The sequence below is a fragment of the Mesorhizobium sp. M1169 genome (genome assembly GCF_040318345.1).
Taxonomy (GTDB): domain Bacteria; phylum Pseudomonadota; class Alphaproteobacteria; order Rhizobiales; family Rhizobiaceae; genus Mesorhizobium.
The window spans coordinates 1-55,461 of record NZ_JAMYME010000040.1 but is presented as its reverse complement, the minus strand read 5'-3'; the positions used below and the strand labels follow the sequence as shown (position 1 = coordinate 55,461).

General features: G+C 59.5%; 35 protein-coding genes and 5 pseudogenes. 15 read left to right on the top strand and 25 right to left on the bottom strand.

From position 1 onward, the window contains the following. Both NKH41_RS27735 and NKH41_RS27730 read right to left on the bottom strand, forming a co-directional pair. Window positions 1-223 (bottom strand): annotated as a pseudogene (locus tag NKH41_RS27735) (recombinase family protein); the annotation flags it as partial. Continuing rightward, window positions 213-410 (bottom strand): hypothetical protein, encoded by a 198-nt coding sequence (locus NKH41_RS27730; RefSeq protein ID WP_023722661.1) that lies wholly within the window; start codon window positions 408-410, stop codon window positions 213-215. The gene NKH41_RS27730 and the pseudogene NKH41_RS27735, both read right to left, overlap by 11 nt. A 793-nt stretch (window positions 411-1,203) precedes the next feature. Between NKH41_RS27730 and NKH41_RS27725 the strand changes: the two genes are divergently transcribed. The 3 genes from NKH41_RS27725 (at window position 1,204) to NKH41_RS27715 (ending at window position 9,861) form a co-directional block, all read left to right on the top strand. Further along, window positions 1,204-3,246 carry a tetratricopeptide repeat protein gene (locus tag NKH41_RS27725; RefSeq protein WP_352934871.1) on the top strand — a complete coding sequence of 681 codons (2,043 nt, stop codon included), beginning with the start codon at window positions 1,204-1,206 and terminating at the stop codon, window positions 3,244-3,246. A gap of 2 nt (window positions 3,247-3,248) precedes the next feature. Then, window positions 3,249-6,977, top strand: a complete 3,729-nt coding sequence (locus tag NKH41_RS27720) for a type III PLP-dependent enzyme domain-containing protein (protein ID WP_352934868.1) — start codon at window positions 3,249-3,251, stop codon at window positions 6,975-6,977. Window positions 6,978-7,212: 235 nt separating this feature from the next. After that, a complete protein-coding gene (locus NKH41_RS27715) occupies window positions 7,213-9,861 on the top strand; it encodes a CHAT domain-containing tetratricopeptide repeat protein (RefSeq protein WP_352934876.1) in 2,649 nt (882 codons plus the stop codon). Between the two features lie 99 nt (window positions 9,862-9,960). Here the strand turns inward: NKH41_RS27715 and NKH41_RS27710 are convergent, their stop codons facing one another. Continuing rightward, a complete protein-coding gene (locus tag NKH41_RS27710) occupies window positions 9,961-13,446 on the bottom strand; it encodes a DUF7379 domain-containing protein (protein ID WP_352934865.1) in 3,486 nt (1,161 codons plus the stop codon). 12 nt (window positions 13,447-13,458) lie between these two features. After that, window positions 13,459-14,295, bottom strand: a complete 837-nt coding sequence (locus NKH41_RS27705; protein ID WP_352934862.1) for a caspase family protein — start codon at window positions 14,293-14,295, stop codon at window positions 13,459-13,461. A 286-nt stretch (window positions 14,296-14,581) separates the two neighbouring features. Between NKH41_RS27705 and NKH41_RS27700 the strand changes: the two genes are divergently transcribed. Then, window positions 14,582-16,333, top strand: a complete 1,752-nt coding sequence (locus NKH41_RS27700; RefSeq protein WP_352934859.1) for a S41 family peptidase — start codon at window positions 14,582-14,584, stop codon at window positions 16,331-16,333. 93 nt (window positions 16,334-16,426) lie between these two features. Here NKH41_RS27700 and NKH41_RS27695 read toward each other — a convergent pair whose 3' ends face one another. The 5 genes from NKH41_RS27695 to NKH41_RS27675 form a co-directional block, all read right to left on the bottom strand. Continuing rightward, on the bottom strand, window positions 16,427-18,592 hold the full coding sequence (locus NKH41_RS27695) for a WD40 repeat domain-containing protein (protein ID WP_352934856.1): 2,166 nt from the start codon (window positions 18,590-18,592) through the stop codon (window positions 16,427-16,429). A gap of 76 nt (window positions 18,593-18,668) precedes the next feature. Beyond that, window positions 18,669-20,756 (bottom strand): nSTAND1 domain-containing NTPase, encoded by a 2,088-nt coding sequence (locus NKH41_RS27690; RefSeq protein WP_352934853.1) that lies wholly within the window; start codon window positions 20,754-20,756, stop codon window positions 18,669-18,671. Window positions 20,757-21,263: 507 nt separating this feature from the next. After that, entirely contained in the window at window positions 21,264-21,425 is a 162-nt protein-coding gene (locus NKH41_RS27685; RefSeq protein WP_352934851.1) for a hypothetical protein, read from the bottom strand. Between the two features lie 396 nt (window positions 21,426-21,821). Then, entirely contained in the window at window positions 21,822-23,066 is a 1,245-nt protein-coding gene (locus NKH41_RS27680; RefSeq protein ID WP_352934848.1) for a hypothetical protein, read from the bottom strand. A gap of 9 nt (window positions 23,067-23,075) precedes the next feature. Further along, window positions 23,076-23,525: a hypothetical protein gene (locus tag NKH41_RS27675; protein ID WP_352934845.1), complete on the bottom strand. Its 450-nt coding sequence runs from the start codon at window positions 23,523-23,525 to the stop codon at window positions 23,076-23,078. 149 nt (window positions 23,526-23,674) lie between these two features. Here NKH41_RS27675 and NKH41_RS27670 point away from each other — a divergent pair, with 149 nt between their 5' ends. The 7 genes from NKH41_RS27670 to NKH41_RS27640 all read left to right on the top strand — a co-directional run bounded on the left by NKH41_RS27670 (window position 23,675) and on the right by NKH41_RS27640 (window position 34,589). Beyond that, window positions 23,675-23,980, top strand: a complete 306-nt coding sequence (locus NKH41_RS27670; protein WP_352934842.1) for a hypothetical protein — start codon at window positions 23,675-23,677, stop codon at window positions 23,978-23,980. Between the two features lie 438 nt (window positions 23,981-24,418). Next, window positions 24,419-25,174, top strand: coding sequence for a hypothetical protein (locus NKH41_RS27665; RefSeq protein WP_352934839.1), 756 nt, complete (start codon window positions 24,419-24,421; stop codon window positions 25,172-25,174). A 266-nt stretch (window positions 25,175-25,440) separates the two neighbouring features. Then, window positions 25,441-27,597 carry a hypothetical protein gene (locus NKH41_RS27660; protein WP_352934836.1) on the top strand — a complete coding sequence of 719 codons (2,157 nt, stop codon included), beginning with the start codon at window positions 25,441-25,443 and terminating at the stop codon, window positions 27,595-27,597. 50 nt (window positions 27,598-27,647) lie between these two features. Next, the gene (locus NKH41_RS27655) at window positions 27,648-27,980 is read left to right on the top strand and encodes a hypothetical protein (protein WP_352934833.1); all 333 of its coding nucleotides are present in this window, start codon (window positions 27,648-27,650) and stop codon (window positions 27,978-27,980) included. Between the two features lie 91 nt (window positions 27,981-28,071). Continuing rightward, window positions 28,072-29,559, top strand: coding sequence for a hypothetical protein (locus tag NKH41_RS27650; RefSeq protein ID WP_352934830.1), 1,488 nt, complete (start codon window positions 28,072-28,074; stop codon window positions 29,557-29,559). Window positions 29,560-29,745: 186 nt separating this feature from the next. After that, window positions 29,746-32,931 carry a hypothetical protein gene (locus NKH41_RS27645; protein ID WP_352934827.1) on the top strand — a complete coding sequence of 1,062 codons (3,186 nt, stop codon included), beginning with the start codon at window positions 29,746-29,748 and terminating at the stop codon, window positions 32,929-32,931. Beyond that, window positions 32,835-34,589: a hypothetical protein gene (locus tag NKH41_RS27640; protein ID WP_352934824.1), complete on the top strand. Its 1,755-nt coding sequence runs from the start codon at window positions 32,835-32,837 to the stop codon at window positions 34,587-34,589. The genes NKH41_RS27645 and NKH41_RS27640 overlap by 97 nt, the downstream gene beginning before the upstream one ends. Here the strand turns inward: NKH41_RS27640 and NKH41_RS34250 are convergent. From NKH41_RS34250 to NKH41_RS27605, 7 genes and pseudogenes are all read right to left on the bottom strand, one after another. Then, window positions 34,586-34,885, bottom strand: a complete 300-nt coding sequence (locus NKH41_RS34250; protein ID WP_502906056.1) for a type I restriction enzyme subunit R domain-containing protein — start codon at window positions 34,883-34,885, stop codon at window positions 34,586-34,588. The genes NKH41_RS27640 and NKH41_RS34250 overlap by 4 nt on opposite strands. 218 nt (window positions 34,886-35,103) lie before the next feature. After that, the gene (locus NKH41_RS27630) at window positions 35,104-35,874 is read right to left on the bottom strand and encodes an N-6 DNA methylase (protein WP_352934874.1); all 771 of its coding nucleotides are present in this window, start codon (window positions 35,872-35,874) and stop codon (window positions 35,104-35,106) included. 176 nt (window positions 35,875-36,050) lie between these two features. After that, window positions 36,051-37,820: a prenyltransferase/squalene oxidase repeat-containing protein gene (locus tag NKH41_RS27625; protein ID WP_352617042.1), complete on the bottom strand. Its 1,770-nt coding sequence runs from the start codon at window positions 37,818-37,820 to the stop codon at window positions 36,051-36,053. A 15-nt stretch (window positions 37,821-37,835) separates the two neighbouring features. After that, window positions 37,836-39,368 carry a Fic family protein gene (locus NKH41_RS27620; RefSeq protein ID WP_352934818.1) on the bottom strand — a complete coding sequence of 511 codons (1,533 nt, stop codon included), beginning with the start codon at window positions 39,366-39,368 and terminating at the stop codon, window positions 37,836-37,838. 403 nt (window positions 39,369-39,771) lie between these two features. Next, window positions 39,772-39,981, bottom strand: a pseudogene (locus NKH41_RS27615) (bifunctional hydroxymethylpyrimidine kinase/phosphomethylpyrimidine kinase); the annotation flags it as partial. Between the two features lie 14 nt (window positions 39,982-39,995). Further along, complete coding sequence (locus NKH41_RS27610; RefSeq protein WP_352934815.1) at window positions 39,996-41,153, bottom strand: porin; 1,158 nt, start codon at window positions 41,151-41,153, stop codon at window positions 39,996-39,998. 162 nt (window positions 41,154-41,315) lie between these two features. Continuing rightward, entirely contained in the window at window positions 41,316-41,681 is a 366-nt protein-coding gene (locus NKH41_RS27605; protein WP_352474850.1) for a hypothetical protein, read from the bottom strand. A gap of 518 nt (window positions 41,682-42,199) precedes the next feature. Between NKH41_RS27605 and hemN the strand changes: the two genes are divergently transcribed. After that, complete coding sequence (hemN, locus tag NKH41_RS27600; RefSeq protein WP_352934811.1) at window positions 42,200-43,540, top strand: oxygen-independent coproporphyrinogen III oxidase; 1,341 nt, start codon at window positions 42,200-42,202, stop codon at window positions 43,538-43,540. 227 nt (window positions 43,541-43,767) lie between these two features. Here the strand turns inward: hemN and NKH41_RS27595 are convergent. Beyond that, a pseudogene (locus NKH41_RS27595) lies at window positions 43,768-44,108 on the bottom strand (PIN domain-containing protein); the annotation flags it as partial. 733 nt (window positions 44,109-44,841) lie between these two features. Between NKH41_RS27595 and NKH41_RS27590 the strand changes: the two are divergent. Continuing rightward, entirely contained in the window at window positions 44,842-45,528 is a 687-nt protein-coding gene (locus NKH41_RS27590; protein WP_352515927.1) for an isopentenyl transferase family protein, read from the top strand. 166 nt (window positions 45,529-45,694) lie between these two features. Here NKH41_RS27590 and NKH41_RS27585 read toward each other — a convergent pair whose 3' ends face one another. Both NKH41_RS27585 and NKH41_RS27580 read right to left on the bottom strand, forming a co-directional pair. After that, a complete protein-coding gene (locus NKH41_RS27585) occupies window positions 45,695-45,979 on the bottom strand; it encodes a hypothetical protein (RefSeq protein ID WP_352452632.1) in 285 nt (94 codons plus the stop codon). A 490-nt stretch (window positions 45,980-46,469) separates the two neighbouring features. Further along, the gene (locus tag NKH41_RS27580; protein WP_352503082.1) at window positions 46,470-47,432 is read right to left on the bottom strand and encodes an NUDIX hydrolase; all 963 of its coding nucleotides are present in this window, start codon (window positions 47,430-47,432) and stop codon (window positions 46,470-46,472) included. A 147-nt stretch (window positions 47,433-47,579) separates the two neighbouring features. On the opposite strand from NKH41_RS27580, the pseudogene NKH41_RS27575 reads away from it, so the two are divergent. Together NKH41_RS27575 and NKH41_RS27570 are read left to right on the top strand one after the other, a co-directional pair. After that, a pseudogene (locus tag NKH41_RS27575) lies at window positions 47,580-47,796 on the top strand (3-methyl-2-oxobutanoate hydroxymethyltransferase); the annotation flags it as partial. A gap of 279 nt (window positions 47,797-48,075) precedes the next feature. Further along, window positions 48,076-48,675 carry a cold-shock protein gene (locus NKH41_RS27570; RefSeq protein WP_352773143.1) on the top strand — a complete coding sequence of 200 codons (600 nt, stop codon included), beginning with the start codon at window positions 48,076-48,078 and terminating at the stop codon, window positions 48,673-48,675. Here NKH41_RS27570 and NKH41_RS27565 read toward each other — a convergent pair. The 6 genes and pseudogenes from NKH41_RS27565 to NKH41_RS27540 form a co-directional block, all read right to left on the bottom strand. Next, a pseudogene (locus NKH41_RS27565) lies at window positions 48,650-49,194 on the bottom strand (ABC transporter transmembrane domain-containing protein); the annotation flags it as partial. The gene NKH41_RS27570 and the pseudogene NKH41_RS27565 sit on opposite strands and share 26 nt — an antisense overlap. A gap of 32 nt (window positions 49,195-49,226) precedes the next feature. Further along, window positions 49,227-50,882 carry an MFS transporter gene (locus tag NKH41_RS27560; RefSeq protein WP_352934806.1) on the bottom strand — a complete coding sequence of 552 codons (1,656 nt, stop codon included), beginning with the start codon at window positions 50,880-50,882 and terminating at the stop codon, window positions 49,227-49,229. A 1,583-nt stretch (window positions 50,883-52,465) separates the two neighbouring features. Then, window positions 52,466-53,548, bottom strand: coding sequence for an HPP family protein (locus NKH41_RS27555; protein ID WP_352452638.1), 1,083 nt, complete (start codon window positions 53,546-53,548; stop codon window positions 52,466-52,468). A gap of 722 nt (window positions 53,549-54,270) precedes the next feature. Then, window positions 54,271-54,534 (bottom strand): ABC transporter permease family protein, encoded by a 264-nt coding sequence (locus NKH41_RS27550; RefSeq protein ID WP_352755826.1) that lies wholly within the window; start codon window positions 54,532-54,534, stop codon window positions 54,271-54,273. Then, the gene (locus NKH41_RS27545; protein ID WP_352934803.1) at window positions 54,531-54,788 is read right to left on the bottom strand and encodes an ABC transporter permease family protein; all 258 of its coding nucleotides are present in this window, start codon (window positions 54,786-54,788) and stop codon (window positions 54,531-54,533) included. The genes NKH41_RS27550 and NKH41_RS27545 overlap by 4 nt, the downstream gene beginning before the upstream one ends. 185 nt (window positions 54,789-54,973) lie before the next feature. Continuing rightward, window positions 54,974-55,461: TCP-1/cpn60 chaperonin family protein (locus tag NKH41_RS27540; RefSeq protein WP_352934800.1), on the bottom strand; the 488-nt coding region annotated here is incomplete at its 5' end.

The following is a 55,461-nucleotide window of genomic DNA, read 5'->3' as shown; positions in this document are numbered from 1 at the left end:
TCCGATCGAAGCCCGCTCGCGCGACACCGCCAGCAGCAGAGCGGCCGAGATCGTCATCGACCGTCTCGATGCAAGACCAGCCGAGCGCGACCAGGCGATCGCGCATCGCATACTGCAGGGCGCTGCTCTCACGATTGTGCAGAACCTGATGGGCCGAGGACTGCCGCACATAAAGGATCGCCTTTCGCTCCAGATGGTGGGGCCGGATCTTCTCATGCATCATGGCGTGCCTCCTCCCGTGGAACGGCGCGCTCGCCGTCGACGTGGTCGAGGATCAGGCGCACCATCAGCTTTGTCAGCGTCAGGCGCGTCTCTTCCGGCAGCGCCTGCCATGGTGGCATCTGCGCGGTCTCCGCATCGTGCGGGTTGGAGAACAGATCGAACTGATATGTCGTGGGCTGGCGCGGCATGGACCTCTCCCCGATTCGCGTCGTGAGGATCCGATGCTGCGCCCGAAACCTCCAATTGCGATGGGGTGTGGGAATTGGCCGTCGCGTCCTGCAGCAGTGTCACCAAGACGCCAAGCGTTCTGGGATCGACATGTGGGGCAGCGGCAATGCGCCACGCGGTGCAGACCGCGCGATCAAACATCCAGGCCGGAACCTCCAGCCACCGATCGGAGGCGTGGCCAGAGAGACTGCAGCGGAAAACCTCCCGGTCAGCCTTCTCGATCACCTCATGAACGTGAACACAACGCCCGGCCCAGGGATGCCATGGATAAAGAAACTTGCGTTCCTCGGTCCCGTGGGCGTTCTCTCGTCGTGTTGTACAACACCGCCCGGCCGCATTCCCAAATCGCCTGGCAGACACCGGCCGAGTTCGCCACCACCTTCAATCTGCGACGGTCGCTCGCGCTGCGCGATGCCAAAGGCTCCGCGCCAGCGCCCGTCGCTTCACCCGCCCAGCAGGGCACAACCCACGCCGGAAACGAACTCAAAACTGGATAGAAACTGGGGGCAACGTCACCGCCGCTCTTCGTAAGGAACTTCTCTATGAGAGACGGCAGCCCCATTCAGGGCGGATGGGCTCCTACATCTAGCGTTTTTTCTATGGAGAAGGCCGAAATTTGATTCTCGGCTACTCAGGTTGAGAACCGGACGCGCTTCAGCTAATTTAGGAGAGCCTCAACTAGTCGTTGCTAACTGCAATCACTTGGCGCTAATGTCTTACTAGAGATGGGACGGGAACTGGCTTGGGGTTGGGATGAAAAACCTCCTTGTTAGGAAATCTGGCAATAGTCGTTTTGTTCGAGATATTGACCAAAACCTCTATCGATCCGGTGGAGAGAGTACGGTATTTGCTGGTCGCGAGATGTTTCTGGCGCCAGCCAGTATGCAGCTCGACTGGTGGCAACGGCACGGCGGTTTGTTGCTTGCACCGGACAAGCTATTTGTCCGTTTGCTTACACTACATCGCCTGGCGTTCGAGGCCGAGCTAGAAGGTAAGTTTGGACGAGCAGATTTCTTCTGGCAGGAGGTGCTCGCGCAACTGCGACGCGCTTGGACTCGAAAGGCTGTCTGGGAAGCGGCTCACACTGCCGTCGGCGGCGGGTCCCCGCACGGTCCAGAGTCGCTGCGGGATCGCATCCTCGCCGAACTCTTCATAGATACACATGTCGCTTTCGTAAACGGACGGCTCCTCCGGGCGGCCTCTCCGGCTGCCGATGACCGCGCCTTCGTTCACCTAAACTATGTTCGAAAACTCCTGGAATTCCAGACTCTGCCACCTGATGAGGCTGCGGGTCTGATTTCACCCGCAGTGGAAGCGCAGATTAGCGCACTGGAAACTGCAGGGAGATGGACGAACGCAATTGCTTGCGCGACGCAGCATCTTGCCATGAATTCTGGCGACACGAAGATGCAAGACAGGCTGGCGATGCTGCACTTCAGGCGCGCGATCGACCAGCTTTCTGACAATGCCAACGGAAACGACCTTGCCGAGGCTTCTCGTCTTGGCGAGGCGATCGAATCTCTCGACCGTGCTCAGAAAGAGGACCCTGATCGCACGCTGATTTATGATCTCCTTGGGCAGCTCTGCCATCTGCAAAGTGTCCGGCTCGCCAACGGCGGAGAACTGTCAAAAGCATTGGTAGCTGCGCGTAAGGCACAATTGTACGCGCCTTCGCTTGCTGCTGCTGATGAGACGATGTCACAGCTGCTTGAGGCCATGACTCAGTTGAAGACGCAAATACAGGAAGTTGAAAAAAAATTGCGCGCGTCGGCGAACACTGGGCTAACTGAAGAGGGACGACGCCTGCAGGCTGAGGCCACACGCGGCTTTTCTGCTCTTGAAAACTATATGAAATCGAGCGAGCCGACCCGTGTAGCAACGGTTCGTCGCCTGGCGCATGCGCGCGCGATCTGGCGCGACGTCGGCTTTGCTCCGGAAATCAAACCTGCCGACGAGCAAGCGTTGGGACTCATGGATGCGGTCGGCCAGATCTATGGATCTGAGGCCACGGGCTCAAAAGGCCTCGCTGCGGAATTTCGCAAGATCGCAAAGTCGGAAGAGGCCATTGCCGCCATTCCGCCAAAGCTCGTCGCCGATTTTGTTTTGAAACGGCGGCGCGAGAATGCCGGCGAAACGTCAGGAACAGACGCCGATCCTTCCACTGCCGTCGCCGGACAGGGCCAGACAGCGGGCGCGTTCGTGATTTCGGCGCCGGAGCCCGAGACCAAGAGCGATGGCGAGCCGTTTTGGTACTGGCTTTTTGGCACGCAAGATCGAGGCCTGCGGGCTGTTGGCGGATGTGCCGTGATTGCGGCTGTGGCAATGCTCGGCGTTACAGCACTCGACATCAGAGGATCGCGTATCCGCTCGTCTGCCTATGATGGAGTCGTGGCGGCGGCCGCCGCAGGCGGCGAAGCGGCGGCGACGAAGGAGGCGCAGCGGTTTCATGGGGCGTGGTCTCTGCGCGCAAGCGACCCGCGCGAGGCGCGGATCGAGGAATTAAAGCGTGAGGCCATCGAAGCGCCAAATCTTAAGGTCCGCAACACTGCGGTCGAGCAGCTAAAGAGTGCGTTGGAGAGCGGCGATCAGGAGGCTGTTCTCAACGCCGCGGAGCGCTTCTTGGGCGCGCCACCCTTGGAGGCCGTGGATGAGCGTCGAGACGCTGTGCTGGATATCTATGCGCGCGCGTTCAGTATTTGGTTTGCCGAAACAGCCGACCCACTTGCCCTGCCTGGGAAAAACCACATCGATGCCTATGGCAAATTGGTGGCCGGCACCCAAGCTTCTGGAGGATAATCATGAAACTTGTTTTCAAGATCCTCTCACTCGCAATACTGGCGGTCTGCGCTCTGCAACTGCTCTACTTGTATTCTGGACGCAACGGCCCGTTGCCTGAGAGGGATGCCGCCTCTAGGCCGGAAGTAACGGCAATGCCGCGAACGGACCTTGCCGCCAGCCAGCAAAACGACCACCCGCTGGAACTTCCGCCCAACCAGGCTCAGCGCGTCGACTTTTCCGTCGATGAAAGTTCGTTCACCGAATTTTCTGAACGTGATCGCAAAGATCAATATCTTGATTGGCTGTTGTTCACGGCGATCGCAGCTCTTCAACCCTCCACCGAAGAATACAATAAAATTCTCTTCGATCTCCCGGCCACCCGCCAAGGGTACATGCGGCCTGTAGGCACTTTCGAGTTTGGCGAAACACGGGCTCGCTATATTGGCGATGGGCAAGTGCTGACCTTGATCCCCGCTGGCCGCCCGGAGGCAGAGCGGAAGGATTTTCTGGCTTCCATCGCCGACGAACAACGCAAGACACAGGGCGGAAAATTCGACCGGCTTGTGGTGGTCGAATATGCGCTGGAGCCTAGTCAAGCGCGCGCCACACTGACCAGACGCGGCGACATCGACTACGCCTCATTGTTTTCCGCCGACTATGGATACCACGAGCAGCCCGTTGGGAGTCTCGCTGATCTCGAACGGTTCATGAGCACCGTTGATGACCTGACGCTAGCCCAAAAAACGTCAGGCGGGCTCCTGCTGGGCGGTCGAAAGATACTGAGCCATGCTTACAGATCGATCGCCATCGAGCAGGTTGCGACGGTCTGGCAATCCGAACAAAAGATTCAGAAGGCTCTCGCCGACTGGGATGCACGACAGACGAAAATTATTGACGACTTTAATGCGCGATGGCGCCACCGAACTTACACAACCGAACTTGAGAGGTTGGAGCTTGAGCGGCAGCGGGACCATGAACTAGCTAAAATCCAGGAGCAGCTTGTCCGCGAGCAGCGTGATCTTAAACTCGTGAATGGCAGCGGTTTTTCGCTGGATCCTGGCGTCGATTATGCGGGCTTGAAAAAAGATTTCGAATCGAACCTACCGCTACTGCAATTGGTCGCACAGGACAGGATATCCGAACAACAGGCGAGAGCAACGTCCCAAGCGCTGGCAGACGAGAAGATCGTGCCTCTGCTGGAACTGATCGCGGCCTTGGATGAACGCAGCCTGGCCGGGGGCCTGCTACACGACATCCAATACATTAATTCTTACCAGGCAGCCCGATATGACGGAGCGTTGCAGGGCACAGAAGTCGGCATGGTTTTGTTCTACACTGATCTAATGGCCAAGCTGTGGACAATAGATTTCGTAGGCTCTTCCCCGAGGCGCGATCTCATTCCTGATTTCGTAGATGATCCACACGCGCCACGGACGCTGATTTATGAAGCAGAGAGTCAGAAGCTACGATATGCGCGACTTTGGCTTGGCCCCTCCGATCTCGGCTTCCAAGTGTCTGATGAGCTTAGCTCAGTCTTTTTCGCGCCAAACGCGACGCGTATCTATTCGGCCGGCTCGGATCCACTTCACCCGGGAGTGGAACTTGAGACTTCCGCATTTTTCGCAGCCGGGATAGATTGGTGGAACGATCACTACGACGAGGTCGCCCGCATCGAGCCCGAATACCAACGCCTCAACCAAATTATGAAATGGAGCATCGTGATTGGTTGGCTAAATGGATTCAGTGACAAGGCCGAGCTCAATTTTCTCGCCAGCGTTAGCGTCGATCACTCAAAACGCTTCCCAGACTGGGCCACTCAAAATTCAAAACTGAAATTCCACCAGTGGGATGAAGTAAAATTTCTGCCCGCCGGCGATAAGGGAACGACGACCGAGGCGCTGCCGCTTCTCAGCGGGCCTGTAAGCAGCGGCGGTGTGAGCCTCGCCTCACGGGAAACTGCCAAGCGCGCACCAATCGCGCTGCAGATCGATAAGACCCTTCTCCGTTCCAATCTCGACTACACCGCCGGGGAAGGTGCTCTGAAAAACCTTGAAGGAGCGCTCTTTACCTTCAAGGGAGATACGCCAGATCTGGCCTCAATGATCGCCCGCGCCAAGCCGGAAGCCAAGTTCCGTGCCACGACAGCGCAGCTTGCGAACAGCGAAGTTGAGCGGACCATCATCGCCACCGCCGATACCGTCCAACTCAACACGCGCGTCGGCGACGTTGCGCTCGGCGACCTCAAAATCGCAGGTTCGAAGAACGGCTTCAGCGTAGGGTGGAAGGCACGGGATATGGATCGTGCGCATATGATAGCCCGAGATCTCAGCATATCGGAGGCACCCGATATCGCCTTGCGAAACAATACGATGGTCGAAGCAGTCATCAAGTTTCCGGATGACGCGACCTATGCCGTGAAGCTCAGAGACTCGACGCAGTGGGTAAAGCTTGCGGCCGAAAAACAGCCAAGCGTCGACATTGCTTCGGGTTGGCAGATGCGCGCGGCAGGAGAGCAGGGAGAGGCTATTCGGGCCATGCAGGCCTCCGTCATCAAAGATGCCGAGCTCCAGGCTGCGGTCGCCAACCAGGGCCATATAGTCATTGAGACGGCAAACGACGGAAAGCCTTTCTTGCGTATATCGCCGGAAGCCGCCCCGACAGGAACGCGCATTGTTCAGTTCGAAGACGGCACCACGCACTTTTCCGCATGGGTTCGGCCGCCGTCGGAGGCCGTGCACCTGGAGGGGGGGAGTGGCGTTGAAGCCGTCATGCTGGGAAAACGCCTCAGCCCGGAAGATCTTGATGCCATCCGCATGGCGGCGGCGAACAGCAACACACCGATCGTGCAATTGTCTGAGGCGTCGCGGGTCCGGGCCAAGCTCGCCACCGCACTGCAGAAGGACGAATTCCGTATAGCTGCCCTTGATATTGTGAATGACACAAAAAATGCACGCCTCGCCATCGACAGGCAAATAAAGGCAGAGCTTGAGGGGAACCTGGCTGTCCTTGACGCAAGGGGATCCAATGAAGCGCTGCATGATCTCGACGGCCTTATCCTCATTTACGGAAAGCGGCCGGAGTTGACGTTGCGGCGCAGCTTGCTGCAGATCGAGAACGGCAATATCGAAGCGGCAGTCGAGAGTGCGCGCATCAATCCGTCGCGCGTCCTGACCGATCGGCAGGCGTTCTTCGAGGAGGTCAATGCTCGTCTGGCAGGTGGATCGTCCAGCGCTCATGGAGACCTTTATCGATTTGCGGAATACGCCGATTGGCAAGATGCGATGGCAAGGCCACCGCGCGCCGGCGAGCTTGGCGGGTCAGTTCAATCGAGGGTCGCCGGCGATCGCTTCGACTTTGGGTTTCAGCTCGGCAGCATGCCATCGAGCCAGCCGCTTGGGCCAGGCCAACTGGCGCAGGTGAAAGGAAGCAATGCAGTCGTCTATCACCAAGACATCGCCAGCCTGAATGGCATTGATTGGTCGGCCCCCGTCGATAAGTCGCTTGGCCAAGTCGTGATGGGAGATCTGGGAAAGGTCATTCATTTGCCGAATGAAGACATCGCGCATTTCCGACCCGGGGTGATCTGGTCTCCCGATCACACTGTAGCTTTCAAGAGCGCGCAGTTTGACATACCTCATATGCCGGGTTCGCTTTATCAGCCTTGCGATCCTTCCACGGGAATTTGTGCCGATAACGATTCTGGTGACGAACGAGAGCAAGGAGAGGTCTATCTCGTTGTCGCCAAGTGAGTTGGGCAAGGATCGATCCACGGGCCGTCGGCCCACAGCTCTTTCCTTCGATCAACTTCAGGCAGGCGTACGGGCCGCCGAAGCTGCGCTGAGGCTCGGACACTATCGATCAGCATTGGATAGCTATTGCGTTCTTCTGCGGGGCCGGCTTGCCGTTGCCGGTGGCGTGGATGGATTTGGCGCCGCCGAACTCGTCATCATCGAGCGCCTGTCCGAACTCACGTCACTGTTTGGCATGTTTGAAACGGCTGATGATTTGCTGGTCACCATGGTTGGCCTGTGTCGCAATGCAAGAAACGACGTCGCGGCCGACTACGCGCAGCTCAAGCGCGTCGAGTTGGCGTTGGCCCGCGGGCGGATGCAGCAGTCGTTCAACCTGCTCGGCGACCTGAAAGAGCGCATCGGCGATGTGGATGAAATAGACCTTTCGCCTCGTGGCTTGAAACACTGGGAAGCGACCATCGAATGGCGGCACATTGAGGCCGCTGATCGTTCCGTATTGCTGACACGCATCTATCTGGTCATGGGTCAGGTCCTCGCAGGGATCGGAAGATATGGCGACGCACTCACGGTGCTGGAGCGTGGACTTGCGCATGCCGAAGGGGCGGCGCCTGACCTTGCGCGACGCACCGCCCCACATATCGGGCTGGCGCGGGTGGCGGCGCTGCTGGAATACGGTGATCTTGACGCCGCCGAGCGCACCCTTGCAAGCTTTGTCACTGACGCCCCTGACAATCTCGCGCCGGCTATCCACACGCGTCAGCTCGAACTCTCCGGCAAGTTGGACATGCTGCGCGGCCGTCTTGGTTCGGCGGCACGCAATTTCGAGGGCGTGGTCCGGTTCTGCGACCAGAAAGGCTTTGGTCGCGCAGGTGCGGCTGCGGCCCTTAATCTCGCGCACGCTCTGGTTCTCTTCAATCGCGTCGGCGAAGCATTGTGGCTGGCGGAAAAAGCCGGAGTCAGAGCCGCAATGTTGGGAGATCGCGGGCTGGAGATGCGTGCGGCGACCGTTGCCAGCCTTGCGCTTGCGCGCCGAAGGTCTCCTGTGATGGCGGCGTCGTTAGCGCTTTCCGTCAAGGATATGGTTCAAGGCCGCCAGTCTCGTGGCAGCGACATCCGCCGCCCCGCGCGATCGCCTGTTCTGCTGCCCGTTTCCCAAGCCGACAATTTTCTTTCATTCTTTGAAGATCGGGCACTCGAATTTCAGTGGGTGCTGGCAAGCGACCCAGAGGACGCCAAAGCGCGCCTCGGTCTAATGAAGGACACGTTTTCCAGCACCGACTCGCGGCTTATTCACATACAACTGGGGGTTCTTGACGGCCATCTTGCTCTGGTCCACCGCGATTTTGCCGCCGCCGAATCGTATTTCGGCAGAGCAGCCGAGCGATTGTCGGCGCTTTCCTTAAAACCGGAACTCTGGCAGGTGCAGCATTTGCGCGCGCACTGTCTTACCCAGTTAGGCAAGCTCAGCGAGGCAGCGCGACTGGCCGAGTCGGCTGAAAGGCTGCTCCTCGATATTTCTGGATCGCTCGTTGGCGGTGATCGGGATACCTACCTTCTCAACAAGGCGACGATGGAGGAGGCATATATTGCTTCCCAGATCGAAGAACTCGTGCGGGAGGAGGCACAGTCAGCCCAGGCTTCCTATCTTGGCCGCTTGCGCCATCGAATCCGGACGGCGCGCCGTCTGCATCGGCTGATGGAACATATCGACGCTTACAAGCTGGGCCGCGCCGGCCGGCAGCTTGCGGCCGAAACAGAAGTTCCGCTGCAAGGCAGGCGCCCGTCGATGCTGCGACGGCTATTGGTAAGCCGACGAGATCGCGCATTGCTGTCGTATCTCGTTCTGCCGGACCGCGTGTTCGTCATGTGGTCGGGCTTCATGACAATTGGTTTTGCAGTCAGTCCGGTGACGCGCATCGACTTGCGGGAGAGGGTCCGGAATTGGCACCAGAGAATGCGCGGTGAGCGGGTGGGACCAGCGCGCGACATCGGGATGGCAGACGATGATCCCCTCGTCGAAGAACCCTCCGACGAACAGCTCATTGGCGACCTTGGCGAGGCGCTTCAACTCGACACCGCACTCGCCGCTTTGCCGAAGCGGGTTAGCGGCCTGGTCGTAATTCCGGACGACGCGCTGCACGGCGTACCCTTTGCCGCGTTGAGCCACGAAGAGCGCTATCTGGTCGAGAAGTTCGCCTTGTCGATCGGGTACGCGACGTGGCCGTCTGTGAAAAAGCGTGCGCGCCGCAAACTTGGCTTGGTGGTGGGTGTCTCGAAAGGATTTGGGCGACTGCAGGACTTGCCGCAAGTTCCGGCGGAATCGCATGCCGTGGCTGACCGTCTTGGGAGTTGGGGTCTCGAGATACGGCCGTTTATTGATGATGAAGATGCCAGCAAGGCTTCGATGCTCGATGTATTTCAAGAAGCCGCCATTGCTCATTTTGCCTGTCACGGAACGTTTGAACCTGACCAGCCGGATCAGTCCGGTCTGGAACTCATGCCCCGTATGGGGCGTGACGGACGATTGACTTTGCACGACCTGGCCAGGGTCCGGCTGGACAATTGCCAACACGTCACACTGTCGTCGTGCTGGTCAGCCGACAACTTCATCATTCCCGGACGCTGGATCGTCAGTTTGCCGGAGACACTCTGGCGAAGTGGGGCGGCAAGCACGCTGGGCTCACTTTGGCCCGTTGACGATGATTTCGCCGTTGCGTTCGTGTCGCGCTTCTACGCGGAAATGAAGCGGCTCCCGCGTGACGCCGCATTACGCGAAGCTCAGCTTGCATCATTGTCCGGTGAACTTGGGCGCAGAGGTATCCCCGCTATTTTCTGGGCCGGGTTCCGGGTTTGTGGCGAGCCCGGTCGGCTGCGTCTGTGAAATCCCTCGGCCAAACTCGGTACGCCTACCGACGCGAGGTGTCCGTTTGACGCGACCCGCACCAGAGTTTTCCTGAACCCTTCGATCGTCCTGCGGCGCTCATATACGCGACAAGACGTTCAACAGGGCCCGTCGGCCCGCATCGGTTGTGAAGAATGTTATGTGGTCGCAAGCGACCTCACTAGCGATCATTTCGGGGTTGCGCGTTTCTGGAACGGCCCGGGCGCTGGAAACCGCTACTGCGATGTCGTTTGGTTTGTTCAAGAAGGCCATCGCAGTCACGTCATGAAGAACGCGCTGTGGCGATAGCCGTTCGAGAAGTGACCGGAATGTGCCGTTCGCAACCGCAGCAGGAATGATCGAGGTATGGCCTACGAGCAGCGAATAGGGGGTTTGAGGGTCGTTGCTTTTTCCAAGCTCTGTCAGAAATGGCGATCCCGGTACCATCTCGTCTAGGGCGACATCGACCTTCTCGACTGCGGCTGCAAGATCGCCAAGCAGCTGCAGCGGCCATGCGATGGTGCTCAGCCCATTCAGTCCGATGGCCAGCGCCGCATTTGCCCAGTTTTGTATCGTTGGCCAGGGCGAGCCCCCATTTGGCGTGCCCAGCATGACCAGATGTTGCACGACACGATTGCCGCCTTCCCGTTCAATGAACCAACGCGTGACCAGCCCACCCATCGAATGCGCGGCGACGTGTAGCGTCTTGCCGTGATCGACGCCCAAACCAACTACCCCGAGACGTTCTTTCAGACTGCGCGCGTTGTCCTTGATACTAGTATTGATGTTTTCATAGTCAAAGGCGAGCACGAGATCATAGCCATCGACAATGCACTTGGCTGCAATACCGGGAAGCGCAATCTCGGCCTTTGCCGCCGCAGTCATACCCAAGGTGTCGCCGAGAATGCCATGAACGTAGAGCAGGATTCTCTTCGCCCGGTCGACCTTCTCGTGAACGAGTTTGATATCCGTATCGTAGGCAGGCTGATCTCTGGTATCGAAGCTGACCGCAGCAAGGTGCGGGTAGTCGAATCCAGTATCGATATATGTGCTGGCGATCTTCTGAAACAGAATACGAATTGAACTGACAATCCCGCGCTCGACATCCCTGGACGTGCTGAATACGGGAATCCGCCTGAGTTCGATCTCCACCGCGCCGCCGATTGGTCGGCCAACTCCCAGCGGCAGATAGAACTCGCCATCCCAGGCGTATGGGATCACATGCTCACCGGGCGCAAGAGTGGCCGGCACGCGAAGATGCAAAGGTGTGTTGGCCGTGACCGATGCTGCATTTTCGATATCGCTAAGTTGCAGCGCGCCAAGGCCGTGATCGGTTCCACGGGCGGTCTCGAACAGCAAGGGCTGCGATGCTTGCGGGTCATCGCGGAAAATCGCCGGTGTCCCAAGCGTACCCAATGAGCGTCCGACTTCGGTCATCGACACGAGGCTGGCCTGCGCCTTGAAGTCTGTGTGGCCCCAAAGCGTTACGCCGGCGCCCAGCTCGACCTGGCCGCCCCGCGCAGGCACGTCCGACGTTTCCAGCGGCCGAATCACCGTTAGGGTTAAGTCACTCGTGGCCCAGTCACCGAGGTTCTCATCACCATCCGGTACCGACGACACGTCACGGTAGTATACGCGCTTGGCCAGACGCTCAAATGTTGACCGCGGACGCTCGAATCCCCTTTCCAGCCTCCGCGTACGGCTGTGGGTCTCGATTGCGTCCTGATCGAACAATGTTGCGTCGAACTGCTCGCGGCTTACGATCAGCTTGAGATGGTCGGTCAGTTCGGTGCGACCCGCTTCCCATTTCCGATCCGGGATCGTCGCACGAAGCTCCCTTCCGCCGCCGAGGCCCATCGGTTGTCCTGCAGGAATGAGTTGAGCCCCCGCTGCAAGCAGCTTGGAACTCACCGAATAGTCTTCTCCGAGCCACAGCAGCGCACAGTACAAGTCTCTTTTGCTTGAGTTTGTAAGCATCAGGCGAAACCGCGGCGCGTGCCATTTGCCGTCGGGGGACCGGGTGTAATAAAGGCGGCTCTCTACACGCGGATCGATCTCTTCCCAAGTTTCGGCCCTGCCGTCTGCAACTGGCACACTCATGGTGATTTTTACGGGCACATCGCCTAGGTGGCTGTCGCAATTGCTTAGGTCTGCCACGGCTTGCCATCGCGCTATATGTTCGAGACGCTCGACCACCAGCGCGGCTCCGTTGGCGCTGATGCCTTCGACTTTCGCGACCAAAGGACGGTCGCCCGACAACCGGCTAATGCTATAGCTGGTTGTAGATGCAGTGACGCGGAAGTTGGCAGTGTCCTCGGTTTTTGCTTCTTGGACCAGGAGCGAGGCTTGGCCCGAATTGGCGGTGTTGCCTAGCGCGTATCGAATCAATTCTAATGCAGATGCGTCGCCGCCGAGATAAACTTGCTTGGCTGGCAGTGGCGTCGCGATCACGATTGCGCGATAGGTGGTATTGCGATCGAGATCGCCGTGGCTGGAGGACTTGATGTTGACGCAACTAAGTTCTGGTCTCAGGTCGGACACCTCGGCTAGTGCCAGCGCCGCATCGAGCAATCGCCACATTTCGGGATCTACATCGAGCGGAAAAATAGCAAAACTGGTTGTCTGTGAGTCTTGAGGCGACGCAATTCCGTGAATGGCCCCGCCATCGACGATCCATTGCAGGCCGCGGTCGAAGCTCATTGTAAAACTTGCTCGCCCTTGGCTAACCGCACCGCCGAGGAAGGGCTGTAGCAAATCTCGCGGATCACTGGTTTCGATCTGGGGGACCTGCTGCGCCACGCGCAGACGGACCTGAGCTTCAACACGTTTTATTAGGTCGCGATAACTGGTCGCTCCGCGCATCTGCCGCAAAGCGGCGAGTAGCGCCGCGCTGAATGCGCCATGCGGCTTGCCGTCCTCGTTCACCTCCTTGGCCGTTTCACTGGACCGGCAAGCCGCCAGCAGCACATGCCGGCCTTCGGGCATCACGGACCAATTGGAATCAGGTGTTGTTTTATCGCTGTTGCGTTTTGCCGACTGCGATCCGCTCAGAAATGTTTCAATCGGGCGCTGCCGTCGATCGGTCGGCGCCCGCCGGATCGAAAGACCTTCTTCCAGCGCCGCGCGGGTTCCGTTCCCCGAATGACAGCAGTCGAGCACACACAGCACATGCGGACCGCGGACTGCGACTTCGGCGATCAGGACAGCCAGTTCCTTGTCTGCGAGATCCCACTCGCCGGTGTTGCGACTGTCGTAGCAAACTAAGGTCTCGTTGAGATGATCCGGCTCTAGGTGCCAGAACTGGGGCGGGGCGCTCTCCTGTGATCCATGGCCGCTGTAGTAGAACAGCACCACGTCATCGGGGCCTGCCTTGCAAAGGTGGTCGCGAAAGCTTCGAATGACATTAGAGCGAGTCGCCTGATCGTTTTTCAGCATCAGCAGATCAACGCTGAAATCCCCCGTCTTGCTGATATTCTCAAGCAAGCTCGCGATCGCTTCGATGTCGTTAACACACCCATTCAAGGCCGGAACGGGGCTCAGATAGGAGTCGATGCCAATCAAAGTGGCATACAACGTTCTCGCCATAGTCGCCTGCCTTCAGCCGATGTTCACTGTAAATGGCTTCTCCTGCTCGAACGTCGAATTGGGAGCGCCGACGAGGAAATAATTGGGTGTTTGGTCTCTCGGCATTCTCGCAAGGATTGCGCCGTGAAAATTTTTGTATCCACCGGAAAACTTTCCGCCGTTCCAAACTGTTTTCAACGTTCCCGTGAAGCGGCCGTTGAACGTGCCGTCGGCCGAGAGCTGATTGTCCTGGCACCCAGAAATCAGCAGCGCTGATGCGTTGATCTTCGAGCGCGTGCTTCGAAAGCGAGGATCATTGCCGATGCCATCATAGAAGGTTTTGTTTGCCAGATATGTTCTTTGCGCTATTTCCGGTGGCATCGCGCGATAACGTATCTGGCTTTGCGTGACATCCATGCGCACGGATTGCGCAATGGCAATATCTTTGATCACAGTGCCGCTGTGGCAGCTGTCGGATAGGATCAAAAGCCTCACGCCGGCTGCAAACTGCCCGAGGTAGTAATAAATCTCGTCATCGACAAGTTGCCCGTCGAACAGGCACCAGGTCTCGTCGAGCCCGTCAGGCTCATCGCCATCGGTATCCGGCACCTGGCCACCGTGACCTGAATAGGTCAGGAAAAATATGTCCCCGGTGCGCAACACGCTCGCTGCCTGGGTCAGGGCACCTTGCAGCGATTGGCGCGAGGCTTTGGCGGTCAGCAATGTCGTTGCCTCAAATCCGGCCGTCTTTGCGATCATCGCCATATCGTTGGCGTCCATTTCGCAGGCCGCCAGCTCACCCGCCCATCCCTGGTAATGTTTGGGATCGACGGCATTCAGTCCGATGTGAAGTGAAATGCCTTTGCTCATGTCTGTAGTCCCCTCGTTTGCAGCTGTTGCTATGTTGCCTATGCCGGTTTCAGCAGCCGAATCTGCCAATGCATTTGCGTGACGCTATCAACTGAGCAGAAATTGAGTTGGCGTGCAAAGAACGCTTGCGTGGCAGATTAACCCTCTGACCGCCTGCTTTTCGGCAAATACCAAGCACTCGGCCGCCAAAATAAGAGCGTCCGCATTCATACCTGTCAAAGTAACTTAAACGTTGTATTTTACAATAAGTACTTGCGCATTTTACAAGTACGGGGAGGGATGAACAGTGCTCAGCCCGCGTGAACGTGAAGCCATCGCGTCGAATGTGCTGTCGATCATACACGAGCTGTTTGTTCACCGACGGATGAAGACGGCGCTGCATGGTATTGATGTTGTTCCTCTTTTGGATTCGCTAAGGCGCCGGGCGGCCAAGCTCTCGGATGTGGACTTTCACCGCGCGATGAGGAGCCTCGTTAACAGCGTGCGTGATCGACACACCCGCTACTCCTACGCGTCCACCTCGCCTTCGTATTCGCTGCCTTTCGTTGTGGAGCGAGCTTTCGAAGCGGGCGCGCCCGCATACTTCGTTACCAAATCCACTCATGCCGATATCAAGGCGGGGTCGATCATCGAACGTTGGAATACGGTGCCGGTCGAGTTGGTTGTTCGCGAACTTGCCGAAGATATCGGCGCGAGCAACGATGCCGCCCGTCGCGCGCTGGCGGTTCGGTTTCTGACAGCAAGGCGGGCCGATCGTTTCGATCCGCCTGCAGAGCACGCCGTCAATCTGGATCTCCGGCTGCCAAACGGTTCGTCTTCCATGGTTGAAGTCTCCTGGAACAGTTTCGCCCTTGCGCCTGTATCTGGCCTGGCGCCCGCTTCAACGATGACCGGGCAAGGTGTCGATGCAGATCTGCTCGACTCCAACCGTAAACTGTTCGAAGTTTTCTCGCCTCGGTTCAAGCAGTTCGCCGCAACCTCCTATCCAAACATTGATGTGCGGACGGTGCAGCACAATGGCGTTGATTTCGGGTACCTTCGTGTTTTTGATTTCTCTGTCGAGGACGCCGACGATTTCGCTTCGTTCGTTGCAGCAAAAGTTGGTCCATTGCCGGCAAGCGGCCTCATCATTGATTTGCGCGGTAATCCTGGAGGTTACATCAAGGCGGGCGAACTGCTGCTGCAACTGTTCACATCCCAGCGAATTAGCCCCCTCGGATTTCGCTTCAGGGCCTCAGATGCCGTCGAGCATCTGCTTTCGACCAGCGACTATTTCGACGCGTGGGAACCAACGGCCTCCCAGGGCACCCGACTGGGCGAAGAGCATTCCGGGACGTTTCCAATTGAAGACGATGAAGCAACCTTCAACAAGATCGGACAGGTCTACTCAGGGCCTAGTGTGCTGATTGTCGATGCCCTGACGTTCAGCACGGCGGATATTTTTACTGCGGGGTTTCTCGATCATGGGATAGGGCAGGTAATTTGCACGGACGAGAATATCTCCGCGGGCGGCGCGAACAACTGGCAGCACAGCGTCCTTCGCGCCGCCATGCCAGGGTTTGCTTTCCCGTTGTCGGCCGAATTGGAACTTGAGAGCGGCCAAGCTGGCCCAATCACGGTCGCTTCCTTTGCGTCGGCGGGAAAGACACTCAGCTCCGCTGCTGTCGTCAAGCGCCTGCCTGACTCTGATTTTGGAAACTTCTGGGAGATCACGGACAATGGACAGAGCTACAAAATCGGAAAGATGGTTTGGTTGAGAAATAACCTGGCGGCATACTTCCCTGGAGACAACCGCTTCGTGGACGATCTCCCTGCGGGAGTCGATTTCGGCTTCTCAATCCGCCAGGGCATTCGCAAGAGAGGTGGACAAGGCCTCGTTCTGGAAGACGAGGGGATCGTGGCGGATCACTATTATCGAATGAGCGCAACCGACGTGCTGTCAGGAAACGCCGATCTGATCAGCTACGCATGCGGTCTGCTGTCGAAGCCGGCAACCCCACGCCACGCAAAGATCGGGCTGCCGCCCACATCAGCTTGAGGCAGGGGTGGCGACTATTGCTCTCGGCTTGCAGCCGGCACCCACTCGGACGCGATCGCGAAGTGCAATGTCGCGCTTTGAGCACTTTCTTGTCTACCTGCTGAAATAGGATTGGAAGGCTTGCACGAGATAGGCTCCCTCAGAGCGATGGGAAAGCCCGAGTCTCGCCCTCTCGACGTCATCGACACGCCAAATCAATTTATCGACTTCAGGGCGGCTCAATTCGGTGATCAGTTTGGAAGGATCGATCAAGTACCATTCCAAACCAAAATCCCCGACGGTCTCGACGTAGCCAGCCTCATCGATCTGATTGGAGGTAATTAAGTTCGAGGAGTTGGCGATGTCGGAGGTGGAGGGGAGGAAAATGTTGGCTGTCCCATCAGGGCTCACGACAGTGTACCCGTAGCCTTGCTCAGTCCGTTCCCACCTCACCGAAGGCCAGGAACTCTTCGGGGCGAGGGGCGCCAAAGAATCGACTGTGTCGGCCGGGGGCTCTTTAACCTCGACAGGGCTGCCGTCCAACGTCCAGGCCCCCTGTCGATGGGGATCGCCGCTCGTGTCAATGAGTTCAATGATCGTCTGGTCGGCGCGAAAATTCAACTGACCGGTAAAGATCGCGTCCTCTTTGGCGACAGCCACGACAGGGTCGCCCGCCTTGGGCCAGATCTGGATTCGGTCGTTGGACTGAGTGATGACCTTGCCGTCCTTGGTATAAAGCACGCTTCGCAAGAAGGCTTGATGACCGCCCAAAGTCCTCAGCAATGTTCCGCCAGTGTCACGGGTCTCAACCCCGTAATCGCCCGAAATGGAGGAGTACTCGATCGCTATTTCATGACCATCGGGGCTCCATGTCGCCATGTCGTATACGGTTTGCGCGGTGTTGCTGACTGCTCTGAAGCGAGCGCTCTGCAGCGACCAGACGCGCGCGACGAAACCACGTGTCCAGGAGAGTACCTTCGTTCCGGACTCGTCCCAGACGAGATTGGAGATCTGTGGATTGAGTGAATCTCCTGGCTGATCGGCAACAGCGCGGTAAACCTCGTGCGCTCCTTTGTAGAACAGCACGATGCCATCGCGCCGGCAATAGGCTATCAAATTGCCGGGTCCGGGCGAGACGACGTCGACAGCGCGACCGAGTGCTGCGATCTGGGTAGCAGCAGGTATCATCGCGAGATCGCCGCCGAGCGGGACAGCGAATGATTTTCCATTAAGCAATGTTACGATGAGGCTTAGGCTGTCCGCAGTGGACGCGACAGACGTGATCTTGCTTTCGGCAGTCGAGAAAACAACCCCCTGCTGATCCTTTTTTACCAGCGTCACTTCATTGGCGTCGGTGGGGTCACCGAAACCATCCAAACCTTTTGGATGCGCAAAAGCGAACAACAATCCATCCGAAGAAAAGGAAACGGCAGTCGAAGCGGCACTGTCCTTGATTGCTTTTCGGACCTTACCGTCCACGCCAAGGGTGGTGATGTCGCCATCGTTGTAGCCATAAATCGCAAAGCGTCCACCTGAGGGAGCGCAGGAGAATTTCAAGCGTCGCGGACGTGTGTGCTGCACAGGACTGGGAATCGAAACTTGGCTCGCTGCCGTGAAATTCCAGAGATCAATGCTATCGAACGCCCCGCCGACGGTATAGGTTCCTGCCCGGTCCGAGCAGGGGAACGACGTCTCGTCGCTCTGACTTGGTTGCGTTGCGATTGCTGTCCCATCGAGCGACCAAAAGGTCAGAACACCCTTTCTGGTTCGCGTGAAGATGTTCTTCCCGCCATTTGCGAATTGGGCATCTATCGTATCCGCGTCGACAACGAACGATGCAAGCTCCACCTCATCGGCCAGCCGAACCATTCGGACTTGGGGGGTGGTGCCGGTGAACAGCAAAACAGCGTTCAGTCCTGCAGGGTCCATATCGGCGGCCCAAACATCGCGGTAGTGATTGTTATAAAAGAGCTGGTCGCTATTGTAGACTTTGGCCAGTACGGCTTGGCTGGTAAAGCTGGGGGTTATGGCTTCCGCATGTTCGGCCAGACGCAGGCCGAGCGTTGGATCGGTCGAATAGACATTCGAAGCCAACGACCCCTCGAGCGACGTTTCAAGATTGCGATTGGTTCTATTGAGACCCTGGTTGGCGATGACGGTCGCGATCGCCAGAACAGCGATAGCCGCGATTCCGGCCCATTTGATGATCAAATTGCGTCGCCAGCGTTTGATGCTCGCTGCTGCAAACTCCGTCTCGAGTGTATTGAGGCCGGGGAACATTTCTGCACGCAACTTGTCGGATGGTCTTGACCTGTGCGGGATCGTCCCATAACGGGCGCGACTTTCTGTTCGCGTTCTAGGTTGTAGCATCTTGTGCGAGGCGCCGCCGATCGGAGATCAACGGCGCGTCGCGTCTGACCCATCTGAAAAGCCGATCCCACCCCAATATCAGCGCATCATGCGCGAGTTCGAGATGCGATTCATTGCCAACGACGTCAGAGACGGTGAGCCGCTCGTCATCAAGGCGCTTGAGGACGGTCTTAATCCGCGCCTCTTCGTCGGGATCTGTGGAACTGAACTCAACTTGTGGAACGCGTCGGCGGGTGAATACGCCTGACTCGACCGAGACCAGTCTCTCCAGCACCCGCCTGGCAGTTCGTCTGAGCGCCTTGTCGGCGGCACTGATGACCCGGTCGGCGCTGACACGGATCGCCCCGGCAACCCCACCCTTGAGACTATCATAGTCAACTTGGCGGATTGCCCGATCCTCATCTCCACGCTCCGCGAAGTTGAGGTACATCTGACTTAGCGCAAAGGACAGCAGGGCAAGACCGCCGGGCATAGCGATGACTTCGTCGATCAAGCCGTCAACGAGACTCGGCGGTTCAAACCTGAGGACCCTGACCGCGGCCGGCCCTTCTATCGCGCGCCGCAGATCGCTCTGCGTCATTTGCGGAATAAGATATCTCGCCTTGGCCCAACTATCCTGAAGGGCTGAGCCGGCAAACTGCGGCTCGAAATCGGATCTCAACGTCAGTACGACGTTCATAGTGTTGGTTTTGCTGAGGACGTCGGCTACCGCGGCCAGGAACTTGTCCATGGTCTCTTGGGTGCCCAAGGTGAGCAACTCCTCGGCCTGGTCAACCACCAGCAAAAACCGCTCGTTCGGCATCTTCCTCGCCCAATCGGCAAGGGCGGAAGTCTCTTTGCCGAGAGCTTCTGCATCTGGCACCACTCCCAGGCCACGTAGTTCGCCGAGTGATGCGGCGAGAGAGTGGAAAACAGTCGGACCCGGTTTCGAAGGGCGTATCAGAATCTGGCGCACTTCGGGATCGATTAGCGGCAGCAGTCCGGCTCGTACGAGGCTGGACTTGCCCGAACCCGAGGGGCCGATGACCACAACCAGCCTTTCGCCCGGTTGGGGCACCTCTTGAGATGAGGTGCTGGCATCCGATACGCGGCGAAATAACTTGTTCGTTGCCTCCCGCCTCCCAAAAAAGACATCTCTATTTTTCGGCCCATATGGCAGCAGGCCGAGCCACGGGTTGGAAAGGGGAGGGGCCGGAAGGAGGTCGAGGGTAGCGTTGGGCGCGAGGAACAGGAACTGACCCTTGTCGTGGTTCTTCATCGGCCATAGCAGCGGAACCTGGCCGGGTTCGCTTCCATCGATCGGCAAAAAACTCCGCTCCAAGAAGAGAATGAGTTCAGTCGCCGTTATTACCCCGTCGCCCTTTCCTTTCTCCATCGGGAGGTCGGCCGCTCCAGCCAGCGCACAAAGAAGTGCAACAGCGAACGGAGAGTGAGGTCTGCCCGTCGGCAATGCCTCGGCGCCTGGAGTGGCCTCGCCCCGCAGCCCGAGGGGCCAACCGTTGGCCACATCGATGGCCCTTTGGTTATGTGCTGCCGAAGCGATCGCCTGCCGAGCGCTGTAGCGAACAAACCACCGATAGCGGTCGAGGTGAAGGTTCTCCGGTACAGCTATCAGGTCCCGTGTTCCCGACCAGCGCATCGCACCGGCGAAACAGCAGTCCAGGACAACGAGGAGATGGCGACACTTGAGTGAGTCTAGCCTGCGTTCGAGCTCGACCATTTGAAGATATCTGTCGGAGCTCTCCTTGGAAGCATCCTGCGGCAAGATGTATCCCCAGGGACCATCTCGACCCGGCAGTGATATTCCATGACCCGCGAAGTAAAAGATGACTCGGTCGTCTTCGCGAATTTCTTCAGTCATCTCGTCAAGAAACGCTACCATCCCATCAAGCGTGGCGTCCAAGTTTCGCAGGATACGGCAATGGAATCCGTGCTCTTTTGCCAGTGCGTCGGCAAGGTCTTCAGCGTCAGCCACTGGTGTACTGAGCAGCGGTACGCCGTCTCGGTATTGATCGATCGCGACAAAAAAAGCGAGATGACGCGCAAAGCCTTTGATTGGCACAGGATCGCTCATCGAGCAGATCCCGAGAAGATTGTACGTAGCTTGGCAACTCTAGTCACTGGGCCCAAATGCCAGAAGATAGCCGAGTCGGCGAACCACTCGATAAAGGTGAGTAGAAAGAAAGCGCGGGAATGTATCATAGAATTCCCCTGCGAAGGAAGTTATTGACGAATAACTATACTGCGAGATCTGGCTGTAGCAATATGACAATGATGGCGGCGGGGCATAAAATGGGCGAGCTCACATCTGCCAAGACCCGAGGGTTGTTTTTGCTGTTGCTTTTTTACAACGATCCATCGACAGATTCCCAAGGAAACATGCGTCTCCGATCATCGTAGATTGCTATGGTCCAGGGCGTTCGGCCTTTGATCCCGCTCAACCGCGCCAGAGCCTTGGGACGCTTCCTCCTTGATCGAATCCTCAGAAGGTTCGCCGGCAGGCACGGCAAGTCTGCCGACAACGCGCGTGACGCCGAGAACGCACAAGGCAGGTCGCTGGGGATATCCTTGTCCGGGTCGGTCAGTCCGAAATCGGGACAAGAAGAATGTGGGGAATAATGTCCGGTCCGTCGAGAAGCATGATGTAGTCGGGCGTGTGAGCCTTATCGATGGCATCAATCGCTTCCTTGGCACCCCGTTGGTCGGTCGGTCCCAAAACTGCCGCGCCGCCGATCGCGCTCATTTGCGCGTTATCGTCGATATCGATGACAATGCTGGCATGGCCTCTCTTGAGGTCGGCGGCAACGAGCCGTTGCGGGCTTTGTAAATCGCGGCAACGCCCCCAGCACCGTACTTCGTGTTAAGCGCAAACGATTGCTGACAATAACCTTGTCGACTGTTGTCACGGGCATTGCGGCTTCTGTTTGATTGCCACTACTCCTCAATGCTTAAAGGATCGGACAATGATCGCTCGGGTACGCATCGGCAAATGTTAGCGCGGTGCTGCTGTTGACAAGGATCGTGCCGTCGCACCTTTCGGATCATATCGACCGGATTCTCCACAGCAAGATAAGCCGCTTAGGGCAGTGAACCTGCGAGGAGAAAATTGCGCATTTTTCCCTCGGAGTTGCCTGGCACATCAGTATTTGTAGTTCAACCTCAGCTGCATCTGGTCGACTTCCTCCAGCGTCTCTTTTCGCTTGCCATTCTCGTAAAGAAGAGAAAGCGACGTCGCGCCGGACTCGTCTAGGTTATAGGCGGCTTCCGCCGAATAGAGCGCGGCGACTTCGCCAGAGATGGCATCCCAGTGATATTTGGCCGTTCCCGTCAGATGAAAGCGGTCTTGAAGGAATTCAGGTCCGATCTCGCTCCCAGCCAAGGGAAAGACATGAAGCTTTGTCGTGAATCCCAGCCAAGCATAGTCCTTGTCTTCAAGGTCGGTCCGACCGGGAGATTGGACATTGAGGTAGTCTGCCTCGGCCGCGAACTGCCAATACCAATCGAGATAGGGGGAGAGGCGCCGGACATTTCCGCCTAGGCGAGCCTCCAGCCAGTAAGGTGTCCAACTGGCTTCGATGCCGTAGGCGTTCCCGTCGCCGCGAAAATCAGTCTGATAGTAGGGCGACAGCGAAAAATACATCGAGTTGAACGGCCTAGGGTTAAAAAGCTCGGCCTGCGCCTCGATACCAAACCTGAGATCGCTTGTGCCACCGGGACCGTCACTCCGCGTACCGTGTGCGCCGATCCACGGCGCGAAAGCGTAGGCTGAAAGGTAAGGTCCGCTTACACCCTCGGGACGGTCCCGGCAGGGCTCCCGCCAGAGTGCGAGAGAGACGTTGCCATCCATTTTTAACTGATAGCTCGAACCGTCCCAGTCTTTCGTGTAAGCGACCGAGGCGCCTTGAGCCTTTGAAAGGGGCGCGAGGTTGAACATGTAGTTGTCAAGCTTGTCGCGCCGAATGAAAAACCGCTGGTCATCCTCGCAGTCCGAAACCGGAGCATTGGGTGCTTTCGTTTCGAGATAAATGACTGGCACGCCAAGCTTCGCCTGGACGGTTTCGCCTGCAGCTTCAAACCGGTCCGCGCTGCTCGATTTCGAGCGATCGTGCTCCCAAGGCGGTGCTGAATACTTCTCTTCATCCTCGCGGCTAGCCGCCGCCATCTCCGCGTCGTTGAAACGGCCGTCGTTGTCGATGTCGAATTTCTTAAGGCGCGGGTCGGCGTCGTGAGCGCGGATCACCCGCGAGATATCGCCGGAGACGCGTTCCACGCCCGGATTGATGCCGTATCGCTCGGTCAATTCCTTTTTAGTCGCGGACCAACCCGGATCGGTCGCTGCGGCAAGAAGGGCAATTGCGCAAGAAAGGCGAAAAAACGCCGGCATGGAAGCCCCCTATGTCACGATCCAACCGTTGCTTTCGTACCAGTCGATGATCGCGCCGCCGATCTGTTTCATCTTTTTGGCTCCGCCCAGATCGCCGGGGGCCAGACCGAGGCCATCGCTTTCGAATTCATTGCTGTTGTTCAAGACCGCCGCGAAGGCTCTCAACACCTTTACGGGATCGTCCCCCTTGAGGTAGTCGGACGGCGGCGCATTCATTTCGATGTGCGTCACGTCGAGGACGGAACAGAGCCGTAAATAGATATCGGTTGCAGCGATGGTCTTTGCCGGCTTGGTCTTTGCGAGTGCGGCGTTTGCTCTTTGATACGCCGCTTCGAAGATAATCCCGCTTCGAACACGGCGGATGCTCTTTTGAAGAGCCGTCTCTTTCTTAGCCGCTTTTGTAACAACTTTCGCGTTTTTTCTTTGCGTTACCTTATCCGCTGTTTTTACGGCAGCCATGAGTGTTACCCACCAATCTTACCATTCCCCGTGCAAAAATTTGCACGATCGCTCATCTGAGTCAATCTTCTTGCAAAGATAATGCAAATGGATTTTTATCTCTAATCGTTGGGGACGCTACATGCGGCTTAAACAATTGGAGGGGTGTTATGAAAGATTGGATCGCTTGGTGGTCACTTGTTTTCTCGATCGTGTCCTTCGTGATTTTTGCCGCAACGATGTTCGTACAGATCCGCGGTCAGTGGAAGGCCGCCGATATCAGCAAGCCCATGGTCGACGGCGCGGCCTCGAAAGCGGCGAAGGATGCGACGGCCGACATCACTAAGCTACTTGGTACGATTAAGGGCCTCGTGGATTCCCTGTCAAAGGCCAGCCCTTCGCTGATGGCTTTGATCTCCGCGATTGCTTTTATGACCATCGCTGCCCTGACGATTGGGGTGGTGACCACAGGCTGACGCCTCCGAACGTGCAAGGTGCCGCGCGCCTTGGGCTCCCAATGTCTGCCGGCGGCTGTGCTGCTCTGGCATCTCAACCCCTGGCTGCGAGTAGCCGCGGACACGCTCCCGAACCGTTGATCATGCAGTAGCACGATTATGACTGACATCTGTGCACGAGAAATGGAAGGCGCGGAGGAGGGGAGTAATTACGACGGATATGTCCGGATAGAAATCGGATGGCCTGCTTTCGATACATACCCGTTCCCAACGGTCAGATCGATTCAAGAACAATCCTTTCGACACGTGCTGCCGTATTCGGCCCGCCAGGGGCTAAGCAGGCCTCGGTTTGGCTGGCTATGCGGTCGTCTCGGCCGTTCTCAACGAAGCCAGAACCTGTCGTCCGTTCAGGGGAACCAGAACAAGGTGCCGTGCTAACTTGATTGCGAGGGCGACTCCTTGCAAATCTTATCGATGGTGGAAAAGGAGCCCAGCCCCGAAATCGTGCGCGGTTCGAGCCCAGCATCGTGGGGGCCGGCCGGTGCCTATATCGAAGGTGAACTCGGCGCGCTCTATCTGCTTGCGCTGCTGACGGGCAATCGGGCACCGGGCTTGCCTGACGCCCGGGTCGTCAGCGTTCGGTCGGAGCAGGGATTCAAGCTCGATGACCTGGTAGTCTCGGGCGCGGGATCGGCGGGCGACTTCATCCTCGAAATCCAGTCGAAGCGGGATATCACCTTCTCGCCCAGCGATAGCGTCTATCAGGATGTCGCGTCGCAAATCGCGCGGAGCGCAGTGGGTTCTGTCCCGGAAGACCGGCACCTTCTCGGCATCGCGACTCAGCGGACCAGCCGCAAGATTTCGGGCGCCTATCAGGATGTGCTCAAATGGGCGCGAACCGCGGACAGCGCGACAGCGTTCTTCAACCGCATCGGCGCCAAGGGCGTCGCGAGCAAGGACATGCGCGACTTCGTGGCGACGACGCGAAAGCATTTGATCGCCGGCGGCATCGCTGACGATGACCATGCGATCTGGTCGCTTTTGCGGCGAATGCTCATCCTCGAGTTCGATTTCGAAGCGACGGTGCCGATTGCGCGGACCTATGGTCAGGCACTCGCGCGGGTGGCGCTGGCAGACGAGGGATGTCGCCCTTGCCGAGGCGCTGTGGAGCCGGCTGACCGACCTGTCGATCAAGACCGGGACCACTGGCGGTAAAATTGATCGAGATAGCCTCAGGGCCGATCTCGCCGAAGCAGGGTTCCGGCTTGCCGGCGACCGCGATTATGGGCCGGCACGCGCCAGACTCGCCGAGCTCGCGCAGAATACGCTTGCCCACATGGAACGAGCGTGGCGGGTGTGACCTTGCCGCGATTAGAAGCTGTCGCTGCGGTGGACGATGCATCTGAAGCGCATCGGTTCATTGAAATCAGTGGGGATTCCGGTGTCGGCAAATCCTGGGTTCTTCGGCATGTCGCCGACGCGTGGCGCGCCTGGCTCCGATCATCGTACTTGACCGCGACGCGACGCCGTCAGGCGGCTGGTTGCCGTTTTCCAACGCGCTCGGCATCCCGGATTCGGCGGTCGAGTTCCTGACCGATCTGGCTGCGAGCGGCGGCGCGATGCTCTTCATCGACGGCATCGACATGTTCGACGATCGCGGGCGCCAGCGCACGGTCATGGAGCTCATGCGGGCGGCGAGCGCGATCCCTGGCTTTACGGTGATCGCAACCAAGCGCACGGTCGGCCGTGTTGACGTCGAACCCTGGCTCGATGAAGGGATAGTTGACGTCCTGGGCGGCGCGCACCGGGTACGCGTCGGGCCCCTGTCGGAAGATGAAGTCGCGATCCTAGTCGATCAGGCGCCGGATCTCCGGTTGCTGCTCAACCCCAAGCATCCCGCCGCCGGCCTTGCCCGTAATCTCTATAGGCTATCCCGGCTGCTGAAGGTGCCGAGCGCGACCGAGGTTCGCACCGAGGCGGCAATGGCCGATGTATGGTGGAAGAGAGCGGATGGCACGCCTGCTACCGCGGTGCCCGCAGCGCAGCGGTTGCTGGCCGCGCTCGCGGCCGGTGCCATGAAGGGAGAAGACGGGATCGATCTGACCGAGGATTCTTCTGCTCGGTCGCATCTGCTCGGGACGCTGACGCTCAAGGAAGTGCGCCGCGACCGGCTCGATTTCTATCACGACGTGCTGCGCGACTGGGCGATCGGGAACTACATCGCAGAGGATTCGAGCCGTCTGGCCGCGCTCGATCTGAGCGTGCCGGTATCGCCGCGCGTTGCGCGCGGTATCGAGTTCGCCGCCCGCCTCGCGCTCGAGACGGGGGCAGATTACAGCACCTGGACCGATCTGCTCGCGCATCTGTCTCAGCAAGGGGCGCACGGATCATGGCGGCGCCAGGCGATCCTCGCCTTACCGCGGTCGGAGGCCGGCTTCGAACTGCTCGAAAAGTGCGGCGCTGGCCTATTGGCGGACGGCGCAGCTCTCCTCGAATTGTGCACGACGATTGCGGCGGCTGAGACCGTAGCGACGGCCGACTTGATGACCATGCCGGACGGGTCCAAGGTCAATCTGCCGCGCTCCTATCGTACAAATATTACCGGGTCAGCAGTTCTGCTCCTGCGCTGGGTGGTGGCGCATGCTGCCGAGATCCCAATGTCCGCGATCGGCGCGGTGGTCGAGCTGGTCCAAATACAGATCTATCTTCTCAAGCACCTTCGATCGTTCGCCGAGCAGACGGCCGTCATGCTGTTCGGCTGGCTGCGTCAGCTCGATGTTCGCGACGCCGAGGTGACGATCCCCAGAGAGCGAAGCTTCGGTCAGCTGGCGAGCGACGCTAGGCGCAGCGCGATCGAGCATCTGCGCCTGACTGCGGTGTTGCTTGGCGAATTCGCGCCCGATCAGCTGAAGGCTTATTTAAGGGAACTCGGCGGCGAGCGGGAAAGCTATAAGGTCGAGGCGATCCGGCCGTTTTCCAAGATGATCGCGCCGGTTGCGCCGGCCGAGCTTGCGGACCTCGTATTGTCGAGCCTCATTGAGAAGCGGGAGCGACGCGGCCGCCGTGACCGCTCGATGGAGCGAGCCTTCGCCTTCGCTGACAGCGACTATCTGCCGGCCTCGCCAGCGCAGCCGCCATTTCTCGATCTGTTGGAGTCCGGTGCGGCCGAAGGGTTGAGACTGATTCGGACGCTGGTTGCGGAAGCGATAGCGTTCAACACAGACGGGCTTGCGCCGGAAGACGACGGCTTCACCATCAATCTCGGCCATGGCTCGCGCTTCTTTCCCTGGACTTCGAGCTACTTGTGGTCTCGCGACCAGAGCCACGAATATTCGGCAGCCTCCGGACTGAAGGCCCTCGAGGCGGGGAGCCAGCAGCGCCTCGACGACGGTGTCCCCGTCGATGAAGTGCTCACCGACATCCTTGGATCCGAGGGCAGCTGTGCGGCCTATCTGCTGGTCGCAATCGACGTGCTGCTGTCGCATTTCGGTGTCGGTCGTGATGTTCTCGCGCCGTTTATCGCAGCGCCTGAGCTGCTAGCTGCGACCACGCGAGGCAGACCCATGATCACATCGGGTCAGGGATCGATTTACCAATCGGGAAGGAGCCGGATGGAAAGGTCAAGCTCGCCGACTTGAAAGCCCGCCCGTCACGGGGTGCGTCCTTGCTTGACATCGTGCCCAATTATATGGGCGACGATGCCATTGCGAACCGTCTGCGTGAGCAGCTGGGCGCCGCGATCGAGAACTTGGAGCCCTATGAACCTTATTCGAACTGGGGCGATGCGCGGTTCATCGCACGCTGTGCCAACAACATGCTTCAGCGGTCGAACTGGACAGACATCGGGGAGGGTACGCTGGCCTATCAGCCGGCCGCGGATGAGGCCGCTCATTTTGCAGCGATGGAGGAGAAGCGGGGCGAGTTCCTCCGATCGACCGAAATCGAGGCGCGCATCAGTCTGGCTATGGGTAGAGAAGGCGAACACGCCACCGCCTCAACGGCACGCGATGCGGTCGAGTAGGCAGAGGGCGATCTCCCCGACGACAGTGATACCGATGCTCTCAAATCGCGCTCGACGAGGCTGATCACGACTGCCTTGCTGGTAGCACACGATGGGGATGACGAGCTGCTCGCGACGCACGAGAAATGGGTTCGTCAGGTCATCTCGATCGCGTTGGAAGAGCAGTCCGATCGCGGGGGGTAGTTCGCAGCATACGCTGCGCTTCAACCGCCCGGCAATCGCGACGCTTGCGCTGATCCATCTCTGGGGGCGCAAGGGGAGCAACGCGGACCGAGATACGCTGATCCGGCTCGCGACGCGCAAAGATCGCAGCGTCGCGCCGGCCTCTTCCGCCGGCCTCGCGCGGATCCTCGAGATCGAGCCCGGGCTCTTCAAAGCGGCGATGCGCGTGGCCTTCGCAAGCATGACTTGGCGCTGGAAGAGCTATCAGGAGGACGAGGCCGAACATGCGCGTTTGGAAGCGGAGCGGGCCGCAGCGATCGATGCAGCGGTCTCGGCCGAGGTGGACTGGCTGGATGGCGGCGCCGAATCTGCATGGACGACATGGCCCAAGGAGCGTCCCCATCTGCGCCGCGGCTCGCGCATTCGCGTTCCTGGACCAGTCCCACCGGCACAGTTCGACGAAGACGAGGCGATCGAGATCGTCCACGTCGACAGCGCGGCTGCGGCGCAGTGGCTGGCGATGATCCAGGCCCCGCCTAAGGGATCGATCGGCTGGCGGCAGGAGGTGGTCGCGGCCTATGCTGACTGGACCGCGCGGATGAACGGGTTGGGGCTGTCGGTTGATACCGAGATCGACCGCGATCCCCACGACTGGAACCTGCACCAGTATGCGCTGTTCGCCGAGCGGCTACTCGACGGCACGCCTATGTCGTTCGATCCCGATCTGAAGCTCGTGACCGATTTGCCAGACGAGCCCTTCTGCGAGGTCGCGCACACGGTCATGCATGCGGCCGACGCGCTCTATTTCAATGATCCCCAGCGTACCGCTTCTCGGCCTGCCGATCTGCGCACCAAGCTGGTGGAGCGGGTGATCGCGCTCAAGCGGTGGGAATATGCCGGCGATCCGGCCAGCTCGCGGATCGACATGGAAAGTGGCGGCATCATCGCGAAGATGCTCCTCAATACTCACGATCCATTCAACGGGACATATAGCTATCTCCCGCCATTACTCGTCGACCGCGTCGACCCGCTGCTAGCCACAATGCGCCCCCTGCTGCGGGGCGGCCCGACGGTGTTCGTGGCGCTTTGCACTATGAAGCTGCTCCTCGTTGCGCCGCGGGCGCGGCACCTCGACTTCGTCCTCGATGCCGTGGAGGCCTGGTTCGATCGCACCCACGCGGCGGGCCTGTGGATCACCGCTGGCATCGGCGGTCGCGTCGTGCGCTGGTTCGACGCCGCCTTCGCCGAACAACCGGACCTGCTGATTCCGGCGCATCCCGCGCGGGGCCGGATCGACCGCGCGTTGGGCAATCTGATCGGGGTTGGCGTCGCTGAGGCGCATGAGCTGGAGTTGCGGGTAGAAGCGGCGGCCGGCGACGCGCATGCATCGGTCGCGCATCTGGATCGGGGAAGCTGAGAAGTTGCTCCTACAAGCCGGACACGGAAGGCGAATCGTGGCACATCCACATCGGCTCAAACAGCTCAGTCCGCGGAATTCTGCGGCGGCCAATATGTAAATGGAAGTGAGATAGCCTCCGCTGGCGCAGACCTTGCTTTGCCCGCATAATTGGCGACTATCTTTCGCTATGCCAGGGCGGCGCTTGTGGATATTCTTGACTCACATATCAATGCGCCAAGCAAGTGGCAGACCTTCGAGGACCTGACCTGCGCCTTGTTCGCGGAAGTATGGAAAGATCCGACCGCGCAGAAGAACGGCCGGACCGGCCAACCGCAGCACGGTGTCGACGTGTACGGCACGCCCGAATGGAGACCGGGTGCTTATTTCGGTGTTCAGTGCAAGGGCAAGGACCAAGGCTTTGGCGGAAAGGCTACCAAGGCCGAGTTCGACAGCGAACTCGCCAAGGCAGAGACGTTCGCACCAATCCTCGGGAAATGGTATTTTGCAACGACGGCCGAGGTCGATGTGGGGCTTCAGGAGCATGCCCGAACTGTCTCCGCCGCGCGGGTTGCCGTCGGCAAGTTCGAGGTAGATATTTTTGGTTGGAGTGCTCTCAAGACCTTGGTGGCAAAGCATCCATCGGTCATCCGTCAATTCTACCCTGAGCTCGCAGCACGCGCCGTCGATCTCGAACGTGTTGCCGAAGCCGCCGATTCCGCCTTGGGGTCAATTGAGGACCGCTTGCGCCGCGGCAGTGAAAGTCTCCAACTGCCCCGGTCGGATCTCGTTGCGCGCGCATCGGTCTGTCTTGCCCAGCAGAACATCCTCCGCGTCACCGGCGAGGGCGGAGGTGGTAAGTCGGCGATCCTGAAGCGCCTGGCACGTGAGCATTTGGGGCGGCTTTTCGTTCTGAAGGATAATAGGGTTCGGGCCGGCTCGCTCGCCGAATATTTGGTGCAGCTCGGGATTGTCGAGACGCCTACAAAGCTGTTCGAGCGCCTCGGACGTGGCGGCAATCTGCTGATCCTAATCGACGGGGCGGACCGGCTCCTGCTCTCGGAACGGCGCGGGGTCGTGACGGACCTGCTTTCGCTCGCAGCACGTCATCTGGGTGCCGGCAACTGGAGGATGATTACTTCCGCTCGCGCGTACCAGGATCGGGACCTAGTGCTCGCCGCGCTCAATGACGCGGGGATCGGCAAGTCGGCGAGCCTGCCGATTGATGCGATAGACGAGGAGGATTGTGAGGCTGTGGCCAAAGCATTCCCGGCTTTTGCATCTTTACTCAGACGGGATGATCTTGCCCAACAGAACCGCCGGCTCTTTCTTCTTCGCGAGCTTTTAAAACTCGACGTACCGCCGGAGGGGCGTATCACCGAAATGGATCTGGCCGGAAAATGGGCCAATGCAGAGCAGAATGATGCCCGCCTGACGGCTTGTCGGACCAAGGCTCTGTCGCAGATGGGGCGCTGGCTCGTCGAACATCCGGCGCGCGCACCTGGGAGCGCCGCCTTCGACCCGGAAAGAGCGCTCTGCCTCATAAGCGACGGCACGCTGGTTTCAGACCCGCGCTCCGATGCACTCACTCTTGCTTTTGATGTACACGAGGATTGGCTCGTCGCCCGTGGCCTGCTTCCGGACTGCGATCGGCTCGGCGAGCGGTTGCGTGAGAGCGGCGAGCCATTGTGGTGGCTTCGAGCGGTGAGGCTCCTCGGGCAACTGTGTCTTGAGCAAGGCCACTATGTCCGTTGGCGCGAAGTGTATGCGGCACTCGAAGCCGACACCTCAATAGATCCTGCCTGGGGTAGGGCGTGGCTCGTCGCGCCGCTCTACACCGAAGCCTGTGGCGCAATCCTCACCGACCTCGGTCCCGCCCTCGAAGCCGATGACTTCCGGCTGATCCGCCGTCTTCTTGACACGCTGCTCGTATCTGAGACACGGCTGGACGAAACGCTCCTGCACTCGCCGCACCTTGCCCACTTTACCGAAAGCCAACGCTACGCGATCGCAAGCTATGGCAAGCAGCCCGTGTGGCGGAGCTGGGTTCCCTTCCTCCGTTGGTCGCTGCCGAAATGGTCCAATTGGCCGAAGAGTCTTGTTCCTCAGCTTGCCGAGACAGCGCGCGTTTTCTGCCGCGCAACGCTCAAGATCCCGAACGCCCACAGCCAGGCCATAGGACAGATCGTACGCCCCTGGCTGGATGAGATCGAGGAATGCCGTCACTTGCTCGGCTGGAGTGATAGACGTGAGCCCTTCGGGATCGGTTTGCCGGACCGCGACGCTTGGAAGCTGATCGAGGAGAAACTTCGTGAGGCTCTAATATTCTGTGCTCAGTCGGACGCACGCGGTGTCGAAGCCTATCTCGCGCGTCTGGCTAACGATCGGCGCCTTGACGGCCCGCGCCGCAAGTTGCTGAAATCCCCTAGCTATCTGCCGGGTAAGTTTCCGGACACGTGGGCTAAGCTTTGCGCTAGCCATTATCTGCCGCCTCGGCGCCGCTCGCGTGACACTCAGTCGATCCTCGGCCGCGAGCTATTTACTTCGTACGACGCTCATAGTGCGGGGCTCCCTGAAAGCCAAAGTTGTTACCCGCCCGGCCCTTCACGCGCGGGTTTCCTTGAGCTGTTCGAGGCCGACGAAGTGTTAGCGCTCGATCTTTTCCATCGGATCGAACGGCGGGCCTCCGTCTTCTGGCGCTGGTACGCCCGCTGTCACGACGGGGAACGACCGCTTGCGCTGAAACTCCAAATCGATGGGCATATCATCGCTCTCTGGGGCGACGAGACCGTTTACCGCTGGTCTCGCGCCGTACTCGGATCGAACGTCTTGGGTTCGATGCATCTCGCGCTCGACGAATGGATGCATCGGCAAGCATCTAACGGACGTGATGTAGGGGAGCTTATCAGGCTAGCAGTCCAGCCCAATGGTCTGGTGGCGACGGCTGGTCTGTGCATTTCGCTTCTCAAGGCCCATGTAAACACGCCGAGTGCAATTGATCACGCTGCGCCCTTTCTCGGGGCGCCCCGCTTCTGGAACTATGACATTCGGAAGCATTTCGACGACCAACAACCGACGCACCGGATAAGCTTCAGCTTCTCAGAGCGTGACCATCACTTCGATCAAGTCGAGGAGATATTCGAGCGGCATAAGGTGCAGTTGCCGATGTCGCACACGTTGATGCTTCCCTTCCGTCTCAAAGCCGGCGAAGCCGCCCAAGCCGAGTTCGACGCCTTGCGCGCCGCGTGGAGTTTGGAGAATCTCGCCGAAGACGAACGACAGCTTGCCGATTCACCTTGGGTCGCGGCGAACGAGGAGCGGTTCGCGCGCATCCTCTCCGACAGCGACAAGGATCACTCAAGATCAGCTATAATGAGGCCGAGCAGCGCATAGAAGCCCATATCAATCCTCCGGCCGAGCAGCTCAAGGTCCTCGAGGCGGCGGAAGAGAACCGGCGCAAGATGGGACAGGTGAATCGGTTGGCGATGTGGGCGGTCCACTCACGCGAGAGAGGAGGTATCGAAGAAGCCTTGACTCTTGAAGAGGCGATCGGACTTGCTGATCAAGTGATGGCCGAACCGCCCGAAGACACCGATGACGACGGGTTCGGACTGGCCCGGAGAATGACCTCCTTCGCCATTGTTGGCGCTGCAGCCGTTGTCGTCGCAAGGGCCGACGCGGCTTTTCTCGATGGACGGCTCGAATGGGTTCGCAAGCGGCTTTTAGCGGGCTGTGGGAATCCGCGATCGCTGGCAGAAGAAAGCTTTACTGTTGATAATGCGCTCCTCAGCTTTGATGCTCAGGATATCGGCGCATGGGGGCTCTCCGCCTATGCATGCCGCCAGCGCGACGCCGCCATCGAGCGGCGCGTACTCGAACTAGCGGTCGACCGGCTGCATGGCATTCAAAAGGCAGTGCTCGATGGACTTCTTTGGGACGCCAACCCGGATTTTGCTCGACGGGTGACCTTTGCCGCGCTGGATGTCTGTGTGATCGACATCGGCCATTTCTGGTTCAAGGGCAGCGAGGAAAAGGCCGCGAAGCGCATGGCTAGGAGGCGATTGAAGATCATCAAACGCGCTGCGCGACCCTGTCCTGCGGACCGAGCTCCAGACCTTCCGCCAGTACCCTACAAGCCTCAGTGGATACGCGGTCGCGCATGGTATCTTCCGCCGCGCCGCATTCGGCTGATCTCGCCGGTCGTGCTCGATTGGGGGCGCGTCCCGGAAATTCTAACCCGTCTCGATTGGCGTCGCCTTTCGAGCGAGACAACGGCGCGCGATGCCTTCGCGACCTATTTGAAGGGCCTCGTTGAATGGACCCGGGACTATTCGGAAGGCGAGGAGTCGCGCCGGCACGACCGGCGCTATCCCTTCGAGTGGGCGCACAAGATGGCGCGCGAGGTCGGTCGCTTTGCGGCCTTCCATGGTGATGGGGCGCTCTGGAGCAGCCTGACCCGATTCGAAGAGAGAGATCACGGCCGGGACCTAGTCGGCAACTATATGGAGGCGATTGTCCACGAACTGATTGTCAGCGAGCGGAGGCCCGACGCGCGCTTCTGGTCCGCGTGGAAGACCGCGGCAGAATGGGTCATTGCGACCGCCGTCCCATCTCGGCAAACCAATTACGATTCGCTCCACAATTGCGTGGAGGCTGCGGGGTTCGTGGGTCCTTGGTCGACTCCGATCCCGCCCGGTTGGCCGCATCTCGCAGATCTTCTGGAATGGATTGACACCTGGCAACGAGGGACGCTTCATCTCCGCCGAGCGGCGTGGCTATCACTGCGTGTGGTTGAGCGGATGTCGTTGGACGAACGCGCTTCCACCTACACGCGATGGCTCGCCCGTCTTGTCGAGACGCATGGCCGCGATCCGAAATTCTGGCAATATGAAGATCTTGGCGACCGCGCGGCCGCATTGGCGAAGCCATTGGCCGATCATGCGGCCAGCGACAAATCCGAGATGCGGCGCATATTGGCCATTATAGCCGATGCTGGTTCGAACGCTGCGCTTGCGATTGTCCCACTGTTTGTGCAGCGGAAGGGCCTCTAGGGGAACAGGCCGTGGTCCTGTATAGACTTGTCTATGTAGACATAGGTGCAGGGGGGCGCATCGAAACCTGTGAGCAGCTTGTCGACGACAACCAGCAGCTTCATGTTCGCCGGCTCCTTGGTGAAAAGAGCCTTGGCCGCTTCCTCGTACACCTCGGTTTTGGACAAACCGCCCTTGGCCTCAACGCCCTTCAGCAACTCGGTGTAGGTGTTGTAAATGACCTGCCGGTCGGTATCGGTGTTGGCGCCCGTCTCTTCCTTTGTGATGTCCTGCGCATTCGGATTGTACGATGTGATCAGGGGCGCACTTATTGCGGAACGGGGTTTTTTGAAAAAGCTCGAAGTACTTGCAGGCTTCGTAGATGCTGGAGGCCACGAGAATTGCGTTGCCGCGTTCGCTTGACAGGCGGGGCTTCACGCTGAAATCGAAGACGATGTCGCTGACGACACGATCCATGCGGGATCGCGAGCTGATCACGTTGCATCGTGCCCCATTTCTTTTTTAGCTCATCCCTTTACCAGTCATTCAGGGCCTCGGTTTTGGCATCGAACCACTGATCAATTTTGTCCTCTGAACCCAGGCGCTGGTCGATATCGCGTGCTTCATAAACGAGGTCGAGAACGACTTCGTCCTCCACCGCCTCGCTGAATTTGTAGGTGTGGATGATGTATCCCTTGCGCACAAGGTTGCGCCGGAGTTCGGCTTCGGCGTTGCCGCGGAAGAGAACGCCGTGCGGCAGAATGCAGGCGCCCTTACCGGCGCTCTTCAGCGACCGGACGATGTGTAGCAGGTGGGCGTAATCGCCCTGCTTGGCGGGCGGTACGCCGAAACGACTTAAAGCGATCAGCTCATCATGAAGCGGGTCAAGCCCGGTGCTCCAGCGCTTGTCGCTGAAGGGCGGATTGGCGACGACGTAATCAAAGGTCTTGAGCGCATCGCCGTCGCGGAATTTGGGATCGGTGAGGGTGTGGCCCTGCATGATCATCGCGGTGGGTGCGTTGTGCAGGATCATGTTCATGCGCCCGAGACCGCTGGTGGCCGAATCCTTCTCCTGCCCGTAGAGCGTGACATTGGTCCCGGCCTCGTCGGCCACTTTCAGCAGCAGCGATCCCGATCCGCAGGTCGGGTCGTAGACGGTGGTGTCGCCGCTGGTCTTGGCGGACCGAATGCCGATGATCTGCGCCATGATGCGGCTGACTCCGGCGGGGGTGTAGAACTGGCCTTTGCTCTTTCCGCTCTCAGTCGCGAAATGGCGCATCAGATATTCGTCTGCATCGCCGAGAATGTCGTCGCCATCGGCGCTCGTTGCTGCCGAACTGGTAACGTCCGGTCATCAGCACATCCGGGGCCATTTCGCCGGGGCATCGCTGCCCCCATATTCTTCCGCGGCCTTGCGGAATAGCCGCCATAACATCCTTTGGAATATCGCTTCCTTTCATCATCCCCCTCAATCACGTACATTCACTGCAACAGGTTCAAGTCGAGCAGCGACCGGGCATACTTTTCGATAAAGCGCCGGGCATGCTTCATCCCGTCTCTGAGTTCCGCTTCGCTAATTTCGTGAGCGCGATGGATGATCCCGTCACGCCGCCCGACCAACGCACTCAGATTGTCGCGGTGGGACAGCCGTTGCGGCGCGTGCAGCACCCCGATCCGTTGCAACGCAGCCTGCAGAGCGCCGAGCGCTTCCCGGGGGCCGAGCGTCTCGGTGCCGTTTTCGCGGAAGGCTGACAGCGCCAAATCTTCCCGCCGCTCAAACAGCCCATAGAGGAACATTTCCACAGCATGCACGGTCGCTATGGCAGCAAGCCGCCGATTATTGGCGCCGCCTTCCAGCTGCAGCTCTTCTGCCTTGCGGAAGAAGTCGCGCGCCATCAGGAGAAAGCCATCGACCTGCGGCAGCATCTCGTTTTGGCGCGCGAGATATTCAAGCACCAAGGCCGCGACAAAATCCTCTGCCCACGGCTCTGCCTGCCAGCCTCCCAGCACGGTCTGACCGGAGACCAGCCAGGCATCTCCAGCCGCCAGCACGTGGGGCACGTCATCGACAAAATCAGACCGGCGAATAGCCTCCATCGCGAGTGTCGTGGCGATGACCTCGGGATCGTCGTCGCCCGCGTCGCGCGGAAGCGCGCCTGTGTCAGGAATAACTTGTGTGATCAGCCATGACACGGCTTTCCGAATTGCGTCGTGGTAGCGGTCATCGCCAAGCCGCTGAAGGGCGACTGTCGCAAGGGCCGTGGCGCGCAGGCCGGGCCGGGGAACCCCTTCTCTAGTTTCATTCCAGTAGCCCCCACCCTCCTGGCGGCGCACGAGGCGATCAGTCAGGACCGCAATTTCCCGGCGCAGATCGCCGATAAGTTTCGGGCTTCGCGAACAGCGCCAGAGTGCGTAGCCGATATCTTCAACCGGGGCGGCGGCTTCTCCCTCGCCAGTGCCGAGCGCGATCATATGCGTTGCGCATTCGGCCAGCGCGCCGTCAAGGCGCCCCGCTTCCGTGGCGCTGCCGTAAAGGTCCAGGAACCACGCCAGCGAATAAGACCAGTCGGCAGGCAAGTCCTGCCCATTGTGATCCCTTGCGACGACGGCCACGACGGCGTTGCGGCCTTCGGGCGTGCGGGGCTCTATCCCAAGGATCGGGTATAATTCGGGCGTCGGCTGCTGAAGGATACGCGCCGGCACGAGCGACAGTGCTTTCTCCAGCGAGGGAGGAAAATCCTCCAGTTCTTCGGCCAGTTCGGCAGCTTCTCTCCTTCGTCCCTCGCGGCGCGCTTCTACATATTCTGCCGCAACCACGGCAACGGTGCGCTGCGCCCGTTCAGCAGTGCCGGTGGCAATCAGCTCGGCCGGAATGTCACCATCCTTGATAGCCCAGTGCGTACGGTGCTGTTCGAACTGTTGAATGCCCAGCCGGTCCGCAATTCTCAACACCGCTGACCGGTCGAGAAAGGCATGTTCCGGATCGGGCTCGAAGGTGAAGGCCAGTTCGTGTCCGCGCCGAACGATATTGCGTATGCGGCCGTGCCGGACCACGCGCGCGTGCGGGCCTCCCGCCCCGACTTCGTACATCAACAGCGCCGGGATTTCCTCCAGCCGGCGCAATGTTTCAGGGCGCGCGAGGTCGATAGCCTCGGCCTCGGCGCCGCTATATTCCTTGAACCGGTCAATGGTTGACGTGAACGGCGGCGTTTCCCACCACTCGCCGTGGCCCGAGACAAGCAAGTTAAACATGGCACACCACCGACCTCACGCCGCCTTCTCCATAGACCACTTCACCCGTTCGGCGAGAAAGGCGGCGAATGATTTCACATTCATATTGCCGCTCGCCTCCTCCAGCCGTGCGAGGTAGGCCTTCCGGTCATCGACTCTGACGACTGTCCAGGGGTAACCGCCTGAAGCCAGCATCGCGTTCATGAGGAACCGCGCCATCCGTCCGTTGCCGTCCGGATAGGGGTGCACATAGCCCACAAGCCAATGCCCCAGCACGGCACGCACGGAGGCCTCCTTCTCCGCCTCCAGCAGGTCGAACAGCTCATTCATACCATCGGCCACCGCTCCGGTACGCGGCGGCACGTGCTGCGAGCCGCGCAGGTACACAGGGTGATTGCGATATCCCGCAAGCGCGCTCGCTTTGAGGATGCCGGCGGTCACTGACGGCGCGAACAGCTCCCGGTACCACTCCCGGTGAGTGTCCCGCGTCAACGCGCCGGCTGGCTTGCCGTTGATGATCGCGGCAACAGAGTCTTTGACCTTCTGGAATGCGAGGTAGTAGCCACGCGCGGCAAGCGCATCCCGGTTCTTGCGGTCCTCTTCATCAATCTCCGGATTCCAGCTCCCCTCGCGCACCCGGTCGATGAGTTCCGGGGTGACGCTGTACCCTTCTATCGACAGCGAATGGTAGGCGTCGCTTTCGTAGATATCCTCGACGAACTTCATATAGGCGTCTTTGTCGGACGGCAGTCCGGGTGCCTTCGGGAATATCTCGATGATGGCTTCGCGCTGCGATTGCCAGATCGCGCGCAGGCGGGCGACCAACGGCGGTACGCCCGCCGCAATGGTTGTCACTCCAATTTGTCCCGCGAACGGATCGGATTCGCGCACGTCATAGCCGGCGGCTTTGAAGGCGGCCACGATTTCATCGGCAAAGGAGTCGCGTCCTACGCGACGGAAGGCCCCCGCAAGCCGTCCCGCCACGGCGGAATGGCCGCCATCAAGCAGCAGGGCCAGAACGGTTGATACGTCGCGCACCGACGCCATGGCGATCTGCATCTCGATAGGGGCGCGCTGGAAGAACGCTTCCGGCACCCGGGTAAGGGCGGCCTCGACAGTGAACACGCGCTGGCCGTTTTTCTCTGTCAGTTCGGCCGGCATCTCCTTGACCTTGAGGTCATAGAGCGAAGTGCCGAACAGCAGGTCGATTTTGTTATTCGTGCCTTTGGGGGTGTTCACCACCACCTGAGGCGGAATAGTGGGCGCTTCCGCGTGCAGAAGCAGCGACTGCTCCGGTGAGAGGAACCAGTCCTTGCCGAACCGGTCATTGCAGTAAAGGGAGCAGAACTCCCAGAAGTTCGCGTACCAAGGGGTGGTGTCTTGCTGCCGTGCCTGCGGGCCGGTCGACATGAGCCAGCCTTTGATAACATCGCGCAGGAACCCGTTCTGCAGCAGCCGCTCCCGGTGGACGCGGGTCAGCTCATCTGATTTGAATATGCGCCGCCCACCCTCCTGCAGCTCTTTGAGGACGGCCAGTGATACAGCGAGTTTTTCATGGGGCTTGGCCATGGCCGTGCCTTTGCAAATTTTTTAGAGCTGTGCGATTACAAGTATATAGTGCTGATAGGCGACAAGTCAATGATGCTGTGGAGTTGCAAGTTTTTTAAGTCGTGCGATAACAAGTTTTTTATGCGATAATCGGGAAATGCGATCGTTTCCATAGCCGCGCGAAGGATCGTTACCCGGATGGGCCGAGACCCAGCTCCCCCGCAGGCTACGCAGGGGCTCGGGGCGAGCCTAGAGCCTGGCCCTCCGAAGCGCTTCGAAGGAGGACGCGCCTCTTTGAAAAACTCGCCCGTTGTGCATCGTGGGTACCCGTAAACGCGAATTCTCAAAGGAAAGACGCTCCTTACCTCTCCCTCCCGCCACGATCATCACGGCCGCGCCCGCGCTCACTACGCCGCGACGCCCGCGAGATCGCTGCACGCATCTGATCGGCCACCAGACCGGGTTGCAGATGAAGGATGTCCGTGACGCTGTCGTGTGTTTGCACCGTCACCGCAGTGACGGCAAGGCAGCTGCGCACGCCCATGGAGGAGAGCGTCTCGATATCGCGCGCGATTCCGGCACCCCCACTGGAGTCCGATCCGCCGACGACAAGTACATGCGATGCCTGCCTCAGCGCCCTTTCATCCGTTAGAATGAGCGTTCGAAACGCAGGATTCCGCCGACACTGCTCTTCTTGTTGGCGTTGGTCCAGTTCACGTTGGAAGCGTCCACCTTGCCGACGGCGAAGTTGCCGTAGCGGCCATAGTCGAGTTCCGCCGTAACTGTGAAATCTGGAAGAAACGCATAGGCGACGTTTGCAGCGACACCATGGCTCTTGAGCTGATCACCGGAGAGCTGAAGGTTGAACGAAGTTGTCTCGTTGAGCTTGTAAGTGGCGCCAGCCCAGAAAGCCCAGTTCCCGCCCCAACTCTTATAGAAGCCGCGACCATGAGCAACGATGGCGTTCGTGGAGTCGTCGTTGAGCTTGCCGTTGGAACCGTAGCCGAGCATTCCGAACAGCAACAGTTCGTTGGTGACATTGATGTCGACACGGACCTTGGCGGCCACCGATTCGTAGTTGCTATCATAAGCGGCAACGCCGGTGATCGCGCCCCAGCCATGTGTGTATTTCAAGCCGCCGACTACGTGCGGTGCGTAGCTGTCGATTGTGCCGGCCACGCCCGAGCCTTCTTCGAGCGAAACCACGGCCGAAAAGCCGTTCCCGGCGTCGAAGTAGTACTGAACCACATTGGTATCGAAAGCGCCGTACGGAACCGGCGTTTGGTTGAGTACGTCACCCGCGCCGCCAATAAACATGTCGAAGGCCGACCAGTCCTTACCAACTCGGAGGCCACCAAGCTGAATCCAGGCGAAAGTCAAGGTGCTGTCTCCGTTGAAGGCATAGGACCGAGAACTGTCCGAAACCGAAGTGTGGCGGTTGCCGAAGTTCATGCGGCTTTCGGTGTAGGTCTTCAACGTGCCGAGTTCGGTCTCCTGGCCGGTCCAAGTTTTCAATGTGAAGCGCGTGTTGTTTTGCCATGTGCCCTGATGCTCACCAGTCCTCACATCCGAGGTTCTTGCGTGATCAACCAATCCGACATGGCCCAAGCCGACGTCGTAACGGACATAGCCGCCGATGCGCACGCAGGTCTCAGTGCCTGAAATGTAGACGTAGCCCGAGCCGTAGACGTCGCAGACTTTAACGTACTCAGTCGGGTCAGGCTCGGCAACGGCGGTCACGGCGCGAGCGTCGGAAACGGCAATCAGTGCCGCAGTTGAGCCGAGGAGGAGGCTCCTAATGTTCATTGTTGATCTCCGTTCAAAGAGTAAAAGGAATGGACGTCAGTGATGAACTATTGCTAAGGAAACAGGTCGATAACGATGCGCATTGAGTTGAATTTGAGCAGTTTGATGCGCTCGTCACGCCATATATTCATCAGAAATTGAGAATATGATTGGGCGTTATTGTTACAAATATGCGATTGTTATTACAAATATAATAATCGCCGAAACGACGCCATCCAACATTTCTGTACAAATCATCCCCGTCATCTCCGCTAGTTGTGGGCGGGCCGTCACAAAGGCTTCTACTGCAAATGACGTGCCATCCTGACGACGCAGCTGCGGCTTGAAGCTCAAGTGTGCCGGCGGACCTTGGTTCGCTCTTCCTTCCTTTTTGCCTTGCGGATCAACCCAAGCACGAACGGCAAACGTTTCGGCTACGGTTCGTCTGTTCGCTTCGCGACAGTTTCGTTCAATGGCGACAGCTTTGTTTGCTGTGAGCCCCGACGTTGAGACATCATGCGGCGGCACCGCTCGGTACGACGCCGTCATTTTGGCGAGCGCGATGATCGGTAATCACGCGCTGAACGCGCAGCCTTGCCTCCACCACGGAGTCAGTAGGCGCGCCGGCCTTGGCATTGCGCCCGACCTGACGGTCGCGTCGAGCAGCCTCTCGTCCTGATAGACGGCGCGCCACAGCTAATGCTTCTTGCCAGCAATTCACACAACGAGCTCATCGAGATGCCAGAGATCACTATGGGGCTGCGCTAGCTGGCGAGCAAAGTCTGGTCCCAACGCCGTATTATCTCGTTGGATGCGGCAGCCGCGCTCAGCAGAATCTACTCGACCAAGCGCAGGCTGAAGGGAAGGGATGGTGGAACCAAACGGTGCGCGTGAGGGTCGCGGCGGGAACAGCCATGGCCAGTCGCTGACCGTCCAGCCAAGACTGAACGGCCGCTATTGCTGAGAAATACAAGTTTCGAGACCAAAGCGGAACGGACTGACATAGCGCAAAGACACAGGCGAGCGCAGCGGTAAGATTGGTGGTTATCAGCATGGGACGGTAACTGTTGCAGACCACAAAATATCGCGAGGCCGGCCTGCCTTGGTACACTATCTATCCGACTGTGTCGGAGTTCTCTGGGGCGGTCGGCGCCGAGGCTTATGAGGAATGGCTCAGGAACCTGCCGGCTGACGATCCGGTGTCGCTCTATTTCCACGTTCCGTTCTGCCGATCAGCTTGCTGGTATTGTGGCTTCCCCACCACCATCACCCGCCATGATGCGCCGATCCTCAACTATCTGGCGGCCCTGCGTGACGAGATCCGTTTGGTCTCGGAGCGAGCGCCGCAGACGCTGCCCGTGAGCGACATGCATTTCGGCGGCGGAACGCCGTCTCTCATAGGACCAGCCGAGTTCCAGGCTCTGATGGAGTTCCTGCGACGCCGCTTCGCTCTCACGAAAACAGCTACGGTTGCCGTCGAGATTGATCCGCGCACGTTCACGGCCGAGATGGCCGAGGCCTTAGGAGCAGCCGGCGTGAACCGTGTGAGTCTCGGCGTGCAGAGCTTCGATCCCATTGTTCAAAAAGCAATCAACCGGGTTCAGAGTGAGGCGCAGACGTCGGCTGCCGTGGAAATGCTGCGCCGGCATGGAGTAAGCCGCATCAACTTCGACCTCATCCTCGGTCTCCCGCATCAAACGGTGCAGTCCTGCATCGAGACCGCGAGGGCGGCGGTCGCAATGCGCCCCGACCGGCTTGCGGTGTTCGGCTATGCGCACATCCCGTCGCTTGTAAAGAATCAGCGCCTCATCGAGGAGGCAGTTCTTCCGGGCAGCGCTGCCCGCGCCGAACAGTATGCGGCCGTGGCCGCGACGCTGATTGCCGCCGGCTACCGCGAGATCGGGCTCGACCATTTCGCCTTGCCGGACGACGAGCTCGCGCTGGCACAGAAGACGGGTCGCCTGCGGCGTAACTCGCTGGGCTACTCGGCCACCACCTGCGGAACCCTGATCGGTTTCGGCGCGTCGGCTATCGGCCGCGTCGGCGAGGGGTACGCCCAAAACGAAGTTACACGGGATTCCTACATCCAGCACATCGCAGCTGGCCGTCTGGCGACGTCAAAGGGCTATCGCCTCACCGACGACGACCGCGTGCGAGCCGCAATTATCGAGCGACTAATGTGCGATCTCGAGGCCGATGTGCAGGCAATCTGTGCCGCCCACGGATCTGATCCGATCCGTCTTCTCGATTCAGCTGAACGCTTGGCGATGCTGGCCGAAGACGGGATAGTGGACTTCGAAAACGGTTTTGTCCGCGTACGGCGGGAGCATCGCTTTGTAATTCGCGCTGTCGCTGCCGCGTTCGATGCTTTTCTCGATCGGGATGGCCGTAAGCATAGCCACAGGTGAGGGCAAGCATCCAACCGGAAGCTAAACTCGACGCCCTCGGCCGAGGCCTGTCATGAAGCGCGCGTCAAGGATGCGAAAAGCAGAGCTGATCCGCCTATTTCATCTCATCTTCAATGACATCGACCTCGTGGCTGCCACCGAGGCGTTTCCATATTGATCGTGGTAGGTGCGGGGCATCTGGGTGTTTCGCCGTCAGCGCATGAATATCCCCGCCATGTGATGGGTCAGGAAATCGCGGTGGCTGCAATCAGCCCGTCCATCGATGACAGACCGCGGCCACGCCGCTTCGCGAGGCCCGTCAGGTCGCCCCAGGCCAGGGCAACCAGTTCGTCCACGGGCAGGACTCTCGGCTCGAAGCGCTGCGGCAGGTCCCGGGCGAGCCATCCGGCCAGTGCGTCACGTTTCCGACCTTTGTCCATGAGGGCAGCGCCGCGCCGGATCTCGGCGATCGACACAACGCTGATAAATGAGCGGTCTTCATCGAGCCCGTCATCCATTCCAGCACGCGCGCGTCAGGGCTCGGCCTCGTCACCTCGGAGAGGCCATTAGTGTCGAGCAAGAGCCTCACAATGGCAGACCATGCGGTTCATCGCGTAGCCGCTCGATGTCCAGTTCGGCGTTGCGCAGCGGCGATGCGCAGCGAGTGCCCAGAAAACAGCAGCCAGCTCCCCTTCCGGAAGATCGGAGCGGACGCCACGCAAAAAGCGCCAAATCCTTGGCGCCGGCGGTCTGTGTGTTTGCGCGCTGGCGGCTTTGGTGTACTCCTGTGCCGTTTCGACGAGGCTTCGAGTCGGACCGGCAGGGAGGAGGCTTTGGCGGCGCGGCCGGCACACGGCCCACCTCGAGGACGAGATCGACGATGTCGGGCAGATCCTCGGTCGCCTCACAAATCGGTGAGGTCGTCGGGACACCGTCTTCCACTTTTGTTGATCAGCCGCCTTCCTGGCCATGTTCCGAGACAATAAGGCGCCCGTGCGCCGCCGCCTCGATTAACCCAAGACGCGCAAGGATCTTTTGCCGGAGACAACGAGGTCACCATCCTGCGGTGCCGCGTTGCGTCACAGTCGGCATGAGATGTGCAAAGTGGACCGTCGTCAAACGTCAAACAGAGGCGTTGGTGACTGGACTGAACGACCAGAGCGGGCTGCTTGCGCCCTTTCGGACTTCACAAAGTTCGAAAATGGCGTCGTTTCAGGGCATAATCGCCGCTTGTCAAAATGTTTGCGACAAGTCCGGTGAAAGCCTACCGAGTATCTTGTGCTTGGGGGGCGGTTAGTTCCGATAAACTAAGCGGCATACACATGCTAATCTATTTGATTTACGGGCCGACCTGCAGCGGCAAAACAGACGCGGCAATCCAAATTGCACGAGAGACCGGATGGCCGGTCATTGCGCTGGATCGTGTACAATGCTGTCCTCAAATCGCCACCGGCAGCGGGCGTCCCTCGGATTCCGAACTGCAATCTACCCAGCGGATCTACTTGGATTCGCGCCCCCTAACCGCGGGCATCATCGACGCCGAGACCGCCCATCGTAAGCTGATAATGCAAGTGGATGAGCGTAGTTCCCAGCCGGGGCTCATCCTCGAAGGCGGTTCGATCTCCCTTCTCAATTTAATGGCGCGAAGTCAGCATTGGGATGGCGCTTTTCGGTGGCATGTAAGGCGGTTGCGGCTCGGCAACTCGGACGCCTTTCTGGAGAGAGCCAAGCGTCGGGTCACAGACATGTTTGTCACAAGAGAAGGACAACCTTCATTGCTGCAGGAACTTGCGGATCAGTGGAAGGAAGATGCAGTCCGTCCCACTTTGGAAGACGTTGACGGATATCGTTGCGCCATTCGTTTTGCGAGAGAGCACAGCTTGGCAATCAGCGAAATGCCGTGCCTTCGCAAAGAGCTCCAACAAGATCTTGTAGAGGCGATTGCGAGAGAATATCTCGAATATGCGCGTTGGCAAGAACGCGACTTTCCAGAATGGCAAACTGAGTGAGCAAGCCTCCCCGGACCTCGCCTGCGGTGCGGGCACGGTAGCTCCTGAGAATTGCGCTAAGTGGTTTGCTGAAGCAAGCTAGTGCCAGGCGACATTAGGTCCGTGTGGCAGCGGAAGGATTGCTTTCGCCACGGTGACTGCGGAGGAGGCGACATGGCTGCACTGCTCATTTCAGGCATGGGACGGAATGTACCGATGACAAAGTGCTGCGCGCTTCGTAGCGACCGCTACCGTGGCTGACTCGCGAACTACTATCCGCCAGCCCAGTCTGTGGCGTCGTCTCGGCTTTCATCGCCACCGCCTTCGCCCAGGAAACGCCCGAGGCCGCAAGCGTCGCCGTGGCAGTGCGGCACCCGGCAAGATGGGTGGTCATCGGCCCTATCTGATCGACGGGGAGCACCGTGCTTTCGTCCTGGGCGAGGTTGAGCGAGATGCCAACATGACGCTTCATCAATTGACGGCGGCACTGGCTGAACGTGGTCTCCTGCGAGCGTCGGTCGCTTCCTGCACCGCGAGGGCAAGAGCTTCAAAAAAACCGTTCTGCCGGCGAGCAGCTCAAGCCAAAGCTGATGCGCGGGCGTGCGCAATGGATGCGCTATCAGACCCGCATTGACCCTACGCGCCTGGTCTCCCTGGATGAAACATGGGTCAAGACCAACATGGCGCCGTTGCGCGGCTGGGGTGTGCGCGGCAAGCGGCTGATGGCCCACGCACCATATGGCCATTGGAAGACGATGACCTTCATCACCGCGCTGCGGCATGATCGGTGGAGGCGCCTTGGGTCATTGACGGACCCATCAATACGCAGGCCTTTCGCGTCTATGTCGAAACCGAACTCAACAAAACACTGAAGCCGGGCGACATCGTCATTCTCGACAATCCCGGTTCTCACAAGGGCCAAGCCGTCCGCGACATCGTCAGGGCTGCTGGCGCAAGGCGGGTCAAGCCCGCGAGAGCGGCAATTTTGTTCCGGCTATCACCCTCTCGTCGAGAACGGCGTGACGGAAGCGATAAAGTTGCGCCGGCCGGCCGCCGGTTTCCGCGGTTGTCTCACCGGTCTCCTCGACCAGCTCCTGCTGCTCGATCAGCCGGCGAAAGTTCGGCTTACGCACGAGCCTGCCGGCAAGCGCCTCCACGGTGCGCTGCAGCTGCAAAAGCGTGAAGACCGGCGGCATCAGTTCGAATACGACCGGCCGGTATTTGATCTTGGAGCGCAGCCGCGCAATGCCGGTCGCCAGGATGCGACGATGATCGGCGATCATCGATCTGCCCGAGACCCAGGTGGGCGCAGCGGAATGTCCGGCGCGTATTGCTTCCTCCACCAGGGCGGCTTCGTAGAGCAGCTCATAACGTTGAAGCGCGAGTTCCTCGTTCCAATGGCGGTCGTCAAAGCCGAAGGCGATCGCCGCCCGCCGTCGTCGGTCGAGGCGTGTCGTACCGTCGTCAGTGCCATCCGCCCATTCCATCAGGCGCGGCCGCAATTCGTCCACCACGACCGCCGGTGTGCCGGAGCGGTGATCCTCCCACGGGAAATAGTCGTACCAGCTTCCCCAGTGTCGCCCGGCCGGGTCGCCAGCTTCGTCTTGGTGGGTGAGCGCCAGATAGCTGATAGAGACCACGCGGTCGTCAGCGCCAACCCTGTCGCGATCGGCGAAGGTGTAGAGCTGTTCGATATAGCCGAGCGGCTGGCCGGTCTGTTGTTCCACCCATCCCCTGAGGCCCGACTGTAGCGAACGGTGAGCAAGCTCGAACGGGCCCGAGGGCAGGGCGTTTGCCTGCGGGATGGTCAGAACGCAGGGGGCGCTGCTGTCCATGGCGACCACAACGGCGATCAAGTCCGCATTGACGTCGTTGGCCTTGCCTCCAGCTCCGCCTTTCCTAATCCCTTTTGCGCGATCGTCCATGGTCCCCGACGTCGTTGAGCAGAGCCCTGCCGCCTAGGCGGCTGAACCGATTGAATTCCGTTTTTGTCTGATAATTGTCGGCGCGTCAACACCACCCGTCGTGGCGATTTTAGCTCTTCGCAGCTGCACAAAAAGTGCCAACGCGACATCCGTGCTTGGGGAAGGAGGCCCATTGAGTGCGCCGATTCAAAGCTCGTCGATCGACATTGCGACGTTGTTCTCGTCGGCGACAGCGCGGCATGGTTCTCCACGGCTTGGCGTCGACGCTGGGCGTGACGCTGGAGATGATGATCATGCACGGTCAGGCCTGCCCCGTGGCCTGGAGCCGGCGCAAATGGTCGTCGACCCGCCGTTCGGTTCCTTTTGAAGAAACCCGGAGCAGGCTTTCCGCAATGCCTGATAAAGCCCTTCCAGTGCGCCCGCGCCAGCATCATCGCACTCTCGCTCCAACACAACCTATGCGAGTCAGTAAATCGACTCGCCGGCACTATTGTTTCAGGGGAAATGAATCTAGTCTCAAAGGGTTCGGCCGATAGGCCGGGCACAGCTGCGGTCTTCACGGCCTTTTTGACATAAACGCGTCGCCCGATTGAGATTATCTTGACGGTACCGCAGTGCGCCATCCATGCCAGTCGAGATGATCATGGGCAAATATCGAGACCATCGCGAGCCACGCCGGCATCGCTATGACGATGACCCCGTTTCCTTTTCGGAACGGACTTCCGAGCCAAGCTATTTTCAGCGCCCGCCGACCGTGACGGCAGATCCTGTCGATGCGGAGGTATTGTGGTTCACAGTCAGCAAGGGTTTTGGCTTCGTCAAACTGTCGGACGGCACGGAGGCCTATCTGCACGTGCGAGTGTTAGAGGCGGCCGGAAGCCGGGATGTTGCCGCGGGAACGCCTCTCAAGATCACGGTCGAAAAAAGTCCAAAAGGTCATCAAGTCGCGCAGGTGCTGGAGATCGGCGATCAGCGCGCGAAAACTCCTTCACATACGCGCGTCGCTGGAGGGACCTTCGTTGAAACCGGTGCGCAGCTGGAGAGCGGGGGCACGGTCAAGTGGTACAAACCCGAAAAGGGCTTCGGCTTCATTGCTCCTGACAACGGTGAGAAGGACGTCTTCGTTCATGCCAGCGCCCTGACGCGCTCAGGGCTCAGCGTGCTGGTGGCGGGACAGAAGGTGTTTGTCGAATGCGGGCAAGGCAAGAAAGGCTGGGAAGTCCGGAGCATTCGCCTTGCCTAGACGGCGATGCATTGCTCGCCTCGAAGGAGATGCCGGAGAGCGTCGGGCGGCCGCCCGAGCCCGCGTAGCAGAAACCGACATTGTCGAAGCGCAGCACGCCGTCGGTGACGACGAGATCCCTGGCGCCCGCCGCGTCCTCGATGTCAAGTTCGGCGTCGAGCAACTCGAACAGCCGCGTGCCGCAGGTCGAGGCGCGCGCGAACGAGTTGACCATTAATCCGAGCTAGCGCACCGGCATCTGTAGAATGGTCATGAAGGTGAGCAACAGGGCCAGCGTGCCGACGCTGATTTGACCTGCGATCACTTTCTGGCCACCGAACCAGAGCACCAGGCCCATGGCGGTCAGGAACGAGAAATTCATGGCGCTGGTGTTGCCGACACGGATGTCAACGCGCTCATTGGCGAGATCAAGGCGCGTCCTGCTTGGCGCGGTCGAACTTTTCCAGCTCGTGCGGCGGCGAAGGCACGCACGACACGGATGCCGCCGAGATTCTCATCCATCACCCGGATCTTTAACGATCGCTGATGCCCAGATATGGGAAGGTCAGGCTTCAATGACGGGGAAGGTGAAGGATTGACTGGTCGGGTTTCCGGGCCGAGCTTGTCGGCCGCTCAATCGAAAGCGTCATTTGAGGCGCTTTCTCTCCCGCGTGTAACTGGAAGACACGCTCGTCCAGTTCCTTGTCTACTTCCGTGAGACGATGATTGAGGCGAAGGTAGTCGGTCCAGGTCGGCGTTCGGAACGTTTCTGTCCACTGCATAGGCTTCTGAAGGTTGCGCTGGAGCGTCCAGTTCCGAGCACCGACGCGGCTGTGTACATGACGCCGCTGCCGCATGAGGTCGAGGAAGGCCTCGACATTTCTCTCGGCTATCAGATATTCGATCTTGACCACGATCGGGCCGCTTCTCGGCTTCAAACTAAGAGCGACAGCTGGGGCGTCGAATTCCTCCAAAGGATCGGGCTCGGACTCGCGGCGCTCGCGAAGAGGAAACAGAACGCCGGCTGCAGCAACGAGCAGCAGGGCCGCAGCGGAACCCTCTAGCGCCCAGGTCAGCGAATGGTTCTGGGAAACGGTGCCCCACACCCAGCTGCCGGCCGCGATGCCGCCGTTTATCAAAGCATAGTAAATCGAGATGGTGCGCCCCACGACCCAGCGTGGGCTTGCCAGCTGTACGCTCACGCCAACCCCGGACCAGGCAGTGACCCAGCCCGCGCCGCCCAAGGCGAGCGCAATTGCCGCCACGCCGATCGAAGAGGTAAGCGCCAGGGAGAGGGAGCACGCCGCGCAGGCGACGCAGGAGAGCCTCATCAGCTTTTCTTGCGACAAGCTCCGTCTGAACAGGCTGTTGGAGAGGCCGGCGAAGACCGCGCCTGTTCCGAAACCTGCCATGAGCGTGCCATAGGCGAGCGGGCCTCCTCCCAACTGGTCGCGGACAATCAGCGGCAGCAGCGCGAGTATGGCGATGCTCGCCAGGCCAAAGAGGGTTCCGCGTGCGATCGCCGCTTTGATTTCCGATGACATCGCCGTGAAGCGCAGCCCGTCATAGATGGCCCTCCTCATCGACTCGCGCGGAAGAGGCGACGAGCGGACCTTCCACTTGCAGCGCCATATGGTGGCCAAGGGTACCAAATAGGTGAGGGTGGTCACGGTAAAAGCGGCCAAAAGCCCGAAGGAGGCAACCACGATGCCGCCGAGCGCCGGGCCCACGGTCCGTACGGTGTTGAAGCCAACGGAAAGCAGGGTAACGGCAGCGGGAACATCGCGCCGGTCCACCATATCGCCAACCGACGCCTGCCAGGCGGGATCGTTGAGAGCGCCGCCGCATGCGATTAAAAAGCTGAAGCCGAGAATCATCCATGGGTCGAGAAAGCCCAGCGCTACAACAGCGGTCAGCATCGCAGATGCTATCACCATAAGGCAGCGGCCCGCGAACATAACCCTGCGACGGCTGAAATTGTCAGCGAGAACCCCGGCGAACATGGACAAAATGAAAGCGGGCAGGTTCGATGAAGCCTGCACCAGCGCAACCATCAGATCGGAAGTCGAGATGGTAGCCATCAGCCAACTGATGGCAACAGTCTGCATCAACCAGCCGAGGCTCGAGACTTGCGTGGCGAGCCAGATCGAACGAAAGGTGGGCTGCAAAAGTGGCGCAAAGGTCGTTGGTGCAGCCAAATCATCATTTGATCCAGCCACCCTACTCATTTTGCCAACCTTTGCTTTGCGTTATTGCCGTTTCCCATGTAATCTAGGCTGAACCGTGGCGGCTAGAAGAATAGAGAGAAACTGTTTGCCTTGCGCCACAGTTCCTCGTGATTAAGGGTTGCGGCCGAGACGCATGCCCGAGCCGGCTCACCCCGCCTTCGAAGACATCACGGGGTGGAGCCCGGATTCTTGCTTGTCGTTTGACGCAGCATGCTTCGTCAACGGGCACTTTGCCGAGCGATGCCTTTTCGCGAAACGCGACGATGTTCTTTCGTCGGAAACTCTCTCCAACGGCGTTCGATGCGCTGAGTCTGGCTTGGGGCGAGGTGAGGGCTTGCAGATCTTAGACAGGATTGATTCCTGATAAACGCAGACGGTTGCCGGGCCGCGATCGAAGAGGCGCGCGCCTTGCTGCTTCAGCTTGAACAAAAGTCTGACGCGCTCACACATGCCATCGACGACTTTCTGCTCGATCTGATGAGGCTGGCTTTCATTGTTGAATGTTATGGACACGGCTTTGAACTTTTGGCGCGAACGCTTGCCCGTAGAAGACTGGCAAAGGTCAGGCTTTTGTCGGGGCGGTGGACTCCGCCAGGGGAGAAATGACACCCAAAGCCGGATGGCTGACGCGACGGTCGCCCCGCGTTCCGCACAGTGACGAAGGTAACGGTACGGCTCTTCGGCAGATGGCGCATCCGCATGGTAGCGTCTGGCCGTTCCCTCTGATGCTTCGGCCTCCCACACCTATCCGAACAGGCCCGATCCTGGAGGGTCCTCGAAGTGGGCATGAGGGCGATAGGCCGCGTGGTTCGGGTACCAAGCGTAGGCGCGGTATTGGGCTGGAAATTGGCGACGCGCGACGAAGAAGTCCGAAATCAACTCGTGCAATGGCAATTCCTAACACCGTGGACGTGTTGGAGCAGCCTCATCCTCCTAGTCAGGAACGTCATCAAGGTTATAGGATTGATGCGCGGCGAACCCTCGGAACTCAGGATCATGTTGACATCGCTGTTCGACAGAGCCGACTTCGCGCAAGGAAGCCACATCGTTTCGGAATTGCTTATCTCAGGGTCTATCGTCGGCCTAGTCAAACCCTTGGCGCGGCGAGGAAGCGGCGGTCGTCGGCGTGATGCATGACGGGAGTCGGCGGCGCCTCACCATAGGCGAAATGCAGGAACCAAAGGAAAGGACCACCTGCATGGAATTGCGAACCGCGTCCTCGGCGTCTGAGCCGCGACCCTTGCCAAGGATCATTCAACCCGCGACGTAGAGCTTCAAGCCAGCCTTGGACATGCGAACCGCGCTACCATCGTTGCAGAGGAGCCGTCCACCAGATGGTTCCATTTGTAGTCCGCGCCTTTGGTCGACATAGCGGACTGGCTCTGGCCACCGGCAAGGTTGAAGAGTGTTCCGTTGTTGCAGTCGTACTTGGCCTACGTGAACCAGATGCCTGAGCACGCGGTCGCGTTTCAGGGTTGATCTACTCGTAAAAGGAATTGTCTTAGGCGGAAGGCCGCACTTAATACCACTATCCTATTGGCGCCCCATCGGGTTCCCGGATTGAGCAAGTCCGGATCACTATTTTATGCCGCTGCCAGCGTTGTGTCCGCCATGTGCACGCGCGCTGCCGCTGCCAGCAGGTCGGTCTGGGTGATCAGCCCAATAATGCGTCGCTCGGCATCGACGATGACCACGGCATGGCTGCGGCCGTCGGTGAGCACCGGCAGCAGGCTCATCGCCGGCGTATCGGGAGAGGCGGTGCCAGCCTTCGACATCACAGCCCTCACCGCGTCGGTCGCCTTCGTCAGCTCGCGCAGGCCAACTACACCGACCAGCCCGCCGTCGGCGTCGGTCACCGGCAGCGTCCGGATGTTGTGATCGAGCAGCAAATGACGCGCCTGGTCGGCAGGCGCATGTTCATCGACCGAAATCACATCGCGCGACATGATGTCCTCGCACAGCAGGGTGCGGTGGGAGCGCACCATCGCCTGCAACTCGACCTGCCGCAGCAGCCGCTCAAGATCGTTGCGGTCGATATCGAAGGTTTCCTCCAGCGCGCCGAGCGCGGCATCAATATCCTCGGGCTGGAAGCCGACCCGCTCCCGCGCCGGCGGATCGATGGTTCCATGCGCGCTTTTAAGGGCGGGGGCCGCCACATGTGGATAGTTGCGCCGCGACAGTTTATGGATGCCGTAGCCGAGTGCGACCAGCACGATCGAGTTCAGCGCTACCGGAACGAAGGGAAACAGCAAGCCGGAACTGAAGACGGCCGGTCCGCCGAACACCGCAGTTAAGGCGGCGGCGCCACCCGGCGGATGCAGGCAGCGCGTGAACGACATGGCGGCGATGGCCAGCGCCACCGCAATGCCGGTAGCAAGAACGGGTTCACGCACGAAATGCGCCACGATCACCCCGACCAGCGCCGAAATCGTATTGCCACCGATAATCGACCAAGGTTGCGCCAGCGGGCTTGAAGGCACGGCAAAGAGCAGCACGGCCGATGCTCCCATTGGAGCAACTAGCAGTGCGACATGTGGGCCAGACCCGTTCGCCAGCGCACTGATCACGCCAGTCAATGCGATGCCGATCATGGCCCCGATGCAGGCGAGCAGCCGCTCGCGCAGCGTTGCACCGGCAAGGATCGGAACAAAGAGACGAAACGCCATGACATACCCTTGGGCGAGTGGTCGGAACTCCGCGCTCCGCAATGCAGGCAAAGCCACAGATTTGGAAGTTAAGCCAATTCGGAAAGTCGGCTCACGGGGGAATACTTTTGCGCGAAACGGCCATTGCCAAATGGGTGCAGACATTTTGATCGGCTAGAGAAGGCAGACGGCACGCTGATCCCTCGAGCGCAGCTAGAGGCCAAGGGCTGCCGTGCCGCGGGCAGCCGGAAATGGGGATGGTCGGAGGTCGAGCTGGGATGGACACTAAGGAATTCAGAGGCTTCGAAAAGCGTGCTGACAATGTGGCATGGCAAGACAAATCAGGCCCTTGTCGCTCCACTTCCGAGGCGAACTCCAGCGGAGTACAGCTTCTACGCGGTGCTTGGTCTGCCTGTCCTTGCCACCATCGGATTCGTTGGCGTCATGCTGAAACGTCCACCTGTAGCCGCTGAGAAGACGACTGCCGCCAGTGCCGTCGTGGAACCGCTATATGACGGCGGCTTGGTTACAGAGCCGGCTCGTGTCGATCGGGCGGGGGAGCCTGATGTGACGTACATGGTCCAGAAAGTGGCCAATGAAGGTGCTGGCATCGTCAACGTGATCAGGTCACGTAATAGCGGTAATACAACCGCGACCACGAGCCTCTCAGGCGTTCGATGAGGCGGGAAAATCCGATCACCAGACCAAACGCGTTTCCGCCACACTGCCACACACGAAACCGATCAGGTCACGTTCCAGGCTCGCCAGAAGATTGGAGCCAAGGCCACCTCGGCTGAACTCTGCCATGCCGCGGCCGCCACCTCTTCCAGCCGCGGTAGAAAACGTGGGTCAGCAGCGCCGGCATGGGCGAGCAACTCCCAAATCGCGAGCAGCGCCATCGGCTCCGCAAGCGGCCGCAGATGTCGGCCGATGAAGCGGAAGGGCGGCGGTGCGATGGAAGCGCCGTGCGACAGCCTATCCAGACCTGTAATCGTGATCAGGCTCATCTGGGTCTCCGGACGCCAGCGTTGCAGATGGTTTTCGGCAAGCGTGAGCAGGCCGTGGGTCCCAATCCGGTCAGGCCGACCACGATCATGGCCGAAAGAACGAGTTCCAATTGAAAGAGCTGACGACCATAGGCGATCAGGTATCGGAGCCTTTCGAACGATGCGATGAGTTCTACCGCAACCAGGGTCTGCCAGCCGTTGGCAAGGCCTTCTCGCAGCCCTGTAAAGATCGACGGCACGGCGGAAGGCAGCACGAGTTTCGACCAGCGGCTGAACGAAAGGACACGGCCAGACCCCGTCTCACGACGACGCCGTTGCGCTTCGCCGCCATCAGGCTGGGTAGAGGACTTGCACGTCTAAAGCTGTCGATCATGCTCGGCACACACAAAAGGGCGGCATTGCTGCCGCCCTTTCCGCTGTAGGTTGATAGGGGGCTGGATTAGAAATCCATACCGCCCATGCCGCCCATGCCACCGCCGGGCATACCAGCCGGCATGCCGCCGCCAACCGACTCCTTCTTCGGAGCCTCCGCGATCATGGCTTCGGTGGTGACCAGCAGGCCGGCGACCGAGGCCGCGTCCTGCAGAGCCGTACGCACAACCTTGACCGGATCGACGATACCCATGGCGATCATGTCGCCATATTCGCCGGTCTGGGCGTTGTAGCCGAAGGTTGCCCCCTTGTTCTCAAGGATCTTGCCGGCAACGATCGATGCTTCCGCACCGGCGTTGGCCGCGATCTGACGGGCCGGAGCCTGCAGCGCGCGACGCACGATGGCGATGCCGGCGGTCTGGTCGGAGTTGGCGCCAGTGACGGTGATGGCCAGCGAAGCGCGCAGCAGGGCGACGCCGCCGCCGGGAACGATGCCTTCTTCGACGGCCGCGCGGGTCGCGTTGAGGGCGTCATCGACGCGGTCCTTCTTTTCCT

Excerpts from the sequence above, each read along its gene's own strand:
- NKH41_RS27730 (WP_023722661.1), bottom strand. The coding sequence starts at position 410 with ATGCCGCGCCAGCCCACGACATATCAGTTCGATCTGTTCTCCAACCCG.
- NKH41_RS27725 (WP_352934871.1), top strand. The coding sequence starts at position 1,204 with ATGAAAAACCTCCTTGTTAGGAAATCTGGCAATAGTCGTTTTGTTCGA.
- NKH41_RS27720 (WP_352934868.1), top strand. The coding sequence starts at position 3,249 with ATGAAACTTGTTTTCAAGATCCTCTCACTCGCAATACTGGCGGTCTGC.
- NKH41_RS27715 (WP_352934876.1), top strand. The coding sequence starts at position 7,213 with ATGTTTGAAACGGCTGATGATTTGCTGGTCACCATGGTTGGCCTGTGT.
- NKH41_RS27710 (WP_352934865.1), bottom strand. The coding sequence starts at position 13,446 with ATGGCGAGAACGTTGTATGCCACTTTGATTGGCATCGACTCCTATCTG.
- NKH41_RS27705 (WP_352934862.1), bottom strand. The coding sequence starts at position 14,295 with ATGAGCAAAGGCATTTCACTTCACATCGGACTGAATGCCGTCGATCCC.
- NKH41_RS27695 (WP_352934856.1), bottom strand. The coding sequence starts at position 18,592 with ATGTTCCCCGGCCTCAATACACTCGAGACGGAGTTTGCAGCAGCGAGC.
- NKH41_RS27690 (WP_352934853.1), bottom strand. The coding sequence starts at position 20,756 with ATGAGCGATCCTGTGCCAATCAAAGGCTTTGCGCGTCATCTCGCTTTT.
- NKH41_RS27685 (WP_352934851.1), bottom strand. The coding sequence starts at position 21,425 with ATGAGCGCGATCGGCGGCGCGGCAGTTTTGGGACCGACCGACCAACGG.
- NKH41_RS27680 (WP_352934848.1), bottom strand. The coding sequence starts at position 23,066 with ATGCCGGCGTTTTTTCGCCTTTCTTGCGCAATTGCCCTTCTTGCCGCA.
- NKH41_RS27675 (WP_352934845.1), bottom strand. The coding sequence starts at position 23,525 with ATGGCTGCCGTAAAAACAGCGGATAAGGTAACGCAAAGAAAAAACGCG.
- NKH41_RS27670 (WP_352934842.1), top strand. The coding sequence starts at position 23,675 with ATGAAAGATTGGATCGCTTGGTGGTCACTTGTTTTCTCGATCGTGTCC.
- NKH41_RS27655 (WP_352934833.1), top strand. The coding sequence starts at position 27,648 with ATGGGCGACGATGCCATTGCGAACCGTCTGCGTGAGCAGCTGGGCGCC.
- NKH41_RS27650 (WP_352934830.1), top strand. The coding sequence starts at position 28,072 with ATGGGGATGACGAGCTGCTCGCGACGCACGAGAAATGGGTTCGTCAGG.
- NKH41_RS27625 (WP_352617042.1), bottom strand. The coding sequence starts at position 37,820 with ATGTTTAACTTGCTTGTCTCGGGCCACGGCGAGTGGTGGGAAACGCCG.
- NKH41_RS27620 (WP_352934818.1), bottom strand. The coding sequence starts at position 39,368 with ATGGCCAAGCCCCATGAAAAACTCGCTGTATCACTGGCCGTCCTCAAA.
- NKH41_RS27610 (WP_352934815.1), bottom strand. The coding sequence starts at position 41,153 with ATGAACATTAGGAGCCTCCTCCTCGGCTCAACTGCGGCACTGATTGCC.
- NKH41_RS27605 (WP_352474850.1), bottom strand. The coding sequence starts at position 41,681 with ATGACGGCGTCGTACCGAGCGGTGCCGCCGCATGATGTCTCAACGTCG.
- NKH41_RS27590 (WP_352515927.1), top strand. The coding sequence starts at position 44,842 with ATGCTAATCTATTTGATTTACGGGCCGACCTGCAGCGGCAAAACAGAC.
- NKH41_RS27585 (WP_352452632.1), bottom strand. The coding sequence starts at position 45,979 with ATGAAGCGTCATGTTGGCATCTCGCTCAACCTCGCCCAGGACGAAAGC.
- NKH41_RS27580 (WP_352503082.1), bottom strand. The coding sequence starts at position 47,432 with ATGGACGATCGCGCAAAAGGGATTAGGAAAGGCGGAGCTGGAGGCAAG.
- NKH41_RS27570 (WP_352773143.1), top strand. The coding sequence starts at position 48,076 with ATGGGCAAATATCGAGACCATCGCGAGCCACGCCGGCATCGCTATGAC.
- NKH41_RS27560 (WP_352934806.1), bottom strand. The coding sequence starts at position 50,882 with ATGAGTAGGGTGGCTGGATCAAATGATGATTTGGCTGCACCAACGACC.
- NKH41_RS27555 (WP_352452638.1), bottom strand. The coding sequence starts at position 53,548 with ATGGCGTTTCGTCTCTTTGTTCCGATCCTTGCCGGTGCAACGCTGCGC.
- NKH41_RS27550 (WP_352755826.1), bottom strand. The coding sequence starts at position 54,534 with ATGAGCCTGATCACGATTACAGGTCTGGATAGGCTGTCGCACGGCGCT.